The sequence below is a fragment of the bacterium genome (assembly GCA_040753085.1).
In the GTDB taxonomy this organism is placed as follows: domain Bacteria; phylum UBA9089; class JASEGY01; order JASEGY01; family JASEGY01; genus JASEGY01.
In genome coordinates, this window is the sequence record JBFMHI010000003.1 from 1 (window position 1) to 57,671 (window position 57,671).

Sequence of the window (57,671 nt, forward strand, 5' to 3'; positions counted from 1 at the left end):
GTTTTTAGGTATATATAACACCAGAAGGTCTAAAAAACAACCTTCAAAATACAAGGGGCGTATTGTCTCTTCGGCCAAAACTGTTACCACTTTTTAGGGCTGTTTCTGACCGAAATGAGACAATGCCATAAAATAACCTGCTATCAGAACTACCATGATTATCTCGCCACTCGTTGATTCCTTTCCGAAGAGTTTACCTAACATCGCAACTCCGACAAGCATCATCCCTAAATCATAAAGGAACTTAGAGAAATACTTCGCTATTTTATTCCCCACCGAGTCATTTCTCATCGAGAATCCTCCTTCATCTCAGTCCTTTCACTCACCTCGTTTATTTACATTATTAGTAACTACTCAGGTGGATAGGCTGAAGGCTCCTGTGTAATTACTCTTATTATAACATTATTTTGTGTTATCGTCAATTAAAAAAAGGAAAAGGGCAGCGGAAAAGAAAATCCGCTGCCCAACTTTCACTATCTCCATCTCCCGCAGGTTTTAAACCTGCGGGAGGTTTAGATTTGTCATCAAGGATAGCCGCTTACTTTAGCACGACCATCTTGCGGGTCGAAGTGATATCTCCGGCTCTTAACTGGTAGAGATAGACTCCGGAGGCCACTTCCTGGCCATTAGAGTCTTTACCGTCCCAGTAAGCCGCCCGGACTTTGCTGCTGTAAGTTCCGGCCCTAAGATTGCCCAGATCAAGGGTCCTGACCAATTCACCGCTCATACTGTAAATATTAATAGTCACACTGGCTTCATTAGCCAAGGCAAAAGGTATCCAGGCCTCTGGGTTGAGCGGGTTAGGATAGCTCTGACCCAGGCTGGTCTTGAGCGGAACCGTGGCGGCCAGGCCCATGTTGATGGCTGTCTCTAAGAGGGACTTCATCTCTAAGACCGCTGAGGTCTGAGGTCCGGCCTCTAAGACAGCCAATACGGCCCGGTAGCCCTCCAGATAGAGGGAATGATCTATGCCGACCAGGCCAGCCAGAGTCGGGGCCGGATAGACACCCTCGAGGTTGGTAGCGGTCTTGCCCCAGTTGAGACCAACGATGAGCACATCGGCTGCCTCAACCTTACCGTTACCATCAGCATCCGCATAGGTAGCGCTTCTGGCATTTGTGCCGATATCTCCCCACCAGGTTACCCGGCCGAGTTCAGCCTGGTCTTCCCAGTCAACCTTCCGAGGATATCGCTGGGTGCCACTTTGTCCCCAATATTGACCGATCGGCAGGACATCAGCCGCATCCACATCACCGTCGTTGTCTGTATCGCCTGGCCAGAGCTCCACCACGGATGGACAGAAGTTACCCTGGAGTTCGGCGGTATCTTGCCCACTGTTACCGGCCACATCGGTCAGGAAGGTGTAGAATTCAGCTGGCTCGTTGTGGTAATTCATCACAATGGTGTCGCCTACGGTCACCGCCGTAGAGGCCGCATCGATCCAGATCTTCAGGACGGCATCGCCAATCCATTCGGTCTGGACATCACCCCATAGATGTCGGCTGGTGTAGGCGGCGGAATTATGATCCCAGACAGACAGAGCCGTATCGATATTGATGCTGGTTACGGTCGGGGCATAGGTTCCAATCTCCTTCAGGTTGATCATAGGCTCGTTGAAGCGGATGAGGACATAGTCTTCCTTGCCGCTCCCTTTATCTTCACCCCGCGTACCCATGCCGGTGTTCTGATTCGCATCCGAATCTTCCGTGGTGCTCCTGATCAAACAACTGTTCGATCCATCGTAGGCCACGGCTTCCACAATGTAAGGCTGCTGACAGTCATACTCACCAAAGGTGCCGGTAATCTGTCGGTAGACGCAGTAGGCCAGGGAGTCACCGTTTGAACTGATAAAGGTTTGAGCGGTAGTCGCATCGAGCGCCCGGACATAATCGCCGACCTGGGGAATGGTATCCCCCGTGTCTCCGGAGAAGTGAATCTGCAAGACCGTCGTATCAGAGGTCCAACCGGCGCTATCGATGGTGTTCCAGTTATGAGTTGTGCCTGTCCCATCATAAGAGGTATTGAGTGGGATGCTGGTGTCTAAAGCGGCCATAAAGTCAGCGGCCACAGTTGTTCCGCCACTAACCACAGGAGCTATAACGGTGTTAGCTACGGTGTCGCCCATTTCGGTATTAAAGGTAATTTCCACGTAATCACAGGACTGCTGTCCATCGCAGTCGTCCTGATCGGGGTAGGCCACAATGCTCAGGATGCAGGGGGTTGGCCGCAGCAGGATCTCACCCGCTGGCGAGGACGGATCAAAGCCGATCGGGCTATTGGACTCGGTATATTGGGTAAGTGTCCGGTCAGTTGTGGCGCCACTCGAGAGCACACAACTGATGTTGCTGAAGGTCAACCGGCTGACCACGGTGCCGCTGGGGTTAGCCCCATCAAGAACTTTAAACCTGATCCTGGCAATGGGATAATCAGAGTATGTTCTGCCTATGGGGACACCATAGGTGGGCATTCCACCAGAACTTTTATCTTCCTCTTGAACCACGGAGATAGAGACCTTCTGGGCCTCTTCATCAACCACCCAGTGAAAGATGGGATGGAATACCGTGGTATCTCCTGACGCATTAACGGTGGGTGAATCAAGCAGATCGCCCAGTTCCACCGAGACCACATCTAAGATGCTCGACTGGGTATAATCGACGTCAAAGGCAATACCATAAAGAATCTGGGTATCAGCCGCATCAACTACTTCGGGAGTAGGGATGCCGGCCATGCCATCTAAGTAGACATAGAAATCGGCATAGCCACCTGGGGTGGTAGTGATGGATTGACAGGATCTTACATCAGCCAGATCACCGGGCACCACATCAGACAGAAAAAGGGTTCCGCTATCATTGATAGCCCCCGTATCTATCACCGTAACCTGAATGGTATCCAGCCGGCTGAGATTGATGCCGTCATAAACCTGGAGCCCGAAGACATAATCTCCCGTATCCTGGTTGGTAGCAGAGGCGTCGGTAGTCGGAGCCATAAAGCGGAGCTTCTGGGAATAGGTGTCAGAGGTGCCTTCGGCCGGGCTGTAGTCTTCGGCTGCCTGGGCCAGGGTATCTAAGATATAGCCATTACCACTGTTAGCGGTTGACGGCTGGCTGACTATACTCCAGCGATAGGAGAGTCGATCGGAGTTGGGATCGTTAGAGCCGGCCCCATCGAGGACCACATACTGGCCCATATAGACATATTTTATTTCCTGGGTCTTGTTGTCGTCTATGTCAGCCGTGGGCGGAGTATTGAAATTGGCCAGGCGATTAGCTGTACCGCCGTTTCCAAGCCAGGCGGGCGTCCAACTGCCTGCCGTGCCGTTCCAATAGGCAATGTAGTCAGTGACCGTATCGCCGCGATCATAGAAGCCGGTGGTAGCTCCAGTCAGGCCGTTTTCAAAACCGTCGGCATTAGAGGGATCATAGGGGCCGTCTTTGCCATAGCCGGTGCCGGACTTGGAGATACCCCACCAGTTATTCCTGGCCGAGATAACCGTGGTTTGAGTCGGGTCCTCTTTTTCCATGCCGTAATCACAATTGTCCCAGATAGCACACTGGCTCACGGACACGGTGGCCGCTTCATAGCCGGCGCCAATAAAGACACCGGTGTTATTCCGGGTGATGTAGCTGTCTGTAACGGTGACGGTAGCGTCAGCCGCGGCAATATTTATACCGTTATCAGCATATTTGATGGTGGCATCGGGAATATTTCCGGTAGAGCCGGCGGCAAACTTGATGCCTTTCCAGTCACCGCAGGCACCATCAGAGAATCCGTTGGCATTGGAATCCCGGCCGTCGGTCACGTCGTCATTAAAGGAAGTAAACAGGACAGTATTCCCCAGCCAATCACTCTGGCTGACCACTTTGGCTCCGCCGGTGGTGAGGGTTCCGTTTACCACCAGGGTAAGGTCATCCCCGGCCTTGAGAACTTGACCCGGCCTAATAGTCAGAGTGATACCGGTGGCTATGGTCAGATCATCTTTATCAAAGATATAGGGAACCGCTGTTCCATCCATAACGGTATCTATGGTGATGGTCGAATTCAGGTGGACGCCGTCGTGGGTATTGGTCAAATACCCCTCGATCTCCGTAGACTTATTGTAGATATTATTCCTGATGGTCCACCCGCCGATACCGTCGTTTACGCTGTCGGCTCCCACAAATCCGGCCAGTTCAATCGGCCAGTATTCATCATAAATCCAGTTGCCCGTAATGGTTTCCCCTCTGGAGTTGGAATAGATACCGCCATTTATCCCGTATTCATAATAGTCTACCCCGCCGGAACCGTTTTCAAAAGCCGCCCCTGAGATATAGGCCTCATCCGGGAATCCGGCCTTGAAGGCGCGACTGTCGTCATCATCATCAGTGGTGGTAGCACTTCCAGTACAATCCCAGTAAAAACGGGTCAGGGCATCATGTTCGCTGTCTACGTAGACCAGGGGGCCTTGCTCAGTGTATACCGTGGCCCGAAGGGAATCAGGCACAGGGGCCGTGTGAGAATGGGCGGTGCTGGTGTAATTTCCGTTCTGATAAATAGTACATCCGGTAACCGTTAAGACAGTGGCGTTACCATTCTGGGTGGAGTCACCCATGTTCTTGATACCCCAATCCCAGTTGCCGTAAATATTGCAGTCGGTTACATTGACTGTCCCGGCCGAGGTGGCGATTCTGACACCATCCAGCCGGTTATATCGGGCCGTGGAATCATCCAGGGTGAAGGTCCCGTCAGGGATAACTCCCTTTACCAGAATACCAGAGCCAAAGCTATACTGCAAGGTAACATTATTGATGGTCGGCTCAGCCGAGTCAACCACGATCATACCGGTGGCCAACTCATCCAGGTTGCCGATCTCGGTTTCGCCAATGGCATCGGCGTCGTCACCGTAAAGTCCACCATACTCGAGGGTGGCATAACGGATGGTTCCAGCCGAACCGGCTCCAAAGTAAATAGAGTTCCAGTCTCCCCGATCCGGGAGGGCCGTGCTCTGTCCCTTAGAGGTAAAGGTGATCTTCTTAGTAGCTGTTCCAGCCGCGGTCAGGGTTGCCCCAGACCTAACGGTAATGCCGAGCTGATAGGCCAATCTGGATTTATTATCCGGCACAAAGACCACTGTAACACCAGGCTTAATGGTCAGGGTATTACCTGAAGCAATCTCAACACCACCCTCAACGATGTAAGGGCTGCCATTTTCTTCCCAGGTAGCAGGAACACTGTGCTCCAGGCTGCCGGCGCCAACTACTCCATCCTGCACGTGGTAGCTGGGGGCATTGGGATACTGGTCATCCCAGACCCGGTTAACATAGGTGCCGCTCGTGACCACAATGGCCTGTTTACCTGCGGTGTAACCCAGGCTGGGGTCTTCATCGGCCGTAATCTTGGTGGCCAGTCCAGCCGCTGCGTCCCGGTAGTAAAAGGTGGCTGAATTCTGACCGGCCTTGATAGTCACTGAGGTGATGGCCTTAAAGGTATCCTTCGTCCCGTAAAGGGAGAACTCGGCCACGCCGGTTGAATTGGAAGTAAGCTTAATTGTCAGGTCGGCTGCAGCCGCCTCTGCTTTACCGTAACTGTTCTGAAGCTGGATGGTGATTGGGCCGGAAATCATATTGGCTGCTACGGCCTGCATATCGCTGGTAAATACAATCTTCGATACGGCCGCTTTAGCCACGCCGGCACCAACCGCCAACATAAAAACTGTTAGAAGAACGATTAATTCGCTTCCCCATTTGTTCTTCACTCTTTTCATAAGAAATAAACCTCCTTTTTGATTTTTTCGTCTTGTCCTCATCTTTATCTTTACTGGATGGGGGCTGACGAAATTCCCCTCCTCCCTGTTTTTTGATGGCCTATTTTATTATGTTATAAATGCGGTGCAGATCGGCTGGATAATGAACTTAGTCGCCGGCTTTGAGACTGCGTATAACGTATAAGATAATAGACCACTGTGATTTTACAGTTAGCAGCAGTCGCCGCTGCTCTCTAAATTACCCCTCCTTTCTTGAAAAAATCAAATACCCCACTTTGGTCAGGAAGATAGAGAAGATAGAGTGGGTATTTACCCCTTGGCCTTTTAGTCGCTAGGTGCTTTGTTTATCCGGAGAGGGATGGCGGCCTGCCCTCTCCTGGTAAGGGAGCTTGGAATTCAACCTCCTCTAATACAATTATTAAGGTAACTATTCAGCTACGGATGGACACGGATGAAACACTGATGGGCAACCACAGAGGGTTGCCCCTACTTGTGTTGGGCAACCACAAGGGGTTGATGGGCAACCACAAGGGTTGCCCCTACTATTTATCCGTGCTAATCCGTGTTAATCCGTGGCTGAATAATTACATTGATAATTAAAAAGGCTTATCACCTTTCCAGGATACACCCTCCACCTGGTGATGATAAGCCTTCTTTTTTCTGTCTTAGGTGGAAGGCGCATTCTGGATTAAATGCGAAATTCAAGCTTGTTTTTATCTTGGAGATGCAACTTCAAAGGTAATTATGGCGCAACTTCTACTGATGAACTATGTTACATAATGTATTACGGTACGGTGGTGATAAGGCACACCTTTCCACTTGTTCACTACACTTTGTTTATCTTATCGACCATATATTAAATAAACTTTAGAGGTTTTTCGATCTGTGGGGTTAAACTTCTTGTAACCGTTCAGCCACCAAGGCACGAAGACACGAAGGGGAAATTATTGATGAATTTTGTGTCTTCGTGTCTTTGTGGCTGAACACTTACAACTTCTTTTTTTGGGGGGGGGCGATAAAGAGGCTATAATGCTGGGGAAGAAAGAAACCAGGTTTCTTGAAGAAACCTGGTTTCTGTTTAACACCACCTCCGGCAGGTTTCAAACCTGCCGAAGGTTTAGAAGTCTCATACAGGATAGCCGCTTACTTCAATACGACCATCCTCCGGGTCGAAGTCACATCTCCGGCTATTAACTGGTAGAGATAAACTCCGGAGGCCACTTCATGGCCATTGGAGTCTTTTCCATCCCAGTAAGCCGCCCGGCTCTTGCTGGTGTAGGTCCCGGCCTCAAGTTTGCCCAGGTCAAGGGTCCTGACCAATTCGCCGGAAAGGGTATAAATCTTGATGGTTACATTGGTCTCTGCCAGGAGGGCGAAAGGTATCCAGACCTCAGGATTAAGCGGGTTAGGATAGCTCTGCCTCAGCGTAGTCTTGAGCGGAACCGTGGCGGCCAGTCCCAGGTTAATGGCTGTCTCTAAGAGGGACTTCATCTCTAAGACCTTCGTGGTCTGGGGGCCGGCCTCCAGGGCAGCCAATACGGCCTTGTAGCCTTCCAGATAGAGGGAATGATCCACGCCGACCAGGCCAGCCATTGCCGGGGCAGGATAGACCCCATCGATGTGGGTATGGGTTTTGCCCCAGTTGAGACCAACGATGAGGACATCGGCTGCCTCAACCTTACCGTTGCCATCAGCATCAGCATAAGTGGCGCTTCTGGCGGCAGTGCCGGCCTCTCCCCACCAGATTACCCGGCCGAGCTTGGCCTGGTCTTCCCAGTCAATCTTAATGGGATAGCGGGCTGGGCCGCTTGTCCCCCAGTATTGACCGATAGGCAGGATATCGGCCGCATCAACATCGCCGTCATTGTCTGTATCACCCGGCCAGAGCGATTCAACCTCGGCCGAACAGAAATTGCCCTGAAGCTCGACCGTATCAGAGCCTGCATTGCCGGCTACATCGGTCAGGAAGGTATAAAATTTATCAGGCTTGGCATAATTCATTACAATAGTGTCGCCTACCGTCACCTCGGTAGTGGCCTCATCGATCCAGATCTTCAGGACCGCATCACCAATCCATTCGGTCTCGACCTGGCCCCAATTATGTCTGACCCCAAAGGCCGGAGTATTATGATCAAATACGGCCAGGGCCGTCTCGATATTGATATTGGTTATGCTGGGGGAATATGTCCCAATTTCCTTCAGATTGAGCATTGGTTCGTTGAAACGGATGAGCACGTAGTCCTGTTTGCCGGCGCCTTTATCTTCGCCCCGGCTGCCGTATCCGGTGATCTGACTGGCATCTGGATCCTCGGCGGGGCTTCTAAGTAGACAACTGTTTGATCCATCGTAGGCCACGGCTTCAATAATATAAGGCGGCAGGCAGTCATACTGACCAAAGGAGCCGGTGATCTGCCGGGGGACACAGAAGGCCAGGGAATCACCCATTGAACTGACAAAGCCTTGAGTTATGGTCTGATCAGCCGGCCGTGCCCAATCACCGACCCTGGGGATATCATTCTGAGGGTGGCCGGAAAAGACCGCCACGAATTCGGTGTTAGATAGCCAATAACCGGTATCAATGGTTTCCCAGGGGTGAGTTGTGCCGTTTCCATCTTTATCGGTGTTAAGCGGGAGGCTGGCATTTAGAGCCGCGGTGAGGGTAGCGCTCGTCCAGGTAAGATCAGCCATGCCAGAGATACGGCTGTCCATAGCGGTGTTAAAGGTAATCTTCACTGAATCACCGCTCTGCTGTCCGTCGCAATTATCCTGATCAGGCGTGGCCACAATGCTCGTGAGGCAGGGGATGGGTCTCAACCTGATCTCGCCTGCTGGCGAGTTAGGATCAAAACCAATAGGGGTATTAGTCTCGGTATATCTGGTAATGGCCGGTTTAGTCCCGGCAGGTTTAGGCCCATCAGAGAGACTACAACTGATGTTACTGAAGGTCAGCCGGCTGACCACCACCCCGCTTGGCTTGGCGCCTTCCAGGACCTTAAACCTGACCCTGGCTATGGGATAATCAGCGTAGGTTCTACCTGTCGGGACGCCATACACATAGAGGCCATTGGCGCTTCTATCTGCCTCTTGAGTCACCGAGATAGAAACCTTCTGGGACTTTTCATCCACCACCCAGTGAAGGATGGGGTGGATTATGCCGACCGCGGTAGGTGAATCGAGCAGATCGCCCAATTCCACCGAGACCACATCCACGAGGCTGGACTGGGTATAATCGATGTCAAAGGCAATACCAAAAAGGATTTCAGTGTCAGCGGCCTCAACTATCGCGGGGGTATCACCGCTTTCGAGGCCGTCTAAGTAGACATAGAAGTCAGCATAACCACCCGGGGTGGTGGTGATGACCTGGTTGGTTCTGGCGTCAGCCACCCGATTGCTGGGCACATCATCAGACAGATAAAGGGTCCCCCACGTGTTGATCGAGCCGGTATCTTGGAGGACAACCTGAATGGTGTCCATCCGGCTGATATTGATGCCGTCATAGACCTGCAGGCCAAAGGTATAAGTTCCAATATCAGAGGCGGCGGTTGGGGCGATAAAGCGCAGCTTCTGGGAGTAAGCATCCGAGGTCCCCTCAGGACAGCAATAATCCTCGGCTGCCTGGGTTAAGGCGTCTAAGGCATAACAGCTTCCAAAGTTAGCTGCAGCCGGCTGGCTGATCAGGCTCCAGCGATAGCAGAGTCGATCAGAGTTGGGGTCGCTGGAACCGGCGCCGTCGAGGACCACATATTGTCCCAGATAAACATATTTTATTTCCTGAGTCTTGTTGTCGTCTATGTCAGCCGTGGGCGGGGTGTTAATATTGGCCAGGGCATTAGCTGTGCCGCCGTTTCCAAGCCAGGCGGGAGTCCAATTGCCAGCCGTGCCGCCCACGTTCCAGTAGGCGATGTAGTCACTGACTGTATCGCCGCGATCATAAAAGCCGGTAGTCGCTCCGGTTTTACCGTTTTCAAAACCGTCGGCATTAGAGGGATCATAGGGGCCGTCTTTGCCATAGCCGGTGCCGGACTTGGAGACACCCCACCAGTTATCCCTGGCTGGAATAACCGTGGTTTCAGTGGGGTCATCTTTTTCCATGCCGTAATCACAATTGTCCCAGATGGCACACTGGCTTACTGACACGGGAGCCGCCTCACAACCCTTGCCAATAAGGACACCGGTGTTATTCCGGGTGATGTAGCTGTCTGTAAGGGTGACGGTAGCATTAGCCGCGGCAATATCTATCCCATTATCAGCATATTTAATGGTTGCATCCGCAAGGGTTCCGGTAGAACCGGCTTTAAAGACGATTCCCTTCCAATTGCCACAGGAACCATCAGTGAATCCGTCGGCATTGGAATCCCGGCCGTCGGTCACGTCGTCCTGGTAGGAGGTGAAGAGGACGGTATTGCCTGGCCAATCACTTCTCTTGACTACCTTGGCTCCCCCAGTGATGAGGGTTCCGTTCACAATCAAGGAGAGGTTGCCCCCGGCCTTGATAACCTGCCCCGGTTTGATAGTCAGGGTGACACCAGTGGCTACGGTCAGGTCATTACTATCAAAGATATAGGGAACCGTTGTCCCGGTCATAGTTGTATTTAAGGTGATGGTCGAATTCAGTCGGACACCGTCGTGGGTGTTGGTCAAATACCCCTCGGTCTCAGTAGACTTATGGTAGGTATTACCGCTGATGGTCCATCCGCCGATCCCATCGTCTCTTCCATCGGCCCCCACAAAGCCGGACAGCTCGATAGGCCAGTGCTCATCGTAGATATAGTTATCGTGGATATTCTCCTGCTTGGAGTTGGAATAGATGCCGCCGTCTAAACCGTAGGTATAATAATCTACACCGCTGGAACCGTTTTCAAACCTTTGGGCGGCGGGATAGGCCTCATCCGGAAATCCACAGTTGGTGTAAATATCATCTACCGTCCCGTTGTTATCCCAGTCAAAACGGACCCGGGCATCATGGTAAGTGTCTTCATAGGTTAATGTCCCTTGCTCATCGTATACGGTGGCCTTAAGGGAATCAGGGACAGAAGAACAAATATGAGCATGGGCCTTACTGGAGTAATCACCGTTTTGATAAATAGTGCATCCGGCGACCTCTAAGAGAGTGGCATTGTCATTCTGGCTGGCATCACCGACGTTCTTGATGCCCCAATCCCAGTTGCCATAGATCTCACAGTCGGTTACCTTGACTGCCCCGGCCGAGGTAGCGATCCGGACACCATCCAGCCGATTATAGCGGACAATTGATTTATCCAGGATGAAGGTTTTGCCGGCGCCGGGGATAACTCCCTTTACCAGGATACCGAAGCCAAAGCTGTACTGCAAAGTAACATTATCAATGACCGGCTCAGAGGAATCAACCACGATCATACCAATAGCCAGGTCATCCAGAGCAGATATTTCGGTTTCACCCAGGGCATCGGCATCGTCGCCGTATAGTCCGCCATACTCGAGGGTGGCATAGCGGATGGTCCCGCCAGAACCAGGCTCAAAAAGGATAGACCGCCAGTCTCCGCGATCAGGTATGGCCGTGCTCTGGCCCTTAGAGGTAAAGGTGATCTTCTTGGTAGCTGTTCCGGCGGCGGTGAGGGTTGCCCCGGACTTAACGGTAATGCCGAGTTGATAGGCCAGTCTGGATTTATTATCCGGCACAAAGACCACTGTAACACCAGGCTTAATGGTCAGGGTATTGCCTGAAGCAATTTCAATTCCACCCTCCACGATGTAAGGGCTGCCCTTTTCTTCCCAGGTAGCAAGAACACTGTGCCCCAGAGTGTCGGCGCCAACTACTCCATCCTGCATGTGGTAGCTGGGGGCATTAGGATACTGATCATCCCAGACCCGGTTAACATAGGTCCCCTTAGTGACCACAATGGCTTGGGTGCCGGCGGTGTAACCGAGGTCAGGGGTTTCATCGGCCGTAATTTGGATGGCCATCCCGGCGGTTGCATCACGGTAGTAAAAGGTGGCTGAATTCTGGCCGACACCGATGGTCACCGAGGTCACGGCCTTAAAGCCTTCGGCTGTCTCGTCAATGGAAAACTCCGCCTTTCCAGTCGAGTTGGAAGCCAGGTTAATGGTCACCGGAGCCGCCGCCGCTTCCGGCTCACCATACTTGTTCTGAAGCTGGATAGTAATCGGGCCGGAAATCATATTGGTTGACACGGCTTGCATGTCACTGGTAAAGACGATCTTAGAGATAGCCGCCTCCGCTGCTTCGGTCCCGATGGCCAACGTAAACACTGGGAGAAGAGCCATTAATACGCTTCCCCATCTTTTCTTCGTTTCCTTCATTTAAAAACCTCCTTGTTTGATTTTTCGTAACTATTCTTGCCGAATCCTCCCCTTCCCTTCCTGTTGGGGGAGATCATATCCAGTAATCGTTACGGCGGTATCATCTGCCTCATCTCTCTGGCCTCCTTTCTCTAAGGTAACCGTTCAGGTATAGCTGCACGGATTAGCACGGATAAATAACACAGGACAGAAGGCGGAAGTGTAGGGACAGGGCTTGTCCCTGTCCGTGCTTGTCCATGTCCGTTCCGTAGACGGACAACCACAAGGGTTGTCCCTACAGCCTAAGGACAGACCCTAATCACGGACACGGCTCACGGATTCTCCGTGTTTCATCTGTGTGCATCTGTGGCTGAACGGTTACTCTCTGAGAAATAACTGCCATAGGGTATCAGGTAATGGGTGATCACCGATTACCGATTACCTGAGTAGTTACTTCAAAACGTAACCGTTCAGCCACAAAGCCACTAAGGCACGAAGAGAATAATGAAATAGCCCACGGATGACACAGATTTTGGCGAATTCTCACGGATTTTTTCTAATAAATTTTTATCCGTGTCAATCCGTTTCATCCGTGCAATCCGTATGCTATTATTTGTAATCTTTGTGCCTTAGTAGCTGAACGCTTACTTCAAAACTATCATCTTCCTGGCGCCGGTGAAAGACCCGGCTTGGAGCTGGTAAAAATAGATGCCACTGGACACCTCTTCTCCGCTCTCATCTCGGCCATCCCAGTAAGCCGCCCGATCCCGGCTTAGATAGCTGCCGGGCGGCAACTTGCCGGCATTGATGGCCTTGACCAATTGACCGGCTAAATTGTAAATGAATATAGTTGTTTCAGCCTCCTCAGCCAGCCGAAATGGTATCCAGACCTCCGGATTAAAAGGATTAGGATAATTTTGGAGGAGCTGGCTCCTGGCCGGAACCTGATTGGCCAGGGCCAGTTGGATATATTCGGCCAGGACCTCTGTCAGCTCGGTATAAGGCGTATCTTTAAGGACTTCATACATCGCCCGCAGAGGTTCAAGGTCCAATGGCTGAATGCTCACTTCTGACTGCTGACCCCTGATTTCTGACATCTGACTGCCGGCTTTTGTCTGCTGAGTCTTGTGCCAATTCATCCCAATAGGCAATATGTCTCTGGCATCAACTATCCCATCGCCATTAGCATCAGCATAAGCGGCCAGGGTAACTTTCCAGGAGGCGGCCGGTTGGGGAGTCCAATTGGAGGAAGCCGTCTCTCTGGGCGGCCCCTGAGTTTTCCAATACAGGCCAATAGGCAGCACATCCCTGGCATCGACCAGACGGTCATTATTGGTATCTCCCGGCCAGACCAGAACCTGGGAGACACTGCCTTCCTTGATGATAATCTCACTGCTGGTCGGGAGCAAGGAAATAGACCTATCCAAAGAATCCCTGGCTATTATATTTGAGAACACCAGGGTTATTCTTGTCCCGGACGCCAGCCCTTCGGCTATTCTGAAGATCACTTTGGCTATTGATTGGCCTGGTTCGAAGCCGGATACCCCTTTTGAATGGAGGCCCTTTTTTCTGGAAAGACCTATTTCTATCCGGCCTTGACCCTTTTCAGACTCAAAGAAGACCAGTTTCCCAGGATCAATATCGAGAAATGGACCGGGACTAACTTCCAATACTTCAACGGCCTCAGAAGGAAAGGCAGAGATTTCAAACACCAGGCCAAAAAGGTCGGATACGGGATGTTGTCTATCCCCAACTTCGACTTCCACCTCAAACTCTTCCCGGCTCACCTTGGTGTAAGTTGGTTGATCCCACCTCAATTCCACTTGTGACGAGACTAACGCCTTTACTTTAACCGTGGAGGGGGCGGAGAAATATCCAGCGGCATTGGCCACTACTAACTGGAAGATATATTCCCCTGGCTCTTGAGGGGTAAATTTAGGTTGAACCACGTTCTCCAGAATGATCCTCTCTGGTCCGGCTGCCTGGGTCCAGAAGTAACTAAGCTGTTCCCCCTCAGGGTCGTAACTGGCTCCGGCATCAAGGATGACTAAGGTCTTGACCCCGGTAGTAATGTCTGGTCCGGCTTCGGCAATAGGACTATGCAGGTCTTTGGCCCAGGGGGCATAATCCACGAAATCGCTTACCCTGTCTCCTGTTCCGGCCGGATTATAAAGCGGTCTGACCGTCGAATCATCTTTAGGTCCTGTTCCAGCGCCCCAATAGTTGCTTTCAGCCTCGATAGTGTAGGACTCATCCTGATTGAGAAGGCCGAACTCAAGGTTGTCGGTAATTTCACACCCCTTAAGGCGAAGTATCTTTTCCCTGGCTCCAGGATAAGACCGGGGGAAATCTCTAAAAAGGAGACCAATCCGGTTATTGGTTATCCTGGCCCGGTCAATTTGGATAGAAGCCCCCTTTATTCCTTCTATCCCGATAGTATTTTCCAAGATATGACAATCCCGGATAATCGGATCCCTCAAGGTGGCCGTAACACCTGCCGCCGCGTATCGAATCCGGCAGTAGCTCAACTCGAGGTCCTCTGGCGGGGACGTAACTTGGACCGCCACTACATTCTTGCCCTCTCTCAGGTAAGAACCAAGCTGATAGGTTTCTCCTGGATTAAAGGTTATTAGGGAGTCCTCATTTTTAGCTATTAATTGTCCATTGACGTAGACTTCATAATCGGTCACCGCCGAGATATGCAAGGGGGCCGTGATTTGCCGCGAGATAAGTTTATCTTCACTATTTCTGAGGGGGGGCGGATCAATAAAGATCTCCTGGCGATAATACCTCTCTCCCCCCGCCTCTATGGCAGGTTTCAGCCAATGGGCTTCTGTTTCAGGGAGCCAGTCCTTTGGGTCTCTGGGTTGGTCACCGCGGTCAACGGCGGCAGTTTTCCACCCGGAATCATCAAAGTCAACCTGCATCCAATCTGACGGGGCTGCCTCGCCTTCTAATCTTTTCCAGGAGGCATCGGTGATTACACTCATTTCTCGGTAAAGATGGTAGGTCTCCTCCTTACCCTCACAGCATTCTCCTTCAGACTTCAATCCCCTGACTGTGAAAGATTCCTGAATAGGCAAGTCTACCAGAAGGGACTGCTTAATTTCCAACTCCACAAAGTGAAGGCCGCTCCAATCACCGGCCCGGGGGGTAGTGGCCTCACTATCCCCGTTGCTATCTCCACCAAATTCATCATCCTTGAAAGAGGTGAAGGTAATGAGCCTATCGGCTGTTCCGTTGGCCTTGAGCCTTCCATTGATAGTCAAGGCCCCGGCGCTTTTAAGGATCACCCCAGGGCTGATCCTCCAGGTAGAATCCTCGCCCACCTTCAAGCCGTCCGCCAGATAAAAAGGCGCCCCATCCTCTTCCCAGATTACCTCTTCCTTCCCGGTAATATCGCCGCAGATCTTGATGGCATTGTATTGGTTGCCGAATATCTCGTTGTCCGTAATCAGATAGGCCTTGTTGGCGGTAATGCCGATGGCATAGTTGCGGTTATGGTTAATCAGGTTGTTTCTGATAATAGGCTCGGCTTCCTCCCCACAGAAGGTGGCGATGGTGCCGGCTATATAGCCGGTCAGATCATCGGTGTAGGTATAATCATCGTCTGGTGAGTAGGAATCATTGTAAGTCAGATGGTTCCATTCAATCAGGGGATCAGAGTCCTCTCTCACGGCCACCGCCCGATAGGCGTTGTAAGCGATCTTGTTGTTGGTGATGGTCGGGGAGGCATTGTGCAGCTCAATCCCGTCCTTAGAATAGAGGATAATCGCCCGGTTGATGATGGAGTCATCTAAGGATGAATCCCAAAAGAGGATTCCCTGCCAATCACCGTTATCCGCTGTTCGGCCGTGTGATGCCCCATCACAATTAATATCTCCGCCAAATTCATCATCAAAGCAGGAGGTAAAAACGAGGTAGTTGGCAGTCCAATCATCCGGCTGGACCGATTTCGGAGGGTCAATAATATAGAAGGCGTGGAGGCTACCCTCTGGGTCAGCATCAGCTATCAGCCTTCCTCTGACCTCCAGACCGGCCCCTTCGGACTTGGGTTTGGTTTCATCGAACTTGACCACCACGCCCGGGTTGACCGTCAAGGTAACGCCTTCTTCCACGATAACCCGCTGGACAAAATAGGGCGCTAAGTCATTATAGTTCCAACTGGTGCCGGCCACGGTGTAGTTGGCATACCAGACCGTATCCGTGCAGTGGTTAGCCGCATCGATCCAGACGGCATTATGGTTATTGCCCTTGATCAGGTTGTCCTTGATGATGTAACCGCCCACACAGTCGCCCAGTCGGTGCTGTCCTTTAATGACGGCCCAACCGTCATTGTCCTGGATGAGGTTGTCGGTAATGGTCTCAGAGGCGGTGGCGGTGGAGTAGATACCGCCGCCGGCTCCGTCTTCATCGGTTGGTCTGAGTCCATTGTCGTGAATATTACAGTCAGTCACCACCAGGTCAGTGTGGTTACCCACGTAGTAGTTACCCTCATTAAGGATGCCCCAGCGACCGTTTCTGGCCAATTCACAGTTATCAATAGTGATGGTGCCGTCATCTATCTTGAAGTTGGCTCCATCTAACCGGTTGTCGCTGAATTCAGAATTGGTGAGGGTCGGGTTCATCGGGAGGGTCGGATCATTAGTCATATCGGCTGTCCTGGGACCGCTGTAGAGTATCCCGGCGGCGGCCGAATTAGTGCTCCTGATATGATCGATGACCACATCAGTGCCATAGACCTCGATATTGCCCCGGTGATACTCACCTAAGCTGTCATCATACCAGCCACCGTAGCTGATATCCGCATAACTGATAATCGAATCTTGAGCGGTCTCTTCAAATTTGATCCTGGTCCAATCCCCGGCCTTAGGGTGATATACCTGGCCGTCCGGTTGGGTCCAGGTGCTGAAGGTGACACGCCGTTCCGGGATGGTGCCTTCCGCAGACGGCGCCCTCCCGGCCGCCTTTAAGGTTCCCTGAACGATCAGCTCAGGCGGCTGATTAGGATTGGTCAGGGTGGAGAATGGCCTGAAGAGGACCTCAACGCCCGGCTCAATGGTCAGGCTCACGCCGGGCCAAACCTTAACCAGGTCTTCGATAATGTAAGGAGAACCGGATATGTCCCAGACCACATCATCTACATATATCCGGTCATCATAAGGCGGTTGATCGTCCATGAGGCGGTTGACATAGGTGGCTGACTTTCTAACCGACCAGGCGCTGGTGAATTCGGACCGGTTGCCGCCGCAGTCAACAGCCGCTACTCGCCAGTAGTAGATTTCACCCATAATCATCGCCTGCTCATAGGGCAGGGCATACTTTACCGTGGAAGAGCCTTGACCTTCGACCTCGACGTTTACCTCAGGTGATGAGAAATCGGAATCCCGGTCCATCTGGAAGAGATAGTGAGTCGCATCCGAGACGGTTGTCCACTCAAAGGTGGGGGTCGAATCAGTCACCGGGGTTGGGGCCTGATCATTGACTACCTGACTCACCCTGGCCGGGTAGATCAGGGTCGGCCTAGCCGGCGACTGGAGGTCAACCTCAAATCTGTTGGGGGTGCTCCATTTGGTGGAATTAGTCGCCCGATCAAAGGCCTTGACCCGCCAGTAGTAGACACCTTCAGGAAAGGCGTTCAAACCAGCCAGAGCCCCGTCAAACCGGCCGCCGAACTGGCCATTGTAGGCCTGATAGTCGGCTTCGGTGATGTTGAATCGGCCGTCGCCATCCTGATCAATCGGCCAGCGGGTGTTGGCGATATTCTGAAGGCTGGGAACCCCGTTGGTCCTAAATTCCAAGAGCGGCTCAAAGGGCAGCTCGCTGATGTTTATCTCTAACGGATCAGAGAACTCGATATTGTCGCTTACCTGTAAGGTGTAAACGATGGGAGCCGAAGGATCACCCATCGGATCCCAGTCAAAGATGGGGGTGGTATCATTGACGCACTGACCGTCCGCCGGCGTAACCAGTCTTACTGAGCTGCAACTCACATAACAATTGTTAATATCAGTATCGATGTGGATTTCCCAGACATCGGCAGACCAACCGGTCTGGCCGCAACGGTTACCGGCCTCATCCACCCCGCCGACTCTCCAATAGTAGGTGCCGTCTCTCAGGGCCACGGTCGGCACATAGCTGGAGACCTTGGTCCATTCATTTACCTCGGGTGAGGAGAAGTCGATGTTGTTGTCAACCTGAATATTATAGGTGATCTTGTCTATGCTCGGCCCGGTGCCCTCATCCTCGTAGGCTGACCCCTCATCCGACCAGTCAAAGAAGGGGGTGTCATCATTGGTATAGGTGCCGTCATCCGGTGAAACCAGGCTCGGACATGAATCTACGTGCGGATCGATCCTGATCGCCCGGATCTCTGACCAGGTGGACTCATTCTCGGCACAGTCAATGGCCGTCACCCGCCAGTAGAAGGTCCGGCCGGCCCCGATACTGGGCAGAATAGTCGGCGTAAAGGTCATCCGGCCGTCTAAGACCTGGAACATCTCCGGATGATACACATCGTGAGGGTCTCTGGGATCATTGGAATAATCCACCGTCTGATTAAAGACATCTCCGCTATTATCGCCATTGTTCAGGTTGTCATCCACCTCGATCTGGATAAGATAGTAAACTGTATCGCAGTAATCTGAGTTAATGAAGTTGCCTGACAGCTCTGAGGAGTGGTAGGTCTTGGAATCAACCACCCGCTCCCAGGTCATCGTGGGGGTAATATCGTTGGTGGTATGCCAATCTGCCGGTGAGATCAGATTAGGGGCGTCTGGGGCCGTGGTGTCAATGGTGAATCTCCGGTAGGGACTGGTATGGCTCCACTCGGAGATGTTGCCGGCACAGTCCATCGCCCGGACTCGCCAATAATAGGTCCCCTCCGGCAGGACCGGCGTGACCGTCATTTGACTGCCGTGGATATAACCGGTCGTGCTGCCGTCTAAGGGGTTATCTCCGCCTACCAATTGCGACTCAAAGTCGTTTATGTCCAGAATAGGTGAAGAGAAATCAGCGTCATCATCGATCTGGAGCTGATACCTCAGGTCGTAAGCCTCCGGCTCATCCCAGTCTAAGGTTGGGGTGTCGTCATTGAAGATGATGGCGTCATCCGGTGAGGAATAGTTGGGCATATCCGGCGGCGTCAGGTCCACGGTAAAGGCCATCATATTCCCGCCGTTGCTTCTGTTGCCCGCCTCGTCCACGGCCATGACCCGCCAGTAGTAGTGCCCTTCCTTCAGCTCATAAGCCGGCGGCAGGGTATACTCGGACCCGGTCAGACCGGAGACAGAGACGTCCGGGTCGATAAAATCCGGATCCCCGGCATCTTTGGCCTTGACCAGCTCGAAGATGTAAGACAGCGTCCGTTGCTGGGTGTCGGTATCCTCCCAATAGAAGGTCGGCCTGGTTCGGCTGAAGGGCCGGCTGAGCGCTCCGCCGGTGCCTGAAAAGACGCTGGGTGAGATATCCGGCTCCACCGCATATCCCTCATCCTGGTAACTGACACAGCCAAAAGGCGCCAGGAGGGTTGGATCAGACGGTTCTCCCATCTCAGGATTGAAGCTCCAGACCTGGCTGGCGCACTGGTTGCCGGCCTTATCGTAGGCCGTTACCCGCCAGTAATAGATTACTCGGTTATCCATGGCCTCGGCATTAGCTGTTTGATAGCTGGAGACCGGTGGTGTTCCGGTGTTCCACTGATCAATAACCAGGGGAGCCGTAAAGCTTGATTCGGTATCAATCTGAATATTGTAGCTGATAATATTGGGGTCGGTCACATCGGCCCAATCAAATAACGGGGTGGTATCGGCCAGGGCGATCCCGTGGGAGGGAAAAAGCAACTCCGGTGTACAGGGTGGGATCGTATCGATGACAAAGACCTGGGCCTTCCAGGGTGAGTAGTTGCCCGCACAGTCTCTGGCCCTCACTCGCCAGATATAGCTGCCATCTGGCAGGGCCGCCGTATAAGTCGGCTGGGATAGCTCGGTAACGTCAACTACGAGTAAGACCCAGCCTGTCTCCGTTGGCGCAATCTGTAGGTCATAGCGAAGCTCCTCGCCGTGGCTGATCACCCAGGCTACAGTTTCAGGTGGATTGCCGTCCTCGGTACTGGTGAGATATGTAGCCGCCGTAGCACTCCAATCCACCCAGGCCGTCTGAGAAAGGGTATCTCCTTCATTCCAGATAAAGATTGGGGTCGGATCGGGCTCATAGTCGCCATCATCCAGGGTATCAGACAGGTCCTGGGGAGTGGTCGGCGCTTTGGTGTCCACGATAAAGGCAAAGGAGTCAGACCAGGTATTACCGGCATCATCGGTTACCTGCAGCTCCCACCAATAAAAATCTCCATCGGTGTCCGAATCCTCCAGACAGACAGTGGTGATAAAGCTATGCGCCGTCCCACCGCCGCCGACAGCCACCCACCCATTAGCATCACTATTAGGCAGATTAACCACGTTGGCGCTATCATAGACGCCCAGATTTCTATTGACGATTCGAACTTGATAGGTCACGGCTGGCGGTTCATCCAGACCGTTGGAACTGGCGCCGTAAGGCGGCAGGTCAATCCACTTTAAGATTGGGGTGCAGTCATTGATATGGAACTGCTGGCTGCAGAACTCTGAGTCAGCCCCGGGATAGATCAGTCTGGCCACCGGTGCCGTGGTATCCACCGTAAAGTAGCAGACTTCACTCCAGTTGCCTACTACCTCGTTACAGGTAGGATCCAGGGCCCTTACCCGCCAGAACCAGATGCCGTCCGGCAAGGTGGCCCCGGTCCAGGCCGTCGTCCGGTCGGAAAGCCAAGCTACCTGATTGCCGTTGGCATCCTGACCATTGCTGAAATTAAAGCTGCTAACTTCTGATGGCGCCGCCGCATTAACATTACCATTTCTGATCCAGAGGTCATACTCCACATCTTCTGAATCAGCAATCGAGAAAGATCCGTCATGATCGAGCTGGACTTCATACCACAGGTCGCTGGGCTGACTCCCTGAAGGATCAGCCACCTCGGTCCAGGTGAAGGTAGGCGCACCCGTATTGATCCGGTCTCCTCCATTAGTGCCGGTGGTGGTGCAGGCACCTGGTGACTGGACGATAGGCACCTCAGGTGGCACACAGTCTTCCAGGTCTATCACCACTTTCCACTTGACACTCCAGTTAGTGGAGTCTGCCCAGGAGTCATCGTTAACGGACATAATCCGCCACCAGTAGGTCCCTTCCGGGAGGCGACCGTCGTTAAGGGTGCTGGAGACGTCGGGGCTCAGGACATCGTAGACTAAGGTCGGATAGGTATCCCCAATAGTAAAACACGTCCTGGTGCCGGGTATCCGGGCCTGAATGAGGAGATTGGTGGAATCCCACGTTCCGGTATCTACCCCCCACCCCTCTCCATCATTTTGATCTTCAAAGTTATCATTGTTGAACCAGGCAAACTGGAAGATGTAGCTATCTCCGGCTTCACTTCCACCCGTGTTGCCAACGCCTCCAGTGATGCCATCAAGGACGCTCTCGTAAGGAATCCCTGGCCTGGGGTCCCAGCAGAAGGTAGGCTGCGGTGAATTAGTAGTGATATTATCGGGGAGAGACCTCAAGTCCACCGGCCTAATAGTAAAGGACCGGGTGGCGCTCCAGTTGGTGTAGGGGGTTCCAGCATCATAAGCCATAACCCGCCAGTAGTAGGTTCCGTTCTTGAGGTTGAAGGAGGCGGTGTCGATGGCGTAGTAGCCCTGGGTTGGATCAAGCCCCAAGATGGCCTGGCTGTCTGGGGTGTTAACCTTCTTCGGCCATACTTCCGGGCTGCCATCCGGATTAAATTCTATCCGGTCCGCAAAGCCCGGATTTTTATCAATCCAGATAGCCCACGTATCGACCACATCAGTATCGCCGGCGATGTTTTCATTGGCTCCAAAGACCAGGTCCGGGGTGGCGCTGTAGACATCAAACCCGTTTAAGGGATAATGGAGGCTGGGTGGAACGATGTCGAACCAGCCCAGATTGCTTTTAGTGTCCTCATTGGCTATGACCTGCCAGTAGTAGCGAGTGATTTCGCCTTCGGGCACACAGGTCAGGGCCAGGGTGTCAGGGAGGCTGAAGGAATGTGTTCCGGTAGTTCCAAAACCACCGGCCGGCACGGCCAAACCATAATCACCGGCGGCCGTGAAATAGAGGTTGACTTCAAATTCTAAGGGATAGAGGAAGTCGCTTCGTTCATCGACCTGGACAATGAATTGGGCGGCGGCCTCAGGCCCGTTCCAGTACCAGGTCAAATTTGGGGTGGCGTCCCAGGTGTCAATCCCGTTAATGGGACTGGTCACAGACAGGGCATGCCCCCTGCCCACCATAGCTGTTACCAACACAGCCAGGGCGGCCAATACTACCCTAATTATTTTTCCGACATCCGGTGTCTTCACTTAACAACCTCCGTGTAGTAAGATCTATCGCCCTCCTGGCAAAAACAAAAAGACCTATCGCAACAGAAACAATAGTTTCCTGCCCATAGGTCTTTTATCTTACCTTTGACCTTTGTCTTTGCTGCGATTAGGCTGTGTTTTAGCTGTGATTGTGCTTCAGTGAATGACTTGGTTAAAATGTAGCCCAGGCGTCTCGCCGGTGGTCATATTTGTAACCGTTCAGCCACCTTTGTGTCTTGGTGTCTTTGTGGCTGAACACTTACGTCATATTTACCGCCGGGACGGCTGCGCTGCTTACGAACAAACAAAAAAGGCCTATTATAGGGAGGGCCTTTTCCCTCCCTATAGGCCTCTTTTTTTAAGTCTAAGTAATCAGAATCGTAGCAAAGCTCCTGCCTTACGCCCAGCAAGGCCTTGCTGACAAATCGATACCGAACGCTTACGCTAATTTGAGACAACGCCTGAGGCTATTTAACCACGATTTCAGCTCCCTGAACGATAACCGTATCAATGCCAACCAAATTACCCGTTTCATTTTTAACTTTCAGAAGCAGATCATCTCGGCTAATGCCTATGGCCGTTGTTCCTTTATTCTCTGCCTTAAAATTAATAATAGCTAATACCCCCGAACCGGAGACGCCGCTCATCTCCCCTTTTCGAGTAATGGCCAACTCAATGGTGCCTTTTTCGTTATCAGGCATGCCCAAAAAAACTACATCTTCGCCCAGAAATTCCCCTGGTTCGGCGCCTTTAGCGGTTATTACCTTCGGATCGAAGGCCGCCCTAAAGGAGGTCTGGAAGAGATTAGTTACTTTTTCTATGCGGACTTCCAGGGCAAACTGGTCGCCTACTTTAGCTTCCTTTGAGGCCGGAACTATTTTTAGGAGAGGAATGTCCTGGGAGGGGGCGATGGTGGCAAAGCTTCCCTCCTGCCGGACAAAAATTCCTTCGGCCTCCTGTGATTCGACCTTAAAGTAATAAGTAGTATCCGGCTCAAGGCCGGTCAAATTAACGACATGTGAAGTAGTTAACTGAGTTTCCTTCGGAATGGAGAGACCGAGTTGTGGAGTTTTACCATAGAAAACCTGGGTGGTGGCCGGACGGTTGGTGGCCCAAGTGATCTGGGCTGAATCTACCGTGGGATGGGCCGATAGATTAGTGATGATTAGAAGGGTGGTAGTCCCCGGCTCCTTGGTCCTGAAGCTTCCTTCCTGGAAGGCCTTCTCTGCCTTGGCATCCTCGGATTCGACCTCAAAATAATAAAGGGTATCCGACTCAAGTCCAGTCAAATTAACGGTATGCGAAGTAGTCAACTGAGTTTCCTTCGTAGTTGAAAGACCGAGTTGTGGAGTTTTACCATAAAAGACCTGGGTGGTGGCCGGACGGTTGGTTAACCAGGTGATCCGGGCTGAATCTACGGTTGAACTGGCCGATAGATTAGTGATGATTAAAGGAGTGGCCTCATCCGGCTCCCCGGTGGTGAAGTTCCCTTCCTTGAAGGCCGATTCTGCCTGGGCATCCCGGGATTCAACCTTGAAATAGTAGAGGGTCTTTGATTCAAGACCGGGCAAATTAACCGTATGAGAGATAGTTAGCTGAGTTTGCAGCGTGGTTGAGAGACCAAGCCCGGGGGTTTTGCCGTAAAAGACCTGAGTAGTAGCCGGGCGGTTAGTTAACCAGGTAATCCGGGCTGAATTCGAGGCGGGTGTAACCGAGAGGTCGGTAATAGCCAGAGGCTGAGGCTCAGTTGAGCCATAGGTGAAAGGTTTTGATTCGGAATTGGCCTCATTTCCCTCAGGGTCTTCTGACTTGGCTATGATATAGTAGGTAGCTCCCGCTTTAAGATCGGTCAATTCAACCCTGTGCTCTAAGGCATAATTTTTATGGGGGGCACTCAATCGGCCCACATTAGGAGATTCCCCATACCTGACCTGACTGGTAGCCAGCTCGTTGGTCGCCCAACTGACCGCGGCCCCGTTAGCCAGAGGGGAGATATTGAGGTTAGAGATAACAGGTGCATTTACATCAGCCGAGGTGCCGGAATTAGAACTTTCCCCGCAGCCGGAGGGGAAAAGAATAGTAAGGATAAAAACCATCAAAAGTCGTCTGGACATAAATTGCACCCCCAATTTTGGTAACCGGTGATTAGGTACTCAGTAATAACCGATTAGCGCTTTTTCCCTCCCGATAACCTGTTACCGATAACCTGAGCCGTTACGTGGCGGCTAAAAAAAAAGCTTACCAGCGATAAGGTGACAAGGTTGCTCCTTCTCTTTTGGTAAGCCCGATTATTTTTTTGTCGGCAGCTTTTTAAAGTAGCCCTTTGATCAAGCGACTGTTATAACCCCTGATCCCCCTCCCTTCAGGATACCTTTTCTCTCTCAAAGGAGACATCCTTGTCTTACTCGCTTTATCGACAGAACGATAAATAAACTTTAGGGTGATAATTAGCGGATTGAGGTAATATATAACTGATACGCCAAGCTATTCTGGATTATTCGCCTTTTTTGACCGAGGATAAGTTTCGCGACTTTGGATAGGCTGAAGACTGACGTTCAATAGCCTTCAGCCTTCAGTCTGAGTAATTACGGACGGAGGTGGGTTTTCAAAAACGTCACGAGTTGGGGAAAGGATTTATTCTGGAAGGAATCCCCGAAGGCATGTCCATATTCCGGAAAGGTCACCAGTTTTACCGGCTTCCCCAGATGCAGCAATTCATTTCTGAGCATAAGGCTTTGGGTGATGGAAACTGTTCGGTCGTTCTCGCCGTGGAAGATCAAAACGGGCGCCGTTAGGAGGTCCAGATGGTAAAATGGCGAGCGGGCCTTAAAGATGGCCTCGACGGTGGATAAATTCAACCCCTGATTCAGAAACAGAACCAGTTCATCTTCGCGAAGGGAAAAACCGCCCAGTTGTCCGTAATAATTCACGAAGGCTTTGACGCGGCGGCCCAAAATTTCCGCCGACTGAAGGGCCAATCCGCCGCCCATGCTGTATCCAATAAGGCCCATCCTCTTGGCGTCAACTTTGGGATACCTCGAAAGGGATACAAATGCCTGGACAATGTCGATGACTTCTCCTGGATAGGGGTAGGTATGCTGACCTTCCGAAGGGGGATACCCCCGATAATCGGGAATGAAAACCACAAACCCTTCGGTGGCCAACGCCTCCAGCGTATCCCTCGTTCCCAATCCCTGAAAGTAACTCGCCGGCGGGTAATAGCCGTGGCATATCACTACCGCCGGATAAGGCCCAGCCCCATTTTTGGGTATCGCCAATAGTCCAGAGGTGGTGATGTCCTCACTTCGATATCGAACGCTTTCGATTCTAAATTGGGGTGAATCTTCCACCACTCGGGCCACGGTTAGGGGGGTGGGCTGAAATTTCTTTTTTGATAGGGTTTCGATGGCCGCCTGTTCGAAGACTGGTGGAAGACGGACCTTCCCAAGTTGGGGCGGCGTATCCTGGGCGGCGGTGGGAAAGGACGCACCCACCCCGTACCACATCAATATAAGTCCCGTGAATAAAAAGCGTTGTCTGCACATCATTCTTTTATGTTCTCTAAGTCTCTGTGATTCTGTAGGGGTGACTACTCAGGTAGATAGGCTGAAGGCTATTGAACTTCAGCCTTCAGCCTATCTACCTAATCAGTGGCTGAATAGTTACGATTTTTGGGATGGTTCACTTTACTGTGAAAGCTTGCGGCTGAGAGGTAGGGTGGGCACCGCCCACCAAAAAGGCGTAGATGGCGAACAGATTGGTGGGTAATGTCCACCCTACTTCTGCGGAAGGTTAACCGCGCCTAAAGTTTCACAAGAAAATGGATGATTTTGAACCGTCCCCGATTTTTTAAAGTTTGTCGTATTCTTCCGGCTCTATATCTGCTACTTTAGCCATAGCCTTTTCAAATTTTTTCCTACTTCTTTTGGCTCTTTTTTCGAAATACTCGCCAGTAATTAATGCTGATACCTTCTCTGCAAGTGCCGTAGATATAAATTGGTTTATTGACACATGATCTTTCTTGACTAACTCACAAGCAATTTCATGCAATGAATCAGGCAATCTTAGGCTGAGCGTACTCATTGATCACCCCAATAGGCCGCAATTTCAGCCGTTATGTCATTGTCACTCAAAGTTTGAATATGTGGCAAGGCTTGGGGTTTCTTTCAATAAGGCTTTCAAGTCTTGCACAGCAGCAGACCGACTTGCCTCGTGAGCAAGCAACAATACTTCGACATATTGACCAGAGCGGAATGGGAGATTAGAGAGTATAACTCGCTGAGGATTCTCAATTACAAGATGTGTTCGATATGCTTGCATCATACCTCCTTCGTATCTACTCAAAATCAAGTTGAGAACTTGTCAATTGCGAGCCCGAACGGAGTGAGGAAGGGAGCAATCCGTCCTGTTTCGCCTTCGGCTTACAGTCTTCGCATTACGACACAGCCTCTTCAAGGGTAACTACTCAACTTAGTTTTGAGTAGTTACCAACATCCTTACGATATTAAACTCATTCCCATCATTGGAAAATGACGATCAAACCCAAATGCGTCATGAATGTTATAGCGTTGACACACAACAAAACTGGCACAATCAGTCAATGATAAGAGTGTTCTTTCATATTGACGAAATACAGCGATCGACTCTTGAAAAAGGTCGTGATCAATATACCCCACGCGTAAAATGCCTGTTTTACTCGTCAAGATGATAATATCCAGAAATCGAATGGCGATATGATGACTGCTATCATACCTCAGTCGAGTCACAGTTTCGTTAAGAACATAATCTGTCGTGAGTAAATGGGCACGTTGTTGCTTCAACCGGTTATAGAGTCGATTTACCTCTTTATGATAGTGATCGTGACTATCGGTCAGCGCGATCCACGCTCCTGTATCGACAAAAATCATGCTGCATCCCTTGTATATAAAATCTTATCATGATTTACTGAGGCATCCTCCCGATCGGTGTGACATAAGCCAATTATTTGATCAAGCAACGCATAGCCGTCAGTCTCTTCAGGGGGTTCGATCACTTCGATATCCACCCAAATTTTCTGTTGCGGCATCGTTTTCACGATATCGATCATGGGGATATATAACCCATCCTCTTGTTTAATTGCTTCAACTTTCATATATCTACCCTCTCTCGTATAATATAAATTATGAACGCTCTCGGATAAAACCTGTTTTTGACAGGTTCAGAAGTTAACCTCTATTTATCCGATACTCCTCGATTACTCGCGCTGGATCGGGTAGGTCAGGGGCCTTTCAGCCCCATTCCCCCCTAAGAACTGTACATGGAAGTTTCCCCACATACAGCTCAAGCATCTCAAAGGCGGCCCTTGTGGGACAGCCCGACTGTGATTATTCCTATCACAGCCTTTGCGATACGCATTTGCAGCCTTCTGACTTCCCGTTGAGCTTCCTTCCAGTTACAGAAACATGCCGAGCACTCCTATAACTACTTGAATACACTCAGCTATGCGACATCGTGTCGCACCTAACGACAAAGCTCAGCGACGGGGGGAATGCGGCGGTGACTGAGCGGTGCGAGTGGAGGCGAGCTTGCTCGCCGAAGCGAGCATCCGTTCCAGCCGCTTGTTCGACGGTGCGAAGCGTCCGCTCGAACTATTTTTATACAGTTCCGGATAAAAACCTGTAGACAGGCTCCGGTGATTGAGTCTTCATCCTTTGATCACGCCCATGGGTTTGAGCCTGGACACCAGACGGCCAATGCCGGCCCCATCAGTTACTTCAGCTACATCTTCGATATCCTTATACACCCCCGGTGCTTCCTCGGCAATTCCCTTCAGAGAGCCGCCTTTAACATAAATCTTCTCTTTTTCTAAATCTTCTTTGACCTGACTTCCCCTGAATTTTTTCAGGGCCGCGTGTCTGGAAAGGAGCCGGCCGGCCCCATGCGGGGTGCTGGCGAAGGTCTCAGCCGCGGCCTTATCGGTTCCAACTAAGAGATAAGAGGCAGTGCCCATACTACCCGGCAGGAGGATAGGCTGGCCGACTTTCTTATAAGCTTCGGGCACCTCCGGATGTCCCGGGCCAAAGGCCCTGGTAGCCCCCTTGCGATGGACATAGACAGACTTGCGCACACCATCAACTTCGTGTTCTTCCAGTTTGGCGATGTTGTGGGCCACATCGTAAACCATCCTTAGTTTAAGCCCCCCTCCAAAGACCTCCTGAAAGGCCTTACGAACATTGAAGGCAATAAGCTGGCGGTTCACCCAACCAAAGTTGGCCGCGGCACTCATAGCGGCGAAATAGTCTTCCGCCAGTTTTGTCCCCAGCGGGGCATAGATCAGTTCCCGATCAGGCAGAGTCGAAAGGAGATGCGAAAACTCGTCTTCCATTCGTCTCAAATAATCAGTGCAGACCTGATGACCTAATCCCCTGGAACCAGAATGAATCATCACCATTATCTGGTTTTGGTGCTCAATACCAAAGACCCGGGCAATGCCGGGATCATATATCTTATCCACATATTGCACCTCAATGAAATGATTCCCTGCCCCCAGGGTGCCTATCTGGTTCTTCCCCCGCTGTTTGGCTTTATTGGAAACCCTGTCCGCCCTGGCGCTCTGCATTGAACCGCCCTCTTCACAATGAGCCAGGTCTTCCTCAGTAGCATAACCGCGTTTTAAGGCCCATTTTGTTCCGGTATTTAAAAGCTCGTCCAGTTCGGCCTCCCTTATCCTTAGACCTGATTTCGAACCTACCCCCACGGGAACATTTCTAAAAATGGCCTCAAGCAACTCCCTGATTTTAGACTCAACCTTGTCTTTACTTAGAGGAGTGGACAAAAGCCTTACCCCGCAATTAATATCGTATCCGATTCCCCCTGGTGAAATACAGCCTTCCTTCGCATCAAAGGCAGCCACACCACCAATAGGGAAGCCGTATCCCTGATGGGCATCAGGCATCATAATGGACTGTTTCTGGATGCCTGGCAGCACAGCCACACTGGCCCCCTGCTGCAAGGCGTTGTCTTCCATTAGCTGGGGAAGCATCTTCTCTGAGGCAAATAGCTTTAGCGGCACCTTCATCTGGCCGGTTGGTTCTACCATAAAGGTATATTGATCGATCTTCTTTGGCTTCATTTTTCTCCTCCTCTCTGGCAATTACTCAGGTGGATAGACTGAAGGCTGAAGGCTTTTAGGAATAAATACGGAGAGCAAATGATTGGACTTCAGTCTTCAGCCTTCAACCTATCTACCTGTAGAGTAGAGCACTGGCGCAGTAATAGATCTGTTCTTGGGCTTTCGTTGCACGCAACTACTAACGCTACAACAGTTATCCTGTTTCCAGCACCCCCTATCAAACCGTGCGTGAGGTTCTCCCTCACACGGCTTGCCGATAACTGAAACAGGGAGCAATTAATTGTCCCCACAAAAGCCGGTACGGACGCTACGAATAAAAGTTACAGACGGAAAGTATCAGGCTCGGACCTCAACGATGGCTGCTGGCCTTACCGATCACGTCTGGCCCCTTTCGGAATGGCTCACTCTACCTGCCGTTCAACGTAAGTAGAGCACCAAGCATTTTCCTTGGCACTTTCTATCATGCACTTTAACGATCACGCTCACCTGCTGCGGGGAGAATTACCATTAAACTCTATTAGCAAGATAAACCAGGATATTCCACAAAACTATTTCCAACACGCTCAGCCCCCGCAGTCAGGTGCAGCTAATGGTTAGGCAAAAAACTTCTCACTGCAATCCTCTTTTATGCCAGAACTTTTAAATATCTATCTATATCCATTGCACCATGAAACACTCCTAAATTATCAATCATTTTCTTATTTCTGATAAGATATGTAATACGGTAATGACCGTATAGCAATATTCTTATATCACCTTCAGGTTCTGATCTGTACTTGTATCCAATTTCTGGAAAATCTTTAAGAACCTGTGCCTTTCCATAAATTCCTTTTACCACTCTCTGTGCAGCATTCACATTGTCTTGAGCAATATAGTTATAAATTTCTCTTAGCCAGTTTTCAGCCTCTGGAGTCCACTTTATTTTTGCCATGACCGAAGGCGTTGCTCCATTTCCTCATTACTGATTATCCTGCCTTTGCGTGAATCTTCTAATCCTCGCTCAACCATTCGCTCAAATGCGAGTTCACGCATTATTTCTTCATAGGAAACATCTTCAGGCTGTTCTTGAATGATTTTTGTCATTACCTCTTTCACAGTAGTCATATTCCCTCTCCCTTCATATTTTATTCAACAAAATCTCCTGCCTGCCATACCCGACGTTCCAAAGCTGTTTTTTCGTAGTGAACTACCATCTGTTTCGCCTGTTCTGCCATGAGGTGTCGGCGCTCTGTGAGAGGCAACAGCATGAAATCCTGCTGCAGGGAAGACAAGTCTATCATTGGAGAAGAACCACAATTATCCATTACTGCTAAATGTCAAGCACCACCTGGAGTGCCCATCCATTTTCATCTTCGCTGATAATCATCTCATTGTAAGTCACCGCCTTGACATGGCCGTGAATATCATAGCCTCTAAGGTTATCCCCTAACAAACCGGCTTCTAATCGGAAGCCACCACTTTCCTCACGAATGCTTATCTTGCCCACCCCGGCTAAGAGGAAATCCTCGGCATCTATCAAAAAGAGAAGTTCGGACAGGAAGTCAAACAGCAAAGACTCCTTTCTCCTGGCTTTAATGGAAACATTATGCTCTATCCGGGATTTAACCTTTTCAGGGTCAGTAAAGAGATTGAAAAGGGCCAAAGCGGCATTACCAAAGGCCTCCTCCAGGGTTTGACCGTAGGCCCGAAATTTGGCATCGGCGGTATGGGCTAAGTATTCGTATCCTTTCTTTTTTCGATTCATAACCGTAACTAATGGTCTGTGACGATTGAAATTGTGGGTAAAGTCTTTTTACCCCTCACCTTAATCCTCTCCCCTGAGGGGAGAGGGTAGGGTGAGGGGGATTACCTCTACAAGAAACGAACACATCAAATCAATTGTCACAGAGCACTAACGTATCAGCCTAAAGGCTAAACCATTATCCTATAAACTTAAAGATACTCATAATAATAGTAAGAATTACCGCCCAAAAGGACATCCCCCCAACTATCCATTTAGCCTGGTTGGCCATCTTACCCTCAAGACCGGCTACCATTTTAGCTACTTCCACTATTTGGTGATGCAGACCGTCTATTCGACCATTTATCTGGTTTATTCGATCATTCATCTGCTCATTTATTTTGTTTGCTTGACCAGTTATCTGATCTATTCGACCATTTAGCTGATCATTTATTTTGTTTGCTTGACCAGTTATCTGATCTATTCGACCATTTAGCTGATCATTCATTTTGTTTACTTGACCAGTTATCTGATCTATTCGACCATTTAGCTGATCATTCATTTTGTTTACTTGACCAGTTATCTGATCATTCATTTTGTTTACTTGACCAGTTATCTGGTCATTCATTTCAGTTATTTGATTTTTTATTTCGTCATTCATTCTCGTTATTCGATCATTTGTCTGATCTATTCGCCTGTTTATCTGGTCGGTTAACTGGTCTACTCTATCGTTTAGTTTGGTAAGCCGAGTGTCAAGGATTTCCCATTGAAACCCGAGTTCCTTTTTTGTCACTCCCCTCTTTTCTACTTCTTCTATAGCTATTTCTTGCATAGTGTGGAAAAGGTCTTCCGTAAGCTCTTCTCCAAACTTTTCTCTAATCCTGAACGGAACAGTGGCCATAATTCTCCTCCTTTCTGATAACCAGCGCAACCTCTTTTTTTTACATTATAAACCTTCCAAAGAGATTTTGCAAGGTAAAAATTAGGCCATTCCCAACTGTTTTCTGATTATTCGGAGGATTAGTTCGGCTTCCTTCATAGAAAGAAGGCGGCTTAACAAGCCAAAGGTTCCGATACTAACCGCCATAGCTCCGCCGACCTTGATGAGGAGTCTGCCTTCTAAGGAAGCCGCCGCAAGGTAGCAGATAACTCCCATTATCCCTGAGGCCAGGATAGTTTTTCCCAAAGTAATCAAGATTTCTTTCTCCTTAAGGCAGTCGATCCGTTGTCTGAGGATGCCTAAGAGTAAAAGAACATTTAAAGAAGTAGACAGGACCAGGGCCAGGGCCAGTCCGCCGTGAGCCAGAGGTCGCATAAGGATGATACTCAGGACTACATTGACGGTGGTAGCTACGGCCCCAACTTTGACCGGTGTTTTGGCATCACCCAGGGCGTAGAAGACAGGCGTAATGGACCTGAGCAAGCCGTAGCCCAGGATGCCCAGCGAAAACAGGGAGAGGGCCAGGGCCGTGGCGGTAGTATCGGATGAATCAAAGTTACCCCGTTCATAGAGGAGGCTTGTTATGGGGCGACTAAGGATAATTAATCCCACGGTAGCCGGGATAGAGGTAAAGATAATCATCCTGACCCCCCAGGAGAAGGTATCTTTTACCTTATCTAAGTCATCGCTGGCTACTTGCCTGGAAATAGTGGGGAAGGTGGCGGTGCCAATGGCCACCCCCGTGAGAGAAACCGGAAGTTGAACGACAATGTTGGCATAATCAAGGGCCGAGATGCTTCCGGCCGGCAAGAAAGAGGCCAAATAGCGGCTAATAATGAGATTGATCTGGGTAAGAGCCAGACCAATGGTGGCCGGTCCCATAAGGGCAATGATCTTTCTTAAATCAGGATGTTTGAGGGTGAAGATGGGGTGATAAGAAAACCCGTGTTTGAGCAAAACAGGTAACTGGATGAGAACTTGAATGAAGGCCCCGGCTAAGAAACCGATCCCTACGGCAAAGATAGCATTTTGGCCTAAGAGGGGAGCAAGTCCCCAAAGGGTGAGGATGACCACTATATTTGAAATGGCCGGGCCAAAGGCCGGGATAGTAAAATGATGATAAGAGTTCAGTATGCCCATCCCCAGGGCAGCCAGACTAATGCCTATGATGAAGGGGAACATCAATTGAGTCAGTTGCCCAGTCAGGATGAGGGCATCGGGTTCAAAGCCGGAAAGGACCAGAGGAAGGACGAGAGGGGCCAGGACAATCCCCAGCAGGCTTATTCCGCCGGAAACAATGAGGAGGAAATTGATGACTAAACTGGCCAGTTCCCAGGTTTCTTTCGGCTTTTTATGGGTTAGATATTTAGCAAAGATGGGGATAAAAGCAGCCGAAAGGGCGCCTTCAGCCAACAATTGGCGAAGGAGGTTGGGAATCATAAAGGCAATCACAAAGCAGTCATAGGCCCGGCCTGCCCCAAAAAAGTGGGCGGAAACCATCACCCGAACAAGTCCCAGCACCCTGGAGAGGAAAACACCGCCACTGACAATCCCGGCCGCGCGGGCCATGGATATTTCGAATTTCGCACCCACTTCGTGGGCACCCGGGATTTCTGATGGGGGATGGGGGTCACTCATTGGTTATTTGGTATCCTCTCCACGCTCAGTTCTCAATAAATAATCTTGTTCAGCGGATATTCCACGATCCCTTCTGCCCCGGCGCGCTTAAGTTCCGGAATAAGTCTTCGCACCACCTCTTCCTCGATGATGGTTTCCACCGCTACCCAGTTCTGATCACTCAAAGGTGAAAGAGTTGGCTTTTTTAAGGCCGGTAGAATAGAAATAACCGCGTCAACAGAGTTAGCCGGAACATTCATCTTAAGCCCTACCTTAGAGGAAGCCGCCAGAGCGCCTTTCAAGAGGAGGGCCAGATTTTCTGTCTTCTCCCGCTTAGGCCTATTCTCCCATGATTCCTTGTTAGCGATCAGTTTAGTGGTTGATTCCATTATGGTATCTACAATTCGTAAATTATGGGCCTTGATAGTGCTGCCGGTTTCAGTCAGCTCCACAATGGCATCGGCTAAGGCCGGGGCCTTTACCTCGGTGGCTCCCCAGGAAAATTCAACCTCGGCTTCTACTCCATGCTTAGTCAGATAGTCTTTGGTTACATTAACCAACTCAGTGGCGATACGTTTTCCCTGAAGATCGGAAGGGGTCTTGATTTCAGAGCCTTCAGGCACGGCCAAAACCCATCTGACCGGATTCAGCCTCTGTTTGCCATAAACAAGTTCAGCTACCTCAACCACCTCGGCCCTGTTTTCCGCAATCCAATCCTGACCGGTCAACCCCACATCCAGTAGGCCCTCTTCCACATATCTAGCCATCTCTTGGGCCCTGACCAGCATAACTTCTATCTCTTCATCATCAATAGTAGGAAAATAAGACCGCGAGCTAACCGAGATATTGAACCCAGCCCTGGCAAACATCTTTATTGTTGCCTCTTGAAGGCTGCCTTTGGGTAAACCAAGTTTGAGCTTCATTATATTTTACCTCCACCCCTAAGATCTTAGCCACTAAGGCCCGAAGGCACTATGGTCATCCTTTTGGCCATCTTTCGTAGGCATCTGGTAATGCCTCGTAGCCTACTCAAGTTGAATAAATTACTAAAGTTATCTTTTGTAAACGGTAACTATTCAGCCCCAAAGACACAAAAACACTAAGATTACAGAAGCCAATAGCCAATAGCCAATAGGCAATAGGGAAGAATGCCCTATTGCCTATTTATTCTACTGAGACAAGTTCTTTAAGTGCATCGAGCTTTTCTTGAATCTCGGGGTGAATCTCATCTTGTTTCATCTTGGCCGCAATAAGATAGAAATCTCTATGTGGTGTGGGAAAGTCAATGTTGTTTAAGAGTGGACCAAGAAACTCATCACTAGCTTTAATTCTTGTGAGAGAAACATGGTCACTAAAAAGATCCGTATTCTTTGGAACCTGCTTCCAAAATGCCTCTTCTATTTTGCTGTCAATAAGAGGGGAGTTCACATAGCGTTTGATGGCATCAGGAATCAATAAATAATTTTCAATCTCATAACGACGCCAGCGGACTACTTTTAATCCTTCTCTGATCATTTCTTCGTCTGGCTCATCTCTACTATCTCCATCAAGGATACACATCCCCTTTACTTCAGGAAAAACAGCCCTTAAGGCAAAGAAATGGGTTTTCGCCTCTTTAAGGGACCGACCCCCAAGGTGATGTACAAAAACCCCTTCAAGAAATTTTTTTACTGGGTGTTGTAATATTTTTGCCCATTCGCGCAATATTCGTTCGTCTGATTCACCTTCAAGATAAAGAACTCCACCAGTCTCATTTCCACGCGTGAGATCTATAGTGCGAAGCCGTTTCAAGGCTTCACGGACTTGGTCTCGTTCAACTTTTTTAACAAGTCTCTTTACTTTTCTCCCCACCATAGAAATAATTCTCGTTGGGTCTGTAGCATCAAGAAATACCTCTGAATGAGTCGCAATTAGAAGTTGACAACCTCTTTCTTGAGAGACTTTTTTCAAGAAATCATATACTTCTCTTTGAAGAATTATATGAAGATGGGCATCTGGTTCATCAAAGAGTAAAATTGTTGATGGCCTAGCATAAAAGAATGCGAATAACATCAGGACTTGCAGAGTTCCGCTTCCAATGTTTGAGATATCGAGTGGCCGTCGTTTATCCTCTTCGCGATATTCACAAACAATAAATGGTTGTCCAATAGAGTATTGTGGCATCTGCAATTCTATTTTAAAAATTTCGTTTATCCCTTCTTTAAGTTTATCCCAATTATCTTTATCTTGCGAAACCTCCCATAAAAGATTACGAATAATCTCACCTGGTCTCCCCTGTCCTATAAGAAGGTCTTGATAACCTATGTCATGCTTAGGCTCCTCAGCTGTAATCCCTGAAAAAGGAGGAATATGAACGATTCGTAATGATTTAATCTCATCTTGAATATCGTATGTTTTCTCCTTTGATGGTCTGGCATATACCATTTCAGGGTTGGCATACTGGAATTCCATAGACCATTCCCACTCTTTATCTCTTATCTTGCCATTAATGCCAATCTCTATTAAATTTGGTGTTCCTGGTTTTATACCTTCCCCTTTAGCCCCGGTCTGACGGCCAGACCATAATAAATTCATCTCTCGGAGAGGGAATATGGTAAACTCTTTTCTTGTCATTGGTATTCCTGTTCGTTTTTTAGCACGTGGCTTCCTGCTTCTTTCTTCCATCCATCGTTGAAGTCCAAAATACCATGTAGCAATGGCTTGCAAAAGGGTTGTTTTCCCAGAATTGTTAGGACCTGCCAAAAGAATTACATCTTCTAATTCAAATTCTTGTTTTTCAAATAATTTGAAGTTCTTTATAGTCACTTTTGTAATCATTTCTCTAATCCCCCAATGATAACTTTATCTCCTTTAATTCCTCTTTTGTCAATCCCCATATCTCTGCTCCAATCTTACAATCTCAGCCTCTATGACGGATACATTATTGCCTTGGGCTGTTTTTTTATGTTTTCGAAGTATCTACTCAAAATCAAGTTAAAAGATGGGGGTAAAGATAAGTATTGCCAGAAGGCTATTCGTAAACGGCCGAAACGATGACCTAGGCCAATTATTACATAAAACCGATATATTGTCAACATCTTTCAAATATCCGGAGACATCGCGCGGCAAAGCCGCCACCAAACAATGCTCGATGCTCGATCCTCGATGCTCAATGCTCGATACTGATAAAGGATCCAGTGTCCAGCATCGAGCATCGAGCTAAAAAAATCCCGCTGGAAAACTCACCAGTTTCCAGCGGGATATCTTGCTTTTTGAGCACGCCACGAGTATAGAACCAGGCAGCGGGGTCGCTTCTGCCTCGTTAGCGGATATTTACCTTTCCTCCGACGATACGTATCTGATTAAGGTCAGGATGACTTTCTCCATTGGAATCTAACATCTGCGAAATAGTAAGGTTTAGTTGGGTGTTGCCTGCCTTTTTGGCCTTAAAAGGGACAGTAACCAAGAGGCCGCTTCCACTTACTCCTTTCATCCCTGCTCCACTGTTCGTCTGGGTCGTGGCAATAGAGAGTATATTGCCGGTCAGCATATTAAAGGTAAGCGGATTTTCCAGAAAATCGCCAAAGACAATCCCTTCTTCATCTACCTCATCTACCTCCAGGTAGTCGCTATCAAATTTGAGGTCAAAAGCCGTCCCGAACAGATTAGTTACATTTTCGGCTCTTATCTCTATGGTAAAGGTCTCTTTCCGCTTAACATCTACCAGCAGAGGAGACATAACCAGGGCTGAATGGGAAGTAGTGAAAGAAAGAATCTGAGGCTCGTTAGCATTACCGGATTGATCGGTAGAACTAATCATCAGGTAATATGTTTTATCGGGGTTAAGAGCGCTTAAATGGACCACATGTTCCTCGACGTAGGTTTCATCGGTCTTTTTCTGTTCTCTGATGGCGGCCATAGAGGGGCCGTAGTTCACCTGGCTGGTGGCCGGTTTATCAGTTTCCCAGTAGACAAGGGCTCTTTCAGCCGAGGGTGTGATTGAAGAATTAGAGATAGCCGGTGGGGTTTGATCCGGTTCTGTGGGGCTGTTTCCTCCTCCCCCACATCCTCCACAGCCGGTTAGCAGGAGAGTAAGTATGCCCATCATACTTCCCCATTTTAATAGGTTCATAATTTCCACCTCCCTTTGTCATTTAATATCGGCAAATTTGTTCTTAAACTTGAGAAAAATGTACCGTTTCCTAACATCTTGAACACTTGAGACTTTGATTATGGCCAGCGAAAAGGCCGAATTTGCCCGCATTTGGCCGCAAAATCAGCGTTTCGGCTGACTCACTGACTGTTCAACATGTTAGGTTACACTACATAAACTTGAGAAAAAGTTGACAATCTCTTGTTTTTTGGTTATAGTATTACTCGATGCTCGATACTCGATGCTCGATACTGATAAAGGATCTAGTGTCCAGTATCGAGCATCCAACATCGAGCATCCAGCATCCAGCATCGAACATCGAGCATCGAGCATCCAACATCGAGCATCCAGCATCCAGCATCGAGCATCGAGCATCGAGCATCCAGTATCCAGCATCGAGCATCGAGCATCGAGCATCCAGCATCGAGTATCCAGCATCGAGTATCGAGTATCGAGTATCGAGTATCGAGCATCGAGCATCGAGCATCGAGCATCGAGTATCGAGCATCGAGCATCGAGCATCGAGTATCCAGGCTATGATTATTTTAGGGATCGACCCAGGAACGGCCACTACCGGCTTTGGTATTGTGGAAAATAAAGATGATCGGCTTTCTACGATTGACTACGGCTGTATCCGAACTGAAGCCAAGACTCCTTTTGGTCTCAGGTTAAACCGGATATACGAGCATCTTGTTGAAATCATTGGCCGATATAATCCGGACTCAATAGCTATGGAGGCTCTCTTTTTCTGTCGAAATGTGAAAACAGCCTTATCTGTTGGACAGGCCCAGGGGGCGATCATATTAGCCGCCACCAGGGCCGGACGACCCCTTTATGAATATACTCCCTTGCAGATAAAGCAGGCGGTGACCGGCTTTGGTCGGGCAAGTAAAGACCAGGTTCAAGAGATGGTTCGTATCTTGCTTAATTTGCCTCAGCCTCCCCAACCAGATGATGCGGCCGATGCCCTGGCCGCCGCTATTTGCCATATCCACTTATGGCAATTTGCAAAGGGAAGGCAGTAACTACTAAGTAGTTACGAAAGGCAGATAAAGTCAGGGCAAAAAGTTGTTGCTTTATGGGGGGAAATATGTTACACTAATAAAGAAGTTTCGACCTGTACGGTTAGAGGTTACAAGCAATTCCCTTCAAACCTGAAAGGTTTGAATTTTACATAACCACAGGTGAAACCTGCGGAAGGCGAAACAGCTACGAATATCTCAACCCTGAAAGGGTTGAATTCTATGCGATGGATAACATTCGACCCTTGCAGGGTCGAGCGTTGCGATTTGTTTCCGTAGATTGCATCTACGGCTATTTAAAATTCGACGCTTTCAGCGTCAGTAGTCTACAACCTAACCGTACGGGTTGAGAAGTTTTGCCGCCCGGTGGTCTAGTCCAGCTCGGCGAAAATGCCTGAGCGGTTTCAGCCAGGTTCGAGGATTCAAGGGTTCAATGGATAAACAAAAAATCATTAAAGCCGTAGAAATGATCCTGGAGGCTATTGGAGAAGATCCGAAGAGGCCGGGGCTTGAGTATACCCCCGAGCGAGTAGCCGATATGTATGAGGAGATATTCTGCGGTATAGCTAAGGATGCCAGTAAAGAGATTCAAATCTTCCTGCCTGATGAATACGATGAGATGCTCCTGGTAAAGGATATCCCTTTCTATTCCGTATGTGAACATCATCTTATACCCTTTTTTGGGAAGGTCCATGTGGCTTATTTACCAAAGCAGGGGAGGATAACCGGTCTGTCTAAGCTGGGACGGGTGGTAGAGGTGTTGAGCCGGAGGCTGCAACTTCAGGAGAGATTAACTACGGCTATTGCTGATATTCTGATGGCGAATCTTAATCCGCATGGGGTCCTGGTGGTTATTGAGGCGGAGCATCTCTGTATGACTATGCGGGGGGTCAAGAAACCGGGGTCTTTAACCATAACTTCTGCTGTCAGAGGGGAATTCAGAAAGGCAGTTACCAGGGCCGAAGCCATGGCCTTGATTAGAGGCTGAACCGAATGCGGCATATAATTTGCGGCCGATATCGACTTCCGGTGGGTGAACGGACTTTGATTATGGGTATTCTTAATATCACCCCTGACTCCTTTTCAGATGGGGGGGAGTTCTTTGATTATGACCGGGCCATATCCCGGGCCCACCGGTTAGTAGAAGAGGGCGCAGACATTATTGATATCGGGGGGGAATCTTCCCGGCCAGGGTCCTTGCCTATTACCCCTTCGGAAGAACTTGACCGAATTATGCCCGTCTTGAGGCGCTTGGTTAGAGAGATTGATCTGCCTGTCTCGGTTGATACTTATAAACCGGAAGTAGCCAGGGCAGCTATTGAAGCAGGGGCATCAATGATTAATGATATTACCGGGCTGAGAGACCCGGCTATGGTGGAGGTGGTCGCCGGGTCTAATTGTGGCGTAGTGATTATGCATATGGCCGGTTCTCCCAGAGATATGCAGATTAATCCTTCTTACCGTGACCTCCTGGGTGAGGTATCCGATTTTCTACGGCAGGCGGTTAGCCGGGCGGTCGAGGCTGGCGTAGAACCCCAAAGAATCGTGATTGATCCTGGAATTGGTTTTGGTAAGACAGTGGAACACAACCTGGAGATCCTTAGACGGCTGGGTGAGTTCAAGAGCCTGGGGCAGCCTATTCTGGTGGGGCCCTCTCGAAAGTCATTAATTGGCCACGTCCTGAACCTCCCGGTGGAAGAAAGGTTGGAAGGCACGGCGGCTACGGTGACGGCAGCCATACTGCATGGAGCGGATATAGTCAGGGTGCATGATGTCAAACAAATGAAACGGGTAGCCAAAATGGCCGATGCCATATTGAACAGGTAATTAGGAGGGGGAGGAGTTCTTGTCCGATTATCTGAGAGTCATTCAAAATACACTGGATAGATTGCCCATCCCATTCAGGCTGGTAGATGTGTTCGACATCCTGATTGTCAGCTATATTTTTTATCAACTCTTTCTACTTATTCGAGGAACAAGGGCCGTCCAGGTTATCAAAGGCTTGACTATCTTTATCGTTATCTTTGTTGTGGCTAAGGAGGCCAATCTTCACACGATAACGTGGCTATTGACCAATTTTGGCACCCTTGGTCTGGTGGCTATTGTTATTCTCTTTCAGCCGGAGCTTAGACGCGCCCTGGCTAATATGGGCGAGAATCGCCTTTTTGGCGCTTTTTTTAAGACAGGGGAAGAGCCGACTCAGAAGCTGATTAAAGTTATTTTTGCCTTGGCCAGACAGAAGATCGGCGCCCTTATTGTCTTAGCCAGAAAAGCTGATCTAAAAAATTATATCGAAACAGGCGTGACCCTTAATGCCCAATTTAAGCCGGAGCTTCTGACGACTATTTTTATGCCTAATACCCCCTTACACGATGGAGCGGTTATTATCGCTGGGGACCAAATTGTGGCGGCCAGTTGTCTGCTCCCGTTAACTCAGAATCCTGACCTGTCTATTACCCTGGGGACCAGGCATCGGGCCGCCATTGGATTAACCGAGGAAACCGATGCCCTGGTGATTGTCGTTTCCGAAGAAAGGGGAAAGGTGTCTTTAGCCGTAGGCGGGAAAATATCTACCGACCTGAGTGAAGAGCAGTTAAAGGAAATGCTGATTCTATACTAAAGGCAGAAGACAGAGGCCCGAGGGCAGATCTCGGTTATCTGACTTCTGGGCTCTGTAAACTAAGATGAAAAACCTTCTCTTAAAAAATCTGGGATTAAAACTTATGGCGGTTATTCTGGCCACCCTTCTTTGGTTTTACATCTCTTCTCAGCAAACCATAAAGAAGGTTATATCCATCCCGGTCAAGTGGTACAATCCCCCCACTGGTTTGGTGCTTCAGTCTATGGACTCGAAGGTAGTATTTGTTACTATCAGGGGGCAAAAGGAAGAGGTCTTGAAGGCTCAGGCCGCCGACTTTTCCATATCTCTTGACCTCTCCAAGGCCAAACCAGGCCGTCAGGTATATGAATTAACCCCGGAGATTGTTATGACCCCCTCAAGGATAAAGGTAATAAAGCTTTCACCTGAACAGGTGACTATTACTATGCAGGCAAGTCGGAGGGGAAGATTGAATATAGGGGAAGAAACGAATGAAAATACCTCTGGCTAAAGATGGGTGGAAGTTCCTTATATTCCTGGGGATTATCACGGCGGTGAGTTATCTGTATTTCTCGTGGTTGAGCCTGATGCCGGCGGGGGTATTGCTCTTTACCGCCTATTTCTTCAGAGATCCAGAGAGAGAATTGCCAAAGATAGAAGGGGGGTTCTTATCTCCGGCTGATGGGAAGGTAGTAGAGATAGCCGAGGTTTATGAGGGAGATTTTATCCGGGATCAGGCCCTTAGAATTTCCATCTTCCTCTCTCTTTTTGATGTTCACATCAACCGTGCCCCGGTGAGTGGTGAAGTAACCTTCCTCCATTATAAAAAAGGCAGATTTGTGGCGGCCATGAAAGCAGCCGCCTCTGAGGTTAATGAAGCCAACTCTATTGGGATTGTCCAAGGGGATTTAAAGGTTTTGGTCAAACAAATAGCCGGTGTGATTGCCCGGCGAATCGTCTGTCCACTCCAGCTTAAAGATAAGATCACGGCCGGTCAGAGGATAGGGCTAATAAGGTTTGGTTCGCGGACTGAAATCTACCTCCCGCCTGAAACCGAGATATGGGTCAAAGAAGGCAGCAAGGTCAAAGGCGGCGAAACAATATTGGGGGTGTTAAAATGAAACGAGTCCATATTCTACCCAGCTTACTTACCGCGGGGAATCTATTCTGTGGGATAAATTCCATTCTTTTATCAGTGGAAGGCAAATACCCTGAAGCGGCCTGGATGATCTTATTGGCTATTTGTTTTGACATCCTTGATGGTCAGATGGCCAGACGATTAAAGGCGGCCAGTAATTTCGGGCTTCAATTTGATTCTCTCTCGGATCTTGTCTCCTTTGGACTGGCTCCGGCCATCTTGCTCTACTGTTTGGCCTTTCCCCCCTTGAGCAGGTTGGGTATAATGGTCACCTTCCTCTACAGTGTTTGCGGAGCCTTACGATTAGCCAGGTTTAATTTGATCGTCCCTACGGAGGAAAAAACAGCCAAAGACTTTGTCGGGTTTCCTATCCCGGCCGCCGCAGGATTTATCGGGGCCGGAGTTCTATTCTGCAATGAGTATAATCTTACGATCCCCTTTAAGTTCTCCTCTCTGGGGATGATCTTGTTAGCCTATCTTATGGTTAGCCGCCTAAGGTATCCCAGCCTCAAAGAAACCCATTTGTGGGGAAGAAAACCCTTTGTCTATCTGGTAACGATAATACTGGGCATAAGCCTGGTTGTTTTACATCCTCCTTTGATGCTTATCCTTATTTTCTCGGCTTATCTATCTTGGGGGCCTTTCAGGTCGGCCAGGAAAAATTTACATAGGTTCGGGTGGCTGCCCAGGGTCAAAAGCGAGATCGAAGAAAAGAGCCCAATGAAAGGAGCCAGGTAACTACTCGGGTTACTGGATACCTGGGTAGTTACGGAAAAAGATTTCGATGGAAAGATTATTTGGAACGGATGGAATTAGAGGGATCGCTAATCGTTATCCCATGAATCCGCATATGGCGTTAAAGCTGGGGGCGGCTTGTGGACATCTCTTTAAGACTAAGGGTGAAGAGCAAGTGGTGGTTGGCCGTGATACGAGAATATCCGGTCAGATGTTAGAAGGGGCTCTTCAGGCCGGGATTACCTCGGCCGGAGTGGACTGCCTTAAAGTAGGTGTCTTGCCTACGCCAGGGATCAGCTATCTGACCAGGGCCCTTTCGGCCAAGGCCGGCATTGTTATATCTGCCTCGCATAATCCAGTAGAGGATAATGGGATCAAATTCTTTGGTCAGGATGGGTATAAACTCCCGGATGAAATGGAGCTTATGATGGAAGAGGAGGTCCTGAGCGAGGAATCCCGCTTTATCTCCCCGGTAGGAACCGATCTTGGGCAGGTGAGGGAAATAAACGATGCCGGGGAAAGGTATATTGAATTTTTGAACCGCAGCATATCCTCATCTCTTCATCTGAAAGGGCTGAGGATAGTTATTGACTGTGCCAATGGGGCCACCTCCGGGATTGTTCCTCGTCTCCTCGAAGATTTGGGGGCAAAGCTGATCGTTATGAATGCTAATCCCGATGGCAAGAATATTAATCTTAATTGTGGCTCCCTCCATCCGGAGATTATGTCTCAGGCGGTGCGCGACCACCAGGCTAATTTGGGACTCTCTTTTGATGGGGATGGAGACCGCCTCATTGCCGTGGATGAGAAAGGTCAGGTGGTTGATGGGGATAAGATTATGGTCATCTGTGCCTTAAATCTGAAAGAAAAGGGGATACTATCCAACCACGTGGTGGTAGTTACGGTAATGAGCAATATTGGTCTTGAGCGGGCACTTAGCCCGGCCGGGATAAAAATAGTCAGGACAAAGGTCGGTGACCGATATGTGGTTGAGGGGATGCAAAAGGAAGGCGCTAATTTAGGCGGGGAACAATCCGGTCATCTTATCTTTTTAGATCATAATACCACCGGGGATGGGATTATCACGGCCTTGCAGCTTTTAAATGTCCTCAGGGAAGAAGATGCCCCACTCTCTGAATTGGCCAAAAAAATGAAGCGATTCCCTCAGACCTTGCTTAATATTGGGGTAAAGAGTAAACCTAATCTTACTGATCTGCCGGAAGTTATGGATGCTATTACTACCGCTGAGAATAAATTAGGTGAAGATGGCCGGGTGCTGGTTCGTTACTCTGGAACTGAACCCAAGGTCAGGGTGATGGTGGAAGGACCAACTGTGGAAGAAACTGAAACTATGGCTAAATCAATCGCCGCAGCGATTGAGAAGGAGATCGGCCAATGAAAGACTTCAAACCCGGCGGCTTAGCGACCGCCATTGGAAGTTTTCCCTATCAGGACCCGGTTAAGGCCTGTCGGCTTATTGGGAAGTATCTACCCGATATGCCAGTCTGGCCCCAGTTGCCTAAAAGAGACCCGAGGGAGGGCATGTATATCCAGTATAGTGAGGCCATGCCCTGCTGCCGGTATGATGTGGCCAAGAATAAGATATACTTTGATACCACCATCAATGTAGCCTCTGAAATGGAGAAATTCTATGAACACTACTTAGCGGATGATTTGGATTACTTTGGCCTAAGCCCTGACTATGCCGCCGGCTTTCACGCCTTTTTAGAAGCCCTGGAATCCAATAACTTGAAACCCCACGACCCGCAAGCGGGTGCCCTGAACCCGAAACTATCCTTTGTGAAGGGCCATACCACCGGACCGATTACCTTCGGTATGACGGTAACGGATGAGGCAGGAAAGGCCATAATCTATAATGATCAAATATTTGAAGCCATATCCTATGGTCTGGCGCTAAAATCCCGCTGGCAGTTAGAAAAACTAAGACCCTTCGGGGATCAGGTTATTATCTTTCTTGACGAACCCTATCTGGCTGCCTATGGCTCGGTGGGCATGAATTTCAGTCAGGCAGGGATTATTAATATGCTAAATAAGGTAATTGAACCTGTCCGGGAAAGTGGGGCAGTGGTGGGCATTCATTGCTGTGCCAATACTGACTGGTCGATGCTGATGCACACCGCCGCGGATATTATCAGTTTTGATGCTTACAGCTATATGGAAAGCATGACCCTTTATTCTGAGGCTCTTTTGAGCTATCTGTCCAGAGGAGGCGCGCTGGCCTTGGGTATCATCCCGGCCCAGGATATGGTTCTCAAGGAAGAAATCGAAACTCTTTCCATCCGGCTGAATAAGGCCATAGACTCCCTGGTTGAACTGGGCATACCCAAAGCCGATCTGCTGACCCAAACCCTCATTACCCCCTCTTGCGGTCTTGGCGCAGGCACCGAAGAGATCGCCCAAAAAGCCCTCCAATTGACTCACGGGCTCTCGTCGATTTTAAAGGGTGCCGCCGCCTTATAGCCGAACGTCTCAGACGGATTCATAAATTTGTAATCGTTCACCACAGAGACACGGAGACACGGAGAATGATTTCGACCTGTATGATTAGAAATTACAAACAATGGGTTGAAATCTTTCCTACGCCCTGTCAGGGCTTGACCTTATGGGATACCATTATTCCGTAGATTGAAATCTACGGCTAAATTCCTTTACGCCTTCGGCGTATAAATAGGATATATTAATAAAACCTGTTCCCTGATTTTCATCAGGGCAAGTTCTGACAGAACCTGCTCCTGACAGGCTCTGAAGTTCAGGAATCATTATTAAAGCCCGAAGGGCTGTAGTATATGTTAGCCGTAGGTTTGAACCTACGGAACATTAAATGGGAAATTAATTAAGCCCCGCAGGGGCGAAGGAGAAAATACAGAGGTGAACGGTTACGATTATATCACTTTCGCCAGCACACGTCAACTCCTCTAACGCGCTCACCTGGCGCTTCAGGCTTCCCCAGTCGGGCGAGTTCCAGGGGAACTGCGTCTCATTGTAGACCGGCGGGCACGCCCTCGAGGACGGCGCCTGCTGCCAGTTGGGTCCGCGCCTCCAGTACCTGGCGAACCGAAAGCTCGACGGCATCCGGATCTGTCCAGGGGCTCATGATGAACGACTTGAGGGCGGCGATGGGAGGCCCCCCCGCGTAGCTGGAATGCCGGTATGCATCCGTCCGGGAAAGAAGCACGCCTTCGCCACGCATCGCCCGATCATGGATAAGGTCGAAAATGCTGCGGTTGTAAGCGTTGTGTTCCTCCACCTGCGTGCGGTAACCGGGGTCGGACAGCTCGCGTCGCAGCGCTTCGTCTGCATCTACCCCATTCGGATAGACGCGGAAGAGGGTGACCGGCCCATAGTTATAGTCATTCAGCACATTGATAGAGGGATTTCGCTCGAGCCGCTCGCGCAGCATCTCCGCCATCTCCACCACGTGGCCGATAAGCACCCGGTAGCCCTGCTTGCCCAACAGCGCGATGTTGGCCAGGGCTGCCAGCGCGCTCGCGCCCGGGCGCGACGATTCCAGGGTGTAGATGCCGGGATGATAGCGACCGAACTGATAGAGGTAGGGCATCTGCGCCGGGTCGCGGCTGAGCAGGGTCAAATCCTCCCGATCTTTGACCAGAAAGACGCTGGAGATATAGGGCGCATAGCCGGTCTTGTGGAAATCGATCCCCAGGCTGTCCGCAAGCGAGAGATCTCCGATGCGCTGCAGGGAATCCCGCAGGGAGCGCAGCGTCCGGGCATGGAAACCCAGGGGGTTGCTGTTGAAATCGTAATCGCGGAACACGGCCCACGCCCAGCCGATGACCGCGTCGGCATGGATGTGCGGCCTGTATTCCAGCCGGTATTCCCCGGCGAGCCGGTCACGAAGGCGCACGATCGCCCCCAGGTCATCAATGCCGAACGCATCCGTAGTGCCCAGGGTCGCGATGATGGCCGCCACCTTTTCCCCCCGCTCGAATAACTGCCGCAAGTGTTCTTCCAGATCAGCGAGCGATATCTCGTTGTCGTGTGTAGTGGGAACAGTCACCAGGTTCTTCGTTCCCAGCCCCAGCCAGCCCGCTACGTTCAACCGCGAGTAGTGCGCCGCCTCGGAAGCCACGATCTTCAGATCCTCACGGATCCCATCCGTCATCGCTCGGCCACCGAGCGCCTTTTCCACCCCGAGCTTGCAGCCGTAAAGAAGCGTGCCGGTGCCGCCAAAGGTGAAGACGCCTCCGGCTCGCTGCGGGGCATAGCCGACCAGATCAGAAAACATGCCCACGACCTGCAGCTCGGCCTCCGCAAAGCGGGCAGAATACTCATCCCAGATAATGTTCGGATTATAGATGGCGCCAGCCATTACCGCAGTGATACTGGGGATCGTGGTGGGCGGGACGACATTGACCGAGGCGTTCGGGTGCGCCCAGATGGTCATGCCCCGGCAGTAGTCCACCAGCATATTCGTCGCCTCTTCCACAGAGCACATCTCCCCCGGGAAAGCCTCGCCGAGGCTTATCTCATAGCGCCTTCCCTGCCCTGCTCCCAGCAGGGGTGCGGCAGATTTCAGGCTATCTACCTCGTCGAGAAAGTGCGAGATGGTGTGGACGAAGTAACCGTCCATAATCGGGTTAGATACCGGCGTGGGAAAACAGGTCTTGAGTTGCTCCAGAATCGCTGTATAGCTCTGCCCCATGGTGATATCCTTTCTCATGTGCATCTCCTTCTGCATGGAGAGGAGCCCCTGGAAGCGCTCTAAGCGCACACCCATATTCTACACCATAGCGCCATCCCGTAAACTTGTCTGCGCTTTCGCCAGTGCTGAAGACGAAGACGCCGCGCTTGAGCTCGCCCGAATCGGTGGTGAAGCCCCCGCCGTAGTGGCGAGCGGCAGGAAAGCAACAAAGCGGCAGGAATCCGACACCGACCAGGCGTATTGTCTGAAGGCACGCTATTGACACGGGCCGGACCCCGATCCGGGCCTTGGCGGCTCTAGACGCAGAAGCCTTTAAATGATAAATGATAGAAATTTTGATTTCAGGGTAATTCGGAAGAAGTGTCATAGAAGTGCCCTCCAGATGTTTTTTTAGTGCTTTGAGCCCTATGGTTTTGGATTATAGTATATAAAAATGAGTAAGTCAAGTGAAAAGTTGGTTGGTGGTCTTCTTAAATTAAAAAAATATATCAAGAATATATCCATTGAAGAAAGGGTTGAGCCAATCGTTTATAACTAGGGGGGAACGGCCGTTCGCCCCTAGTTCTGCTGGCTGGTAAGGAGGCTACGAATAAAGGTTACAGAGGGAAGGTATCAGGCTGGGACACCAGCGATGGCGGCTGGCTTTACCAATCACATCTGGAGACTTTCGGAATGGCTTACTCTACCTGCCGTTCAACGTAAGTAGGCCACCAACAAATATTGAGAAGATACCTCCATAGTGTAGCGTAGGGTATCAGTAGGACAAACGGACAACTGACCAGGAACAACTAAACTTTTGGTTGCAAAAGAAGGATTTATATGATAACATATTTTCAGGAAGTAAGTAATGACTTGGATCAAGATATGTGGGATTACTCGAATAGAAGATGCCTTAGCCGTGGTTGAAGCCGGGGCAGATGCCCTGGGTTTTATTTTTGCTAAGAGCCCAAGACGGATTGAACTATCTCAGGCAGTTAGAATTGCCGAGAAACTTCCCCCTTTAGTCAGCTTAGTGGGTGTCTTTCTTGATCAAGGGGCTCAAGAGATTCAGAAGGTCATTGCCTCCTGTCCCCTCACGGCCCTTCAATTTCACGGGCAGGAGTCCCCTGAATTTTGCCGTGCAGGGAGAAAGAGAGAGGATTGTTTTCCCAAAAGAGATACTCAAAGATGCCCACATTTGGAGCAGTTGCAACTTTAGAAAAGGTATTATCAGATGAAAAGAAATGATATAAAACAACAAAGGATAGCATTATTAAGCCTTATTAAAGGATATAAAAAAACAAATAAGCTGATTTTTGCTGAGAAAAAAGAAAGACTGTCTCGAATGAGCAAAGAAGAGTCTCTTGATGAGTATAAAGCCCTTTGTGCTATGTGGGAAGGTATAAGTAATAAAACAGGTATTGAGCGAGTATCAGATTTAAATCTGCAAATTCTTATCAGACGGAGACAACAATTCGATAGGGCAGGAAAGGTTAAGTGAGATATTTGAGTTCTCAGATCAGAGCTATATGCAAAGTTCATAACTTTTTTGACAGTGCAGGTATCCAGTATGTTTTTATTGGTGGCATTGCACTTCAATGGTGGGGTGAACCAAGATTTACCCGTGATGTGGATGTTACCATCCTTGTTGATTTAGGCAAGGAAGAAGTGGTCATAAAAAAGATATTGTCAGCCTTTCCACCACGCATCCCTGATGCACTCGGTTTTGCTCTTAAAAATAGGGTTTGTCTGGTTTCTACTAAAGATGGTTATGAAATAGATATTTCTCTGGGGATCCCGGGATACGAAGAAGAGGTGATGAAAAGGGCAGTTGAATTTAATGTGGATAAAAGACATATTGTCAGAATATGTTCTGCTGAAGATCTCATTATACATAAAGTGGTTGCTGGCAGACCACAGGATTTAAATGATATAGAAGGAATAATCCTGCGTCAAGGGAAAAGACTTGATATTAAATATATACGAAAGTGGCTCAAGGCATTTGCTGATATTCTGGAAATGAAGGAATTAAGAGAAAGATTTGAAAAACCATGGAAGCAACTGACAAACAAACCCAAATAATTTGTAACCGTTCACCTCACCACGGAGACACAGAGACACTGAGAAAAATCTAAAATCATTCTCCGTGTCTCTGTGTCTCTGTGGTGAACGATTACCTTTTCTGAAGAGGTGCGCCGGCATAAAAAAGGCCCCTGGAATGATCCAGGGGCCTTTAGCTATACCCCCCCAATGACGGGGAGACGGGAAAGCTGGGTGATTCTAATCGACATGGCGGCGCAGGAAGGCAGGAATAGCATAGGGATCGTCCGCCGGGACTTGGCCTTCAGGGTAATAGCCCCTATCTCCCACCCCCACTTTTTCTGCCTCGGCCATACTTTTTGCTTTTCTGAAACTTTGCATATCTCTTACTTTCTCATCAGCCTGGACTGGCTCGGCCGCACTGACCCTGGTTCCGAAACCGGTAGCCACCACGGTAATACTTACTTCTTCTTTCATAGCCTCATCAGTTACTGTCCCAAAGATGACATTGGCCTCATTATCCGCCTTTTCCGTAATCAGATTAGCGGCTTCATCTACTTCGGAAATCATCATATCCCTTCCCCCGGTGATATTGATCAAGATTCCTCTGGCGCCCTCAATAGAGTTTGACTCCAGGAAAGGTGAGGAGATGGCTGCCTGAGCCGCATCAATAGCCCTATTTTCTCCGCTAGCCACCCCGATTCCCATTAAGGCATTCCCTTGAGCGGTCATTACTGCTTTGACATCCGCAAAATCTAAGTTGATTAATCCGGGAATAGTGATCAGGTCTGCAATGCCCTGGATACCCTGCCTGAGGACATCATCCGCTGCCCGGAAGGCATCAATGATAGAGGTTCTTTTTTCCACTACCGAAAGAATTTTCTGATTGGGAATGGTGATTAAGGTATCCACCCGCTCGATTAATTCTTTCAAACCTACCTCCGCCTGTTTAGCCCGCTTAGGTCCTTCAAAATTAAAGGGTCGGGTGACTACGCCTACTGTCAAAGCCCCTACCTCACGGGCTATATCAGCCACGATAGGCGAAGCGCCCGTTCCGGTTCCACCACCCATACCGGCCGTGATAAAGATCATATCTGCTCCATCCAGGAGTCCATAAATAGTATCTTTATCCTCCAAGGCCGCCTTTTGCCCGACCTCTGGATTGCCGCCTGCTCCAAGTCCCCGGGTCAATTTACTACCCACGGCTATCTTGTAAGGGACATCCACCGCCTCCAAAGCCTGACTGTCAGTATTAACCACGATAAAGTCTATCCCGTCGTGCTTCATCTTAGAAGACAACATACGGACGACCGCGTTCGTCCCTCCACCTCCGATACCAATAACTTTAATCTTGGTCGGATGTTTTACCTCATTTTCGAATTCTAACATCTTTCTTTTTACTCCTTCCTAAAAAGCATCTAGCGGTGTAGTGGTGACACCACGCCAGCTCGGCGAAAGTTCCTGAACGGTTTCAGCCGGGTTCGAGGATTCGAGGAACTTACACCGTGTTATACTACTACCCCTTTCCCGGTTCAAGGGTTAGGCTTTAAGGCCCCTTCCTTAAGACCTAACTCTTGACCCTCTTACATTTTTTGGTCAAAAAGCCCTCCCCTAACTCTCAGGTAATCGATTATCGGTGATCAGGCTATCGGTAAGGAGAAAGCCGTAATCTATCATCACTGATTACCGGTTACTGATTACCGATTACTGGATGCCTGAGTAGTTACTAACCGGATTATATTAGGATGGTCACCTCCTTTGCTAAAACATCTCTCCAACCCATTCCTTCATTCGGCTGAAGATATCCTTAAACAGATTTCCCCCGATAAATCTTACCCCCTTTCCCGCTATTCTATCATTAGCCCCATATAAAACCAGACCTACGCCGGTAGCATATTGGGGTGTAGCTACAATATCCACCAGTCCCTTTATTCCCCGGGGGATACCTATCCTTACCGGCAGATCGAATATCCGTTCGGCTAACTCCCTGGTCGATCCCAGTTGAGACGCGCCTCCAGTAAGAACAACCCCGGTGGTAATCTGTTTTTCATAGCCGGTCCTCCTGATCTCGCGGTTGACCAATTCAAAAATTTCTTCCATCCTGGGTTGAATAATCTCAGCTAATACCTGTTTAGGTAAGGTCCGAGCCTTTCTCTCTCCCACGCTGGGCACTTCCAAGGTCTCCTCTCCGGAGATACTCGAGGCCAGACAGGAACCGTGGGCAATCTTTATTCGCTCTGCTTCGGCCACAGGGGTCCTGAGTCCCATTGAGATGTCGTGAGTAACATAGTTTCCTCCCAGGGTTATCACCTCGGTATGTCTTACACTCCCTTCGACAAATACAATGATATCGGTTGTCCCCCCCCCGATATCCACCAGAACTACCCCTAATTCCTTTTCATCTTCATCCAGAACAGCCTGACTGGCCGCCAGGGGAGCCAGGACAATATCATCTACGACAAATTCAGCCTGATTTACTGCTTTGACGATGTTTTGGGCTGAGGCGACGGCGCCGGTGACAATATAAATCTCAGCTTCAAGCCTAGTTCCGGACAGACCTATCGGGTCCTTTATCCCATTCTGACTATCAATGATATACTGCTGAGGCAAAATATGAATTACTTCCCGGTCAGGGGGAATAGCTACCGCCTTAGCGGCATCTATCACCCGGTCAACATCACTCCGAGTTACATCACCCCGTCTGGAAGATATAGCAATAACTCCATGTGAATTGAGTCCCTTGATGTGACCACCGGCAATGCCGACATAAACAGAACCTACATCTACACCGGCCATAAGTTCCGCCTCTGATACAGCCTGCCCAATGGAATGGGTGGTTGATTCCAGGTCTATGACCACCCCTTTCCTTATGCCCCGCGAAGGAGCGCTGCCTACCCCTACGATCTCTACCTCGTTTTTTTCACCTATCTCACCAATGACCGTACATATCTTTGTTGTTCCGATGTCCACGCCTACAATCATATCACCTTTCGCCATTTACCTCACCTACTTTCTTAGAGGTCAGAAGCCAGAATCTGTCCTCTCTCCTCGGTCGTCTGCCCTTTGTCTTCTGTATTCTGTCCTCTGTCTTCTGTATCTCCCTCGGCTGACTTTTTCATAACTATATTCTTAAACCTGAGATCAATATACTCCATCCTTTCCTCTCTCTCCCGAAGATACTTAAGAAGGGCTTTAAGCCGACGAAGTTTCTTACCTTCTGCCTGATCAGGAGAGCCAAAACGAATCTGAATAGCCTGTCCTATGGTATAGCCGATGATACCTTTTGGTTTCTCTATATTAAATTCAGCTATCTGAGGGGAAAGGTCAATTTCCGGGTCTCTGAGCTGATCGATGATAGTTAAAACTTCCCTTACGGCCGGGGCCTTCAAGGGCTGGCCCAGTTCACATCCTTCAAACTTCAGGCCGGTAATGAAAGGTAAATCGTAGTCCTTACAGGAATCCAAATCAAAGATAACCCCCTGGTTATCTATACCTAAAAATCGGCTCATTTCCGGAATAGGGATAATGGCCTGCGGCTCTCTTTCTTTAACTATTATTTTTATCGTGTTAGGTAGTTGTCGTTTAATCTCAATATCGCTTACGCCTGGTTCGCGGCTCAGATAGTCAGCTAAATCCTTCAAATCAAGTTGAAAGATATTGGGATGAATAGTCCGGTAATGATTAAGACAATACAGGTTGAATCCATTTTGGATTCTATCTTTACGGGCATTCTCTTTAGCTTCAATTATAGGGGTATCAACCGCCAGTTGAGGCGAGGTGGCAATAAAATAATAAGTCCCGGCCAAAGTCGCCCCGGTAAGACCGAGGATAAGAATGACCTTAACTACCCCCCAGTTTATCTTTCTTGGCTTAACTTTTCTTCTGGTTTTTCTTTTAGGAATACGCTGCCTCTCCAGTCGGGGACGGCTAGATAACTTCATATGACGGCCTCCTGTCGCTGATCACCGAGACCCTCCTCCCCCACGACCGTGATTTCCAGATCAAGGTCGATCCCCGAATAATCTTTAACCCGGGATTTAATTATTTTTATCAATTTTAAGACATCAGCCGCGGTAGCTTTGCCTATGTTCTGAATAAAATTGGCGTGTTTATCGGACACCTTTGCCTGGCCGACACAAGATCCTTTCAAGCCGGCCTTCTCGATCAATGCCCCGGCATAATTACCTGGCGGATTCAAAAAGATACAACCAGCATTACGTCCCGATAAGGGCTGGGCCGCTTTTTTTCTGGCCAATAATTCATGCATCTGTCTTTTAATCTTTGATGGCTCTCCATAAGATAATTCCAGACCTACTTCCAGGACGATTCCTTCTTTCAACCCATGTCGATAAGTAAAATTTATGTCTTCGGCTAAGATAAGTTTCTCTTCTCCCGCCGGGGAAGCTACCCTAACCCATTTGATAAGCTCCCCGATACTTTTGCCAAAGGCAGAGGCATTAAGCTTAACGGCTCCACCGATTCTACCCGGAATACCGGCTGTAAATTCGAGGCCGCTTAAACCGGCCGTGGCCGCCTCCCGGCTCAGTCGGGGAAGAGAAACGCCTGCACCAACTTTTATGATTTCGGATTTTTCATTCCGCCTTTCGCCCTTATCCCTTCCCCTGATGTCTATCTTATTAAAGAAGCCAGTTGGACGAAGAGTAAGCCCCCTTATCCCCCCGTCCCTGACTAAGAGGTTTGTCCCTCCGCCAAGGATAAAGCCGGGAAGATTATGGTCTCTTATAAGCTCAAGGACATCTTTAAGCTCCGCCTCAGATTCTATCTCAACAAAAAAATCTGCCGGGCCACCGATCTTAAAGGAAGTATGGCGGCTCATCGGCTCATTGATCTTAAGCCGGAGGCCGACTATGGCCCGAAGCCTTTCAACCAATCTCGGATTTCGCACCCACTTCGTGGGTACCCAGGATTTCGGATCTTCCATTCCTCACTTCGCCACTGGCCATCCAGATTTTCCCATCCACATTCCGCAATCCGCCTTCCGCAATTCTTCTAATATCCTTTCCCCCACCATCCAGATGTCTCCGGCGCCCAGGGTGATTAAGATGTCGTTTGATTTGACCCGATCAAGGGCAGCCGTCACCATTTGTTCTGGATCAGAGATAAATTCAACTTCAGAATTAGGACTGCCTTGCTTGATCTTAGCGGCTATCATCTCTCCACTCACCCCCGGAATAGGCGTCTCCCCAGCCGCATAGATGTCATTTACCATCACCATATCCGCCTGCTCAAAGGCCTTTCCGAATTCTTCTGCTAAGCAGCGGCTTCGAGTATACCGGTGAGGCTGAAAGAGAACCAGCCTCCTTCTTTGTGGCCAGGCAATTTTAATGGAATTCAGGGTAGCCTTAATCTCCGTGGGATGATGGGCATAATCATCCAGGAGCAGGACTCCACCAATCTCAGCCTTGATTTGAAGACGTCTATCCACTCCCTGGTAGTTAGACATGCCCTCTTTTATCGTTTTGAAATCCAGTCCAAGTTCAAGTCCAACCGTTACCGCCGCCAGGGAATCCCGGATATAATGCAGCCCGGGAAGACTGATCTCTATTTGGCCTAAAACCTCAGCCGAGCGGGCCACCGTAAACCGGGAGAGAGTTCCCTCAAACTCAAAATCAAAGCCCCTGATCTCAGCTTCAGGATGGAGTCCATAGGTTATCACCGGCCTTTGAATGCGATCAAGAATAGAACATATATGCTCATCATCCAGACAGAGGATGGCACACCCGTAAAAAGGAACCTTGTTGATGAAATTCACAAAATTTTCTTTAATCTCAGCTAACCCCCCCTGATAGTAATCCAGATGTTCCGCATCGATGTTGGTGACTACGGCAATGATAGGGGAAAGTTTCAAAAAACTCCCGTCAGATTCATCAGCTTCTGCCACGAAAAATTTGCCGTTGCCATGTTTAGCGTGAGAAGCAATATTCTTAAACCGGCCGCCAATGACTATGGTGGGGTCAAGTCCACCGTTGGTTAGGACCGCTCCAATCATAGAGGTAGTGGTTGTCTTGCCATGGGCACCGGTAACGGCGATCCCATTTCGAAGGCGCATCAGTTCAGCCAACATCTCCGCCCTGGGGATAACCGGGATATGTTCCTCCTTAGCCCGCTTAACCTCTACATTTCCGTTGGTAATAGCCGAGGAAATAACCACTACGTCTTTATCTAAGACCAGTTCGGCTTTATGTCCTATGTGGATATCTCCACCCAAAGAGGAAAGTCTTCTGGTTATCTCGGTTTCTTTGAGGTCGGAACCACTAACCTCATACCCCAGAGAAAGCAAGACTTCAGCAATCCCGCTCATCCCGGCCCCACCTATACCTACTAAATGGATACGTTTTATCTTATCAAACATACCTGGTTTCCTTAGAGACATTCAGCAGTATCCCTACCCCAATCAAGGTAGAGACAAGGGAAGATCCGCCGTAGCTAATAAAGGGCATAGGTAAACCTGTCGTCGGCATCATTCCCGTGTTTACCGCGATATTAATGCTGGCTTGAAGAACGATAATAGTAGTTAACCCAAAGGCCAGTAAAGACCCGAACATATCTTTGCTCGTCAGCGCAATCTTGACTCCTATCCAAAGAAAGAGCAAAAAGAGAAGAAGGATAAACCCTGTTCCCAAAAATCCAAATTCTTCGGCAAGTATAGCAAAAATTGAGTCCGATTCCGGTACCGGCACAAAACCCAGTTTTTGTTGACTCCCTCCAGGTCCTTGCCCAGTAATTTTTCCATTACCTATCGCCGATATAAGCTGCTTCGGATGATACCTGCCTTCTTCAACAGATTCTATTATTTGCTCCACTTCGGAAGGAGGAAACCGCCATTCAACCACTTGGCGGATAATAGAAGAATCAGAGGGAAATTGGACCAGTATCCGCTTTAACTGATAGGGATAATTCCATATCGCTAATCCGCAGAAAAGCATAGCGCCGGTCAAAAGATATACTAAGTATCTCAACTTTACTCCGCCTACGGCTAAGAGAAGTAAAATAACGATTCCCATAAGAAGGCCCATCCCCAAATGAGGCTGCATACCGACTAACCCCACTACTATAACTAAGGGGATTAATAAAGGAAGAAATCCGCGTCTAAACTCTTTTATGACATTTTGTTTTCGTGAAATGAAATCGGCCATAAAAATAATTAAAATAAGCTTAATCATTTCAGCCGGTTGGAATCTAAGTTTTGTTAGAGGTATCTCAAACCATCTCTGGCTGCCGTTGATCCTTACCCCAAACCAGGGAGTCAGGGTAAGGCCCAACATAATGAGGCCTATCATTAATAAGGGTAAAGACCGCTTTTGAAATTCCCGGTAGGGAATACTACTGGCGATCATAAAGAGGGGGACGCTTCCTAACAGCCAACAAAATTGATGCCTTAGATAGTATGAACTGTCTCTATTTCCAATGGCGCTGGCCGAGTAGATCATTACCAGTCCAATACCCACTAAGGTAACCGTGACCAAAAACAGGACGGTCGTTGAGTGTAGATGGTTATCCTT

Annotated in this window: 40 protein-coding genes (1 of these 40 running past the window's edge); 14 read left to right on the forward strand and 26 right to left on the reverse strand. The window is 49.4% G+C overall.

The annotated features are described in order from the left end of the window. Positions 1-93 precede the first annotated feature (93 nt). From AB1797_00745 to AB1797_00770, 6 genes are all read right to left on the reverse strand, one after another. A complete protein-coding gene (locus tag AB1797_00745) occupies positions 94-291 on the reverse strand; it encodes a hypothetical protein (GenBank protein ID MEW5766142.1) in 198 nt (65 codons plus the stop codon). Between the two features lie 247 nt (positions 292-538). Continuing rightward, the gene (locus tag AB1797_00750; GenBank protein MEW5766143.1) at positions 539-5,740 is read right to left on the reverse strand and encodes a right-handed parallel beta-helix repeat-containing protein; all 5,202 of its coding nucleotides are present in this window, start codon (positions 5,738-5,740) and stop codon (positions 539-541) included. Between the two features lie 1,143 nt (positions 5,741-6,883). Continuing rightward, positions 6,884-12,040, reverse strand: a complete 5,157-nt coding sequence (locus AB1797_00755; GenBank protein ID MEW5766144.1) for a right-handed parallel beta-helix repeat-containing protein — start codon at positions 12,038-12,040, stop codon at positions 6,884-6,886. Between the two features lie 623 nt (positions 12,041-12,663). Next, complete coding sequence (locus AB1797_00760) at positions 12,664-22,431, reverse strand: right-handed parallel beta-helix repeat-containing protein (GenBank protein ID MEW5766145.1); 9,768 nt, start codon at positions 22,429-22,431, stop codon at positions 12,664-12,666. A gap of 467 nt (positions 22,432-22,898) precedes the next feature. After that, positions 22,899-24,545 carry a fibronectin type III domain-containing protein gene (locus AB1797_00765; GenBank protein MEW5766146.1) on the reverse strand — a complete coding sequence of 549 codons (1,647 nt, stop codon included), beginning with the start codon at positions 24,543-24,545 and terminating at the stop codon, positions 22,899-22,901. Positions 24,546-25,016: 471 nt separating this feature from the next. Then, positions 25,017-25,937, reverse strand: coding sequence for an alpha/beta fold hydrolase (locus tag AB1797_00770; GenBank protein ID MEW5766147.1), 921 nt, complete (start codon positions 25,935-25,937; stop codon positions 25,017-25,019). A gap of 13 nt (positions 25,938-25,950) precedes the next feature. Between AB1797_00770 and AB1797_00775 the strand changes: the two genes are divergently transcribed. Further along, a complete protein-coding gene (locus tag AB1797_00775; protein MEW5766148.1) occupies positions 25,951-26,199 on the forward strand; it encodes a hypothetical protein in 249 nt (82 codons plus the stop codon). Positions 26,200-26,280: 81 nt separating this feature from the next. On the opposite strand, the gene AB1797_00780 is transcribed toward AB1797_00775, so the two are convergent. The 11 genes from AB1797_00780 to AB1797_00830 all read right to left on the reverse strand — a co-directional run bounded on the left by AB1797_00780 (position 26,281) and on the right by AB1797_00830 (position 36,636). Next, the gene (locus tag AB1797_00780) at positions 26,281-26,514 is read right to left on the reverse strand and encodes a toxin-antitoxin system HicB family antitoxin (protein MEW5766149.1); all 234 of its coding nucleotides are present in this window, start codon (positions 26,512-26,514) and stop codon (positions 26,281-26,283) included. 413 nt (positions 26,515-26,927) lie between these two features. Then, entirely contained in the window at positions 26,928-27,338 is a 411-nt protein-coding gene (locus AB1797_00785) for a PIN domain-containing protein (GenBank protein ID MEW5766150.1), read from the reverse strand. Beyond that, on the reverse strand, positions 27,335-27,562 hold the full coding sequence (locus tag AB1797_00790) for a hypothetical protein (protein ID MEW5766151.1): 228 nt from the start codon (positions 27,560-27,562) through the stop codon (positions 27,335-27,337). The genes AB1797_00785 and AB1797_00790 overlap by 4 nt, the downstream gene beginning before the upstream one ends. A gap of 552 nt (positions 27,563-28,114) precedes the next feature. Further along, on the reverse strand, positions 28,115-29,542 hold the full coding sequence (locus AB1797_00795) for an RtcB family protein (protein MEW5766152.1): 1,428 nt from the start codon (positions 29,540-29,542) through the stop codon (positions 28,115-28,117). A gap of 625 nt (positions 29,543-30,167) precedes the next feature. Next, positions 30,168-30,473, reverse strand: a complete 306-nt coding sequence (locus AB1797_00800) for a type II toxin-antitoxin system RelE/ParE family toxin (GenBank protein ID MEW5766153.1) — start codon at positions 30,471-30,473, stop codon at positions 30,168-30,170. Further along, positions 30,461-30,646 carry a hypothetical protein gene (locus tag AB1797_00805; protein ID MEW5766154.1) on the reverse strand — a complete coding sequence of 62 codons (186 nt, stop codon included), beginning with the start codon at positions 30,644-30,646 and terminating at the stop codon, positions 30,461-30,463. Before AB1797_00805 ends, AB1797_00800 begins: the two co-directional genes overlap by 13 nt. 205 nt (positions 30,647-30,851) lie before the next feature. Then, complete coding sequence (locus AB1797_00810; GenBank protein ID MEW5766155.1) at positions 30,852-31,286, reverse strand: archease; 435 nt, start codon at positions 31,284-31,286, stop codon at positions 30,852-30,854. 175 nt (positions 31,287-31,461) lie between these two features. Further along, positions 31,462-32,163, reverse strand: coding sequence for a hypothetical protein (locus AB1797_00815; GenBank protein ID MEW5766156.1), 702 nt, complete (start codon positions 32,161-32,163; stop codon positions 31,462-31,464). A gap of 81 nt (positions 32,164-32,244) precedes the next feature. Next, on the reverse strand, positions 32,245-33,840 hold the full coding sequence (murJ, locus tag AB1797_00820) for a murein biosynthesis integral membrane protein MurJ (GenBank protein ID MEW5766157.1): 1,596 nt from the start codon (positions 33,838-33,840) through the stop codon (positions 32,245-32,247). A 32-nt stretch (positions 33,841-33,872) separates the two neighbouring features. Then, complete coding sequence (hisG, locus tag AB1797_00825) at positions 33,873-34,742, reverse strand: ATP phosphoribosyltransferase (GenBank protein MEW5766158.1); 870 nt, start codon at positions 34,740-34,742, stop codon at positions 33,873-33,875. 241 nt (positions 34,743-34,983) lie between these two features. After that, a complete protein-coding gene (locus AB1797_00830; GenBank protein MEW5766159.1) occupies positions 34,984-36,636 on the reverse strand; it encodes an AAA family ATPase in 1,653 nt (550 codons plus the stop codon). Between the two features lie 163 nt (positions 36,637-36,799). On the opposite strand from AB1797_00830, the gene AB1797_00835 reads away from it, so the two are divergent. Next, positions 36,800-37,021 (forward strand): hypothetical protein, encoded by a 222-nt coding sequence (locus AB1797_00835; protein ID MEW5766160.1) that lies wholly within the window; start codon positions 36,800-36,802, stop codon positions 37,019-37,021. A 99-nt stretch (positions 37,022-37,120) separates the two neighbouring features. Here the strand turns inward: AB1797_00835 and AB1797_00840 are convergent, their stop codons facing one another. Both AB1797_00840 and AB1797_00845 read right to left on the reverse strand, forming a co-directional pair. Then, complete coding sequence (locus tag AB1797_00840) at positions 37,121-37,930, reverse strand: cohesin domain-containing protein (GenBank protein MEW5766161.1); 810 nt, start codon at positions 37,928-37,930, stop codon at positions 37,121-37,123. A 180-nt stretch (positions 37,931-38,110) separates the two neighbouring features. After that, on the reverse strand, positions 38,111-38,473 hold the full coding sequence (locus tag AB1797_00845) for a hypothetical protein (protein ID MEW5766162.1): 363 nt from the start codon (positions 38,471-38,473) through the stop codon (positions 38,111-38,113). Between the two features lie 14 nt (positions 38,474-38,487). Between AB1797_00845 and ruvC the strand changes: the two genes are divergently transcribed. The 9 genes from ruvC to AB1797_00890 all read left to right on the forward strand — a co-directional run bounded on the left by ruvC (position 38,488) and on the right by AB1797_00890 (position 45,926). Beyond that, positions 38,488-38,976, forward strand: a complete 489-nt coding sequence (gene ruvC, locus AB1797_00850) for a crossover junction endodeoxyribonuclease RuvC (GenBank protein MEW5766163.1) — start codon at positions 38,488-38,490, stop codon at positions 38,974-38,976. Between the two features lie 430 nt (positions 38,977-39,406). Further along, positions 39,407-39,961, forward strand: coding sequence for a GTP cyclohydrolase I FolE (gene folE / locus AB1797_00855; protein MEW5766164.1), 555 nt, complete (start codon positions 39,407-39,409; stop codon positions 39,959-39,961). A gap of 5 nt (positions 39,962-39,966) precedes the next feature. Further along, positions 39,967-40,800 (forward strand): dihydropteroate synthase, encoded by an 834-nt coding sequence (gene folP / locus AB1797_00860; protein MEW5766165.1) that lies wholly within the window; start codon positions 39,967-39,969, stop codon positions 40,798-40,800. A 19-nt stretch (positions 40,801-40,819) separates the two neighbouring features. Further along, positions 40,820-41,593, forward strand: coding sequence for a diadenylate cyclase CdaA (gene cdaA / locus AB1797_00865; protein MEW5766166.1), 774 nt, complete (start codon positions 40,820-40,822; stop codon positions 41,591-41,593). A 64-nt stretch (positions 41,594-41,657) separates the two neighbouring features. Continuing rightward, entirely contained in the window at positions 41,658-42,083 is a 426-nt protein-coding gene (locus tag AB1797_00870; protein MEW5766167.1) for a CdaR family protein, read from the forward strand. Then, positions 42,064-42,693, forward strand: a complete 630-nt coding sequence (locus AB1797_00875; GenBank protein ID MEW5766168.1) for a phosphatidylserine decarboxylase family protein — start codon at positions 42,064-42,066, stop codon at positions 42,691-42,693. The genes AB1797_00870 and AB1797_00875 overlap by 20 nt, the downstream gene beginning before the upstream one ends. Then, positions 42,690-43,448: a CDP-diacylglycerol--serine O-phosphatidyltransferase gene (pssA, locus tag AB1797_00880; protein ID MEW5766169.1), complete on the forward strand. Its 759-nt coding sequence runs from the start codon at positions 42,690-42,692 to the stop codon at positions 43,446-43,448. Before AB1797_00875 ends, pssA begins: the two co-directional genes overlap by 4 nt. A 46-nt stretch (positions 43,449-43,494) precedes the next feature. Continuing rightward, positions 43,495-44,844: a phosphoglucosamine mutase gene (gene glmM / locus AB1797_00885; GenBank protein ID MEW5766170.1), complete on the forward strand. Its 1,350-nt coding sequence runs from the start codon at positions 43,495-43,497 to the stop codon at positions 44,842-44,844. Next, on the forward strand, positions 44,841-45,926 hold the full coding sequence (locus tag AB1797_00890) for a hypothetical protein (GenBank protein ID MEW5766171.1): 1,086 nt from the start codon (positions 44,841-44,843) through the stop codon (positions 45,924-45,926). Before glmM ends, AB1797_00890 begins: the two co-directional genes overlap by 4 nt. 517 nt (positions 45,927-46,443) lie before the next feature. Here the strand turns inward: AB1797_00890 and AB1797_00895 are convergent. Next, positions 46,444-48,147: a pyridoxal-dependent decarboxylase gene (locus tag AB1797_00895; protein MEW5766172.1), complete on the reverse strand. Its 1,704-nt coding sequence runs from the start codon at positions 48,145-48,147 to the stop codon at positions 46,444-46,446. A gap of 829 nt (positions 48,148-48,976) precedes the next feature. Between AB1797_00895 and AB1797_00900 the strand changes: the two genes are divergently transcribed. The 3 genes from AB1797_00900 to AB1797_00910 are packed head-to-tail and all read left to right on the forward strand — an operon-like array spanning position 48,977 to position 50,190. Continuing rightward, entirely contained in the window at positions 48,977-49,327 is a 351-nt protein-coding gene (locus tag AB1797_00900) for a hypothetical protein (protein ID MEW5766173.1), read from the forward strand. Positions 49,328-49,342: 15 nt separating this feature from the next. Further along, positions 49,343-49,609: a hypothetical protein gene (locus tag AB1797_00905; protein ID MEW5766174.1), complete on the forward strand. Its 267-nt coding sequence runs from the start codon at positions 49,343-49,345 to the stop codon at positions 49,607-49,609. Then, positions 49,606-50,190 carry a nucleotidyl transferase AbiEii/AbiGii toxin family protein gene (locus AB1797_00910; protein ID MEW5766175.1) on the forward strand — a complete coding sequence of 195 codons (585 nt, stop codon included), beginning with the start codon at positions 49,606-49,608 and terminating at the stop codon, positions 50,188-50,190. Before AB1797_00905 ends, AB1797_00910 begins: the two co-directional genes overlap by 4 nt. A 198-nt stretch (positions 50,191-50,388) precedes the next feature. Here the strand turns inward: AB1797_00910 and ftsZ are convergent, their stop codons facing one another. The 6 genes from ftsZ to AB1797_00940 form a co-directional block, all read right to left on the reverse strand. Next, positions 50,389-51,537, reverse strand: coding sequence for a cell division protein FtsZ (ftsZ, locus tag AB1797_00915; GenBank protein ID MEW5766176.1), 1,149 nt, complete (start codon positions 51,535-51,537; stop codon positions 50,389-50,391). Between the two features lie 372 nt (positions 51,538-51,909). Further along, positions 51,910-53,145 carry a cell division protein FtsA gene (gene ftsA, locus AB1797_00920; GenBank protein ID MEW5766177.1) on the reverse strand — a complete coding sequence of 412 codons (1,236 nt, stop codon included), beginning with the start codon at positions 53,143-53,145 and terminating at the stop codon, positions 51,910-51,912. Positions 53,146-53,162: 17 nt separating this feature from the next. After that, the gene (locus AB1797_00925; protein MEW5766178.1) at positions 53,163-54,089 is read right to left on the reverse strand and encodes a cell division protein FtsQ/DivIB; all 927 of its coding nucleotides are present in this window, start codon (positions 54,087-54,089) and stop codon (positions 53,163-53,165) included. Next, a complete protein-coding gene (gene murB / locus AB1797_00930) occupies positions 54,086-55,090 on the reverse strand; it encodes a UDP-N-acetylmuramate dehydrogenase (protein MEW5766179.1) in 1,005 nt (334 codons plus the stop codon). The genes AB1797_00925 and murB overlap by 4 nt, the downstream gene beginning before the upstream one ends. A gap of 3 nt (positions 55,091-55,093) precedes the next feature. Beyond that, complete coding sequence (gene murC / locus AB1797_00935; GenBank protein ID MEW5766180.1) at positions 55,094-56,521, reverse strand: UDP-N-acetylmuramate--L-alanine ligase; 1,428 nt, start codon at positions 56,519-56,521, stop codon at positions 55,094-55,096. Further along, positions 56,514-57,671, reverse strand: partial view of a putative peptidoglycan glycosyltransferase FtsW gene (locus tag AB1797_00940; protein ID MEW5766181.1) — the 3' portion only. The gene runs 24 nt beyond the window's last position; 1,158 of the gene's 1,182 nt are visible here — the last part of the coding sequence; the start codon falls outside the window, past its right edge — the gene reads right to left on this strand; the stop codon is at positions 56,514-56,516. The genes murC and AB1797_00940 overlap by 8 nt, the downstream gene beginning before the upstream one ends.

What these genes read in the sequence shown, in the direction of transcription:
- AB1797_00745 (MEW5766142.1), bottom strand. Translation starts at nt 291, where the DNA reads ATGAGAAATGACTCGGTGGGGAATAAAATAGCGAAGTATTTCTCTAAG.
- AB1797_00750 (MEW5766143.1), bottom strand. Translation starts at nt 5,740, where the DNA reads ATGAAAAGAGTGAAGAACAAATGGGGAAGCGAATTAATCGTTCTTCTA.
- AB1797_00755 (MEW5766144.1), bottom strand. Translation starts at nt 12,040, where the DNA reads ATGAAGGAAACGAAGAAAAGATGGGGAAGCGTATTAATGGCTCTTCTC.
- AB1797_00765 (MEW5766146.1), bottom strand. Translation starts at nt 24,545, where the DNA reads ATGTCCAGACGACTTTTGATGGTTTTTATCCTTACTATTCTTTTCCCC.
- AB1797_00770 (MEW5766147.1), bottom strand. Translation starts at nt 25,937, where the DNA reads ATGTGGTACGGGGTGGGTGCGTCCTTTCCCACCGCCGCCCAGGATACG.
- AB1797_00780 (MEW5766149.1), bottom strand. Translation starts at nt 26,514, where the DNA reads ATGAGTACGCTCAGCCTAAGATTGCCTGATTCATTGCATGAAATTGCT.
- AB1797_00785 (MEW5766150.1), bottom strand. Translation starts at nt 27,338, where the DNA reads ATGATTTTTGTCGATACAGGAGCGTGGATCGCGCTGACCGATAGTCAC.
- AB1797_00790 (MEW5766151.1), bottom strand. Translation starts at nt 27,562, where the DNA reads ATGAAAGTTGAAGCAATTAAACAAGAGGATGGGTTATATATCCCCATG.
- AB1797_00795 (MEW5766152.1), bottom strand. Translation starts at nt 29,542, where the DNA reads ATGAAGCCAAAGAAGATCGATCAATATACCTTTATGGTAGAACCAACC.
- AB1797_00800 (MEW5766153.1), bottom strand. Translation starts at nt 30,473, where the DNA reads ATGGCAAAAATAAAGTGGACTCCAGAGGCTGAAAACTGGCTAAGAGAA.
- AB1797_00805 (MEW5766154.1), bottom strand. Translation starts at nt 30,646, where the DNA reads ATGACTACTGTGAAAGAGGTAATGACAAAAATCATTCAAGAACAGCCT.
- AB1797_00810 (MEW5766155.1), bottom strand. Translation starts at nt 31,286, where the DNA reads ATGAATCGAAAAAAGAAAGGATACGAATACTTAGCCCATACCGCCGAT.
- AB1797_00815 (MEW5766156.1), bottom strand. Translation starts at nt 32,163, where the DNA reads ATGGCCACTGTTCCGTTCAGGATTAGAGAAAAGTTTGGAGAAGAGCTT.
- murJ (MEW5766157.1), bottom strand. Translation starts at nt 33,840, where the DNA reads ATGAGTGACCCCCATCCCCCATCAGAAATCCCGGGTGCCCACGAAGTG.
- hisG (MEW5766158.1), bottom strand. Translation starts at nt 34,742, where the DNA reads ATGAAGCTCAAACTTGGTTTACCCAAAGGCAGCCTTCAAGAGGCAACA.
- AB1797_00830 (MEW5766159.1), bottom strand. Translation starts at nt 36,636, where the DNA reads ATGATTACAAAAGTGACTATAAAGAACTTCAAATTATTTGAAAAACAA.
- AB1797_00835 (MEW5766160.1), top strand. Translation starts at nt 36,800, where the DNA reads ATGGGGGTAAAGATAAGTATTGCCAGAAGGCTATTCGTAAACGGCCGA.
- AB1797_00840 (MEW5766161.1), bottom strand. Translation starts at nt 37,930, where the DNA reads ATGAACCTATTAAAATGGGGAAGTATGATGGGCATACTTACTCTCCTG.
- AB1797_00845 (MEW5766162.1), bottom strand. Translation starts at nt 38,473, where the DNA reads ATGCTCGATGCTCGATGCTCGATACTCGATGCTCGATGCTCGATGCTC.
- ruvC (MEW5766163.1), top strand. Translation starts at nt 38,488, where the DNA reads ATGATTATTTTAGGGATCGACCCAGGAACGGCCACTACCGGCTTTGGT.
- folE (MEW5766164.1), top strand. Translation starts at nt 39,407, where the DNA reads ATGGATAAACAAAAAATCATTAAAGCCGTAGAAATGATCCTGGAGGCT.
- folP (MEW5766165.1), top strand. Translation starts at nt 39,967, where the DNA reads ATGCGGCATATAATTTGCGGCCGATATCGACTTCCGGTGGGTGAACGG.
- AB1797_00870 (MEW5766167.1), top strand. Translation starts at nt 41,658, where the DNA reads ATGAAAAACCTTCTCTTAAAAAATCTGGGATTAAAACTTATGGCGGTT.
- AB1797_00875 (MEW5766168.1), top strand. Translation starts at nt 42,064, where the DNA reads ATGAAAATACCTCTGGCTAAAGATGGGTGGAAGTTCCTTATATTCCTG.
- pssA (MEW5766169.1), top strand. Translation starts at nt 42,690, where the DNA reads ATGAAACGAGTCCATATTCTACCCAGCTTACTTACCGCGGGGAATCTA.
- glmM (MEW5766170.1), top strand. Translation starts at nt 43,495, where the DNA reads ATGGAAAGATTATTTGGAACGGATGGAATTAGAGGGATCGCTAATCGT.
- AB1797_00890 (MEW5766171.1), top strand. Translation starts at nt 44,841, where the DNA reads ATGAAAGACTTCAAACCCGGCGGCTTAGCGACCGCCATTGGAAGTTTT.
- AB1797_00895 (MEW5766172.1), bottom strand. Translation starts at nt 48,147, where the DNA reads ATGAGAAAGGATATCACCATGGGGCAGAGCTATACAGCGATTCTGGAG.
- AB1797_00900 (MEW5766173.1), top strand. Translation starts at nt 48,977, where the DNA reads ATGACTTGGATCAAGATATGTGGGATTACTCGAATAGAAGATGCCTTA.
- AB1797_00905 (MEW5766174.1), top strand. Translation starts at nt 49,343, where the DNA reads ATGAAAAGAAATGATATAAAACAACAAAGGATAGCATTATTAAGCCTT.
- ftsZ (MEW5766176.1), bottom strand. Translation starts at nt 51,537, where the DNA reads ATGTTAGAATTCGAAAATGAGGTAAAACATCCGACCAAGATTAAAGTT.
- ftsA (MEW5766177.1), bottom strand. Translation starts at nt 53,145, where the DNA reads ATGGCGAAAGGTGATATGATTGTAGGCGTGGACATCGGAACAACAAAG.
- AB1797_00925 (MEW5766178.1), bottom strand. Translation starts at nt 54,089, where the DNA reads ATGAAGTTATCTAGCCGTCCCCGACTGGAGAGGCAGCGTATTCCTAAA.
- murB (MEW5766179.1), bottom strand. Translation starts at nt 55,090, where the DNA reads ATGGAAGATCCGAAATCCTGGGTACCCACGAAGTGGGTGCGAAATCCG.
- murC (MEW5766180.1), bottom strand. Translation starts at nt 56,521, where the DNA reads ATGTTTGATAAGATAAAACGTATCCATTTAGTAGGTATAGGTGGGGCC.